This window comes from Cronobacter universalis NCTC 9529, from assembly GCF_001277175.1.
In the GTDB taxonomy this organism is placed as follows: Bacteria; Pseudomonadota; Gammaproteobacteria; order Enterobacterales; family Enterobacteriaceae; genus Cronobacter; species Cronobacter universalis.
In genome coordinates, this window is sequence record NZ_CP012257.1 from 3,655,045 (window position 1) to 3,712,082 (window position 57,038).

At 57.5% G+C, this 57,038-nt stretch carries 53 protein-coding genes (2 of these 53 only partly in view); 16 read left to right on the forward strand and 37 right to left on the reverse strand.

Translation table 11 applies throughout. The features are described from left to right. The 11 genes from AFK65_RS16815 to pmbA form a co-directional block, all read right to left on the reverse strand. Positions 1–1,731, reverse strand: the 5' portion of a protein-coding gene (locus tag AFK65_RS16815) for a BglG family transcription antiterminator (protein WP_032804934.1). The gene continues 180 nt to the left of window position 1, outside the view; the window shows 1,731 of its 1,911 coding nt (coding positions 1–1,731); the start codon lies at positions 1,729–1,731; its stop codon lies beyond the left edge, outside the window. A gap of 113 nt (positions 1,732–1,844) precedes the next feature. Further along, complete coding sequence (gene dagF, locus AFK65_RS16820) at positions 1,845–2,585, reverse strand: 2-dehydro-3-deoxy-phosphogluconate aldolase (RefSeq protein WP_007701874.1); 741 nt, start codon at positions 2,583–2,585, stop codon at positions 1,845–1,847. After that, a complete protein-coding gene (locus tag AFK65_RS16825; RefSeq protein ID WP_032804936.1) occupies positions 2,582–3,700 on the reverse strand; it encodes a DgaE family pyridoxal phosphate-dependent ammonia lyase in 1,119 nt (372 codons plus the stop codon). The genes dagF and AFK65_RS16825 overlap by 4 nt, the downstream gene beginning before the upstream one ends. Continuing rightward, the gene (locus AFK65_RS16830) at positions 3,684–4,817 is read right to left on the reverse strand and encodes an amidohydrolase/deacetylase family metallohydrolase (RefSeq protein WP_038856249.1); all 1,134 of its coding nucleotides are present in this window, start codon (positions 4,815–4,817) and stop codon (positions 3,684–3,686) included. Before AFK65_RS16830 ends, AFK65_RS16825 begins: the two co-directional genes overlap by 17 nt. A gap of 40 nt (positions 4,818–4,857) precedes the next feature. Continuing rightward, a complete protein-coding gene (locus tag AFK65_RS16835) occupies positions 4,858–5,502 on the reverse strand; it encodes a DUF4310 family protein (protein ID WP_004385265.1) in 645 nt (214 codons plus the stop codon). Positions 5,503–5,512: 10 nt separating this feature from the next. Then, positions 5,513–6,289 carry a DUF4311 domain-containing protein gene (locus AFK65_RS16840; protein ID WP_007701883.1) on the reverse strand — a complete coding sequence of 259 codons (777 nt, stop codon included), beginning with the start codon at positions 6,287–6,289 and terminating at the stop codon, positions 5,513–5,515. Positions 6,290–6,311: 22 nt separating this feature from the next. Next, a complete protein-coding gene (locus AFK65_RS16845; protein WP_007764242.1) occupies positions 6,312–6,614 on the reverse strand; it encodes a DUF4312 family protein in 303 nt (100 codons plus the stop codon). A gap of 3 nt (positions 6,615–6,617) precedes the next feature. Next, the gene (locus AFK65_RS16850) at positions 6,618–6,980 is read right to left on the reverse strand and encodes an SFCGS family glycine-rich protein (protein WP_007764243.1); all 363 of its coding nucleotides are present in this window, start codon (positions 6,978–6,980) and stop codon (positions 6,618–6,620) included. Between the two features lie 16 nt (positions 6,981–6,996). After that, positions 6,997–7,338 carry a glycine dehydrogenase gene (locus AFK65_RS16855; RefSeq protein WP_071602482.1) on the reverse strand — a complete coding sequence of 114 codons (342 nt, stop codon included), beginning with the start codon at positions 7,336–7,338 and terminating at the stop codon, positions 6,997–6,999. A 304-nt stretch (positions 7,339–7,642) separates the two neighbouring features. Next, positions 7,643–8,029, reverse strand: coding sequence for a cytochrome b562 (gene cybC / locus AFK65_RS16860; RefSeq protein ID WP_004385260.1), 387 nt, complete (start codon positions 8,027–8,029; stop codon positions 7,643–7,645). A gap of 57 nt (positions 8,030–8,086) precedes the next feature. Beyond that, entirely contained in the window at positions 8,087–9,439 is a 1,353-nt protein-coding gene (gene pmbA / locus AFK65_RS16865) for a metalloprotease PmbA (RefSeq protein ID WP_038856246.1), read from the reverse strand. A 107-nt stretch (positions 9,440–9,546) separates the two neighbouring features. Between pmbA and yjgA the strand changes: the two genes are divergently transcribed. Together yjgA and AFK65_RS16875 are read left to right on the forward strand one after the other, a co-directional pair. Further along, positions 9,547–10,098: a ribosome biogenesis factor YjgA gene (yjgA, locus tag AFK65_RS16870; protein WP_007701908.1), complete on the forward strand. Its 552-nt coding sequence runs from the start codon at positions 9,547–9,549 to the stop codon at positions 10,096–10,098. A gap of 323 nt (positions 10,099–10,421) precedes the next feature. Further along, a complete protein-coding gene (locus AFK65_RS16875) occupies positions 10,422–11,630 on the forward strand; it encodes an aldose 1-epimerase family protein (protein ID WP_038856245.1) in 1,209 nt (402 codons plus the stop codon). A gap of 57 nt (positions 11,631–11,687) precedes the next feature. Here the strand turns inward: AFK65_RS16875 and mpl are convergent, their stop codons facing one another. Next, complete coding sequence (mpl, locus tag AFK65_RS16880; protein WP_038856243.1) at positions 11,688–13,067, reverse strand: UDP-N-acetylmuramate:L-alanyl-gamma-D-glutamyl-meso-diaminopimelate ligase; 1,380 nt, start codon at positions 13,065–13,067, stop codon at positions 11,688–11,690. 175 nt (positions 13,068–13,242) lie between these two features. Here mpl and fbp point away from each other — a divergent pair, with 175 nt between their 5' ends. Beyond that, positions 13,243–14,241, forward strand: coding sequence for a class 1 fructose-bisphosphatase (gene fbp, locus AFK65_RS16885; protein WP_038856242.1), 999 nt, complete (start codon positions 13,243–13,245; stop codon positions 14,239–14,241). Between the two features lie 164 nt (positions 14,242–14,405). Here fbp and AFK65_RS16890 read toward each other — a convergent pair whose 3' ends face one another. The 5 genes from AFK65_RS16890 to ytfQ all read right to left on the reverse strand — a co-directional run bounded on the left by AFK65_RS16890 (position 14,406) and on the right by ytfQ (position 20,760). Next, entirely contained in the window at positions 14,406–15,971 is a 1,566-nt protein-coding gene (locus AFK65_RS16890; protein WP_038856240.1) for a methyl-accepting chemotaxis protein, read from the reverse strand. 110 nt (positions 15,972–16,081) lie between these two features. Continuing rightward, positions 16,082–17,071, reverse strand: a complete 990-nt coding sequence (gene yjfF / locus AFK65_RS16895) for a galactofuranose ABC transporter, permease protein YjfF (protein ID WP_038856235.1) — start codon at positions 17,069–17,071, stop codon at positions 16,082–16,084. Next, positions 17,058–18,080, reverse strand: a complete 1,023-nt coding sequence (ytfT, locus tag AFK65_RS16900; protein WP_038856233.1) for a galactofuranose ABC transporter, ATP-binding protein YtfT — start codon at positions 18,078–18,080, stop codon at positions 17,058–17,060. The genes yjfF and ytfT overlap by 14 nt, the downstream gene beginning before the upstream one ends. Positions 18,081–18,093: 13 nt before the next feature. Next, the gene (gene ytfR / locus AFK65_RS16905) at positions 18,094–19,596 is read right to left on the reverse strand and encodes a galactofuranose ABC transporter, ATP-binding protein YtfR (RefSeq protein WP_038856231.1); all 1,503 of its coding nucleotides are present in this window, start codon (positions 19,594–19,596) and stop codon (positions 18,094–18,096) included. 207 nt (positions 19,597–19,803) lie between these two features. After that, positions 19,804–20,760, reverse strand: a complete 957-nt coding sequence (gene ytfQ / locus AFK65_RS16910; protein WP_032804944.1) for a galactofuranose ABC transporter, galactofuranose-binding protein YtfQ — start codon at positions 20,758–20,760, stop codon at positions 19,804–19,806. A gap of 401 nt (positions 20,761–21,161) precedes the next feature. On the opposite strand from ytfQ, the gene ppa reads away from it, so the two are divergent. Continuing rightward, a complete protein-coding gene (gene ppa, locus AFK65_RS16915) occupies positions 21,162–21,689 on the forward strand; it encodes an inorganic diphosphatase (protein WP_038856230.1) in 528 nt (175 codons plus the stop codon). 51 nt (positions 21,690–21,740) lie between these two features. On the opposite strand, the gene AFK65_RS16920 is transcribed toward ppa, so the two are convergent. The 12 genes from AFK65_RS16920 to tamA all read right to left on the reverse strand — a co-directional run bounded on the left by AFK65_RS16920 (position 21,741) and on the right by tamA (position 38,153). After that, positions 21,741–23,336, reverse strand: a complete 1,596-nt coding sequence (locus tag AFK65_RS16920) for a methyl-accepting chemotaxis protein (RefSeq protein WP_038856228.1) — start codon at positions 23,334–23,336, stop codon at positions 21,741–21,743. Between the two features lie 165 nt (positions 23,337–23,501). Beyond that, positions 23,502–24,764: an O-antigen ligase family protein gene (locus tag AFK65_RS16925; RefSeq protein ID WP_226993461.1), complete on the reverse strand. Its 1,263-nt coding sequence runs from the start codon at positions 24,762–24,764 to the stop codon at positions 23,502–23,504. Between the two features lie 690 nt (positions 24,765–25,454). Continuing rightward, entirely contained in the window at positions 25,455–25,982 is a 528-nt protein-coding gene (locus AFK65_RS21335) for a fimbrial protein (protein WP_167343473.1), read from the reverse strand. A 9-nt stretch (positions 25,983–25,991) separates the two neighbouring features. Next, complete coding sequence (locus tag AFK65_RS16935; protein WP_321572190.1) at positions 25,992–26,531, reverse strand: fimbrial protein; 540 nt, start codon at positions 26,529–26,531, stop codon at positions 25,992–25,994. Positions 26,532–26,750: 219 nt separating this feature from the next. Beyond that, positions 26,751–27,326 (reverse strand): fimbrial protein, encoded by a 576-nt coding sequence (locus AFK65_RS16940; RefSeq protein WP_032804946.1) that lies wholly within the window; start codon positions 27,324–27,326, stop codon positions 26,751–26,753. Between the two features lie 23 nt (positions 27,327–27,349). Continuing rightward, positions 27,350–28,108, reverse strand: a complete 759-nt coding sequence (locus tag AFK65_RS16945; RefSeq protein ID WP_007701966.1) for a fimbria/pilus periplasmic chaperone — start codon at positions 28,106–28,108, stop codon at positions 27,350–27,352. 40 nt (positions 28,109–28,148) lie between these two features. Next, on the reverse strand, positions 28,149–30,659 hold the full coding sequence (locus tag AFK65_RS16950; protein WP_148562761.1) for an outer membrane usher protein: 2,511 nt from the start codon (positions 30,657–30,659) through the stop codon (positions 28,149–28,151). A 68-nt stretch (positions 30,660–30,727) separates the two neighbouring features. Further along, entirely contained in the window at positions 30,728–31,288 is a 561-nt protein-coding gene (locus AFK65_RS16955) for a fimbrial protein (RefSeq protein ID WP_236612712.1), read from the reverse strand. Between the two features lie 71 nt (positions 31,289–31,359). Further along, a complete protein-coding gene (locus AFK65_RS16960) occupies positions 31,360–31,893 on the reverse strand; it encodes a fimbrial protein (protein WP_007701972.1) in 534 nt (177 codons plus the stop codon). A 415-nt stretch (positions 31,894–32,308) separates the two neighbouring features. Continuing rightward, positions 32,309–32,644 (reverse strand): gamma-glutamylcyclotransferase family protein, encoded by a 336-nt coding sequence (locus AFK65_RS16965; protein ID WP_007701975.1) that lies wholly within the window; start codon positions 32,642–32,644, stop codon positions 32,309–32,311. Between the two features lie 2 nt (positions 32,645–32,646). Beyond that, positions 32,647–36,423 (reverse strand): autotransporter assembly complex protein TamB, encoded by a 3,777-nt coding sequence (gene tamB / locus AFK65_RS16970; RefSeq protein WP_038856224.1) that lies wholly within the window; start codon positions 36,421–36,423, stop codon positions 32,647–32,649. Then, complete coding sequence (gene tamA, locus AFK65_RS16975) at positions 36,420–38,153, reverse strand: autotransporter assembly complex protein TamA (RefSeq protein ID WP_007701986.1); 1,734 nt, start codon at positions 38,151–38,153, stop codon at positions 36,420–36,422. The genes tamB and tamA overlap by 4 nt, the downstream gene beginning before the upstream one ends. Positions 38,154–38,377: 224 nt before the next feature. Between tamA and msrA the strand changes: the two genes are divergently transcribed. The 3 genes from msrA to AFK65_RS16990 all read left to right on the forward strand — a co-directional run bounded on the left by msrA (position 38,378) and on the right by AFK65_RS16990 (position 42,066). After that, positions 38,378–39,016, forward strand: coding sequence for a peptide-methionine (S)-S-oxide reductase MsrA (gene msrA / locus AFK65_RS16980; RefSeq protein WP_038856223.1), 639 nt, complete (start codon positions 38,378–38,380; stop codon positions 39,014–39,016). 105 nt (positions 39,017–39,121) lie between these two features. Then, positions 39,122–40,537 (forward strand): CBM96 family carbohydrate-binding protein, encoded by a 1,416-nt coding sequence (locus AFK65_RS16985; RefSeq protein WP_038856222.1) that lies wholly within the window; start codon positions 39,122–39,124, stop codon positions 40,535–40,537. A 197-nt stretch (positions 40,538–40,734) separates the two neighbouring features. Then, the gene (locus AFK65_RS16990; protein ID WP_023897943.1) at positions 40,735–42,066 is read left to right on the forward strand and encodes a hemolysin family protein; all 1,332 of its coding nucleotides are present in this window, start codon (positions 40,735–40,737) and stop codon (positions 42,064–42,066) included. Positions 42,067–42,129: 63 nt separating this feature from the next. Here AFK65_RS16990 and AFK65_RS16995 read toward each other — a convergent pair whose 3' ends face one another. Continuing rightward, complete coding sequence (locus tag AFK65_RS16995) at positions 42,130–42,336, reverse strand: DUF1107 domain-containing protein (protein WP_004387562.1); 207 nt, start codon at positions 42,334–42,336, stop codon at positions 42,130–42,132. Between the two features lie 328 nt (positions 42,337–42,664). Here AFK65_RS16995 and AFK65_RS17000 point away from each other — a divergent pair, with 328 nt between their 5' ends. After that, the gene (locus AFK65_RS17000) at positions 42,665–43,222 is read left to right on the forward strand and encodes a YtfJ family protein (protein WP_007702000.1); all 558 of its coding nucleotides are present in this window, start codon (positions 42,665–42,667) and stop codon (positions 43,220–43,222) included. On the opposite strand, the gene cysQ is transcribed toward AFK65_RS17000, so the two are convergent. Next, complete coding sequence (gene cysQ, locus AFK65_RS17005; RefSeq protein WP_007702003.1) at positions 43,212–43,955, reverse strand: 3'(2'),5'-bisphosphate nucleotidase CysQ; 744 nt, start codon at positions 43,953–43,955, stop codon at positions 43,212–43,214. The genes AFK65_RS17000 and cysQ overlap by 11 nt on opposite strands. Positions 43,956–44,174: 219 nt before the next feature. Between cysQ and AFK65_RS17010 the strand changes: the two genes are divergently transcribed. Continuing rightward, positions 44,175–46,118, forward strand: coding sequence for a bifunctional 2',3'-cyclic-nucleotide 2'-phosphodiesterase/3'-nucleotidase (locus tag AFK65_RS17010; RefSeq protein ID WP_038856220.1), 1,944 nt, complete (start codon positions 44,175–44,177; stop codon positions 46,116–46,118). A gap of 81 nt (positions 46,119–46,199) precedes the next feature. On the opposite strand, the gene AFK65_RS17015 is transcribed toward AFK65_RS17010, so the two are convergent. Next, a complete protein-coding gene (locus AFK65_RS17015) occupies positions 46,200–46,580 on the reverse strand; it encodes a winged helix-turn-helix transcriptional regulator (RefSeq protein WP_007702008.1) in 381 nt (126 codons plus the stop codon). 88 nt (positions 46,581–46,668) lie between these two features. On the opposite strand from AFK65_RS17015, the gene AFK65_RS17020 reads away from it, so the two are divergent. The 5 genes from AFK65_RS17020 (at position 46,669) to AFK65_RS17040 (ending at position 50,578) form a co-directional block, all read left to right on the forward strand. Beyond that, the gene (locus tag AFK65_RS17020) at positions 46,669–47,523 is read left to right on the forward strand and encodes an SDR family oxidoreductase (protein ID WP_007702011.1); all 855 of its coding nucleotides are present in this window, start codon (positions 46,669–46,671) and stop codon (positions 47,521–47,523) included. A 97-nt stretch (positions 47,524–47,620) separates the two neighbouring features. After that, positions 47,621–47,992, forward strand: coding sequence for a lysozyme inhibitor LprI family protein (locus AFK65_RS17025; protein ID WP_007702014.1), 372 nt, complete (start codon positions 47,621–47,623; stop codon positions 47,990–47,992). Between the two features lie 86 nt (positions 47,993–48,078). Further along, on the forward strand, positions 48,079–48,900 hold the full coding sequence (locus AFK65_RS17030) for an AraC family transcriptional regulator (RefSeq protein ID WP_038856218.1): 822 nt from the start codon (positions 48,079–48,081) through the stop codon (positions 48,898–48,900). A 48-nt stretch (positions 48,901–48,948) separates the two neighbouring features. Further along, positions 48,949–49,530: a DUF1349 domain-containing protein gene (locus AFK65_RS17035; RefSeq protein WP_007702018.1), complete on the forward strand. Its 582-nt coding sequence runs from the start codon at positions 48,949–48,951 to the stop codon at positions 49,528–49,530. 79 nt (positions 49,531–49,609) lie between these two features. After that, entirely contained in the window at positions 49,610–50,578 is a 969-nt protein-coding gene (locus AFK65_RS17040) for a DMT family transporter (protein ID WP_038856217.1), read from the forward strand. A gap of 31 nt (positions 50,579–50,609) precedes the next feature. Here AFK65_RS17040 and AFK65_RS17045 read toward each other — a convergent pair whose 3' ends face one another. Beyond that, positions 50,610–52,283: a methyl-accepting chemotaxis protein gene (locus tag AFK65_RS17045; RefSeq protein WP_038856215.1), complete on the reverse strand. Its 1,674-nt coding sequence runs from the start codon at positions 52,281–52,283 to the stop codon at positions 50,610–50,612. Between the two features lie 242 nt (positions 52,284–52,525). Here AFK65_RS17045 and ytfE point away from each other — a divergent pair, with 242 nt between their 5' ends. Further along, positions 52,526–53,191 (forward strand): iron-sulfur cluster repair protein YtfE, encoded by a 666-nt coding sequence (ytfE, locus tag AFK65_RS17050; protein ID WP_007702028.1) that lies wholly within the window; start codon positions 52,526–52,528, stop codon positions 53,189–53,191. A 68-nt stretch (positions 53,192–53,259) separates the two neighbouring features. Here the strand turns inward: ytfE and cycA are convergent, their stop codons facing one another. Both cycA and fklB read right to left on the reverse strand, forming a co-directional pair. Next, complete coding sequence (gene cycA / locus AFK65_RS17055) at positions 53,260–54,672, reverse strand: D-serine/D-alanine/glycine transporter (protein WP_007702031.1); 1,413 nt, start codon at positions 54,670–54,672, stop codon at positions 53,260–53,262. A 289-nt stretch (positions 54,673–54,961) separates the two neighbouring features. Next, positions 54,962–55,582, reverse strand: coding sequence for an FKBP-type peptidyl-prolyl cis-trans isomerase (gene fklB, locus AFK65_RS17060; RefSeq protein ID WP_007702034.1), 621 nt, complete (start codon positions 55,580–55,582; stop codon positions 54,962–54,964). A gap of 201 nt (positions 55,583–55,783) precedes the next feature. Here fklB and AFK65_RS17070 point away from each other — a divergent pair, with 201 nt between their 5' ends. After that, positions 55,784–56,362: an OapA family protein gene (locus tag AFK65_RS17070; protein WP_007702036.1), complete on the forward strand. Its 579-nt coding sequence runs from the start codon at positions 55,784–55,786 to the stop codon at positions 56,360–56,362. Between the two features lie 72 nt (positions 56,363–56,434). On the opposite strand, the gene rplI is transcribed toward AFK65_RS17070, so the two are convergent. Both rplI and rpsR read right to left on the reverse strand, forming a co-directional pair. Continuing rightward, entirely contained in the window at positions 56,435–56,884 is a 450-nt protein-coding gene (rplI, locus tag AFK65_RS17075) for a 50S ribosomal protein L9 (RefSeq protein WP_007702039.1), read from the reverse strand. A gap of 41 nt (positions 56,885–56,925) precedes the next feature. Beyond that, positions 56,926–57,038: the final stretch of a 30S ribosomal protein S18 gene (gene rpsR / locus AFK65_RS17080; RefSeq protein ID WP_000135199.1), read on the reverse strand. It continues 115 nt past the right edge of the window; only the last 113 of its 228 coding nucleotides appear in the window; its start codon lies off the right edge, out of view; it ends in the stop codon at positions 56,926–56,928.

Genomic DNA, 57,038 nt, shown 5'->3' on the forward strand with positions numbered 1-57,038 from the left:
GCCCCACGCAATTCCCTGCGGGGCCAGCACGGTATAGACCACCGTTTTGCGCGCCATCAGCCCCAGCGAGTGCGGCAACGCGATACCGTCGCCAAGCATCGTGCTGACAATCGCCTCGCGCTCCACTACCGACGGCAGAAAATCCGCCCCCACGTACCCGTCCTGCTCCAGCTCATCACACAGCTCTTTGAAAAGCTGCTGCTGGGTCATGGGCCCGTCCACCACGCGAAAATGCCGGGTGTCAAAATATTTCTCCAGCATCCAGGGCCGGGTTCTGTCCACCAGCACCAGCTTGCCGATTTGCTCCAGCTGGAAATCGGTCGGAAACGGCGACATTACCACCACCGGCTTATCTTTTTCCGCCACCCGCGCGGTGGAAATCACGAAATCCTCGGCGATGGCGGCGCGCTGTTCGTAGTCGCGCAGCGTGGCGATTTCACTCACTTCCAGCTGCGGATATTTGCGCAGCAGCATCGACTGGATCATGCGCACCGTGGAGTTGCCGGTATCGCACACCAGCAGCACGCGCGGGTTGCGCTGGTAGCCGACGTTATAGTGGCGCTCAAGCCCGACGCCGATGTGCAGCACCAGAAACCCCACTTCGTTTTCGCTGATGGTGTAAGGCGTATATTTGCCCCAGCCGGATACCGCCGCCAGCGTCATATCCCAGGCCATCGGGTAGTGCTGTTTGATATTGCCGAGCAGCGGATTGGGAATGTTTATCTGGTAGCGCACGCGGGTGATCATGGTGCGAATGTGGGTCAGCAGGTCGGCGCGCAGCTGCTCGTCGGTCAGCAGATTGTAGTTATAGTGCGTGTTGATATAGCGCAGGATGTAGCCCGCCAGCGCTTCGGCGTCATCGGCGCTGATGGCGCTCGGCTCCAGCTCCTGCACCTGGCGCGCGGCGATATGCACCCGCAGCCAGTTCTCTTCCGCCTCTGATAGCGGTTTGCCGCACAGCGTTTGCAGCAGCGCCGCGATGCCGCGCGCCGCCTCGCGCACGTTATCGTCCACATCGTCCGCCACAAACTCAGGCAGTGGAAATCCCTCGCTGATGCGCCGCACCGCCACGGCGCAATAGAGGCGGATAAACTGCTCACCTTCGTCGGTAAAGCGCAGGCGCGCGTGCGCGAAAATCGTCGGCAGGCGCTCTGCGAGCCGCTCCTGCACGCCCGCGTTCAGGGCCTCTTCGGTAATTAATGGGTTAGCGCTGTCCTGCTGGGCGAGCTGCCAGAGCAGATCCGTCAGGCACGCGCGCAGCGCCATTTCACTGCCGAACAGCTTCATGCCGTGGCGCGGACGAGTTTCAAGCGTGAGGTTGTAGCGGGTAAAGAGCTCGCGCACTTCCGCCATGTCGTTTTGCAGCGTGGCGCGGCTCACGAACCACTCTTCCGCCAGATCTTCAAGCTTCAGGGAAAACGCGGAGGTCAGGAAACGTACCGCCAGATAGTGCACGCGCTCCGGCGCGGTGCGCGGGATGCGCAGCGCCTTCGGGCGGCTCGCCTGAAGCGCCTGATAGCGCCCCATATCGTCAACGGTCAGTTGATAGCCGCTGCCGCGGTTAAGCACCAGCTGCACGCCGTGCTGACACAGCAATGCATTGAGCGCGCTGATATCCGCCCGCACGGTGCGCGTCGTGACGTTTAGCCGGCGCGCCAGCTCATCCTGCGGCAGCGTTTCGTTTTGCAGCAGATCAAACAGCCGGGACAGACGTTGACTTGGAAATCGCACACCGGTTTCCTCTCGTTAAACGGGCGCGCCATCGCGCCCGCGGACGGCTTCAGGCCAGGGAATATATTTATCACGGTGATGAATATATTCTCCAGCCTTAACGTAAAACGGCCTTACCCTGCCAGGTCGCGCGTCATCGCCAGCAGGCGGCGCACATCCTCCGGGCGCGTATCGCCGCTGGCTTTGTCGATAATCGAGCTGTAAATATGCGGGATCACTTTGCTCACGCCCGCCTCCAGCGCGATGCGCAGGATTTCTTCGAAGTTATTGAGATCGATGCCGCCGGTCGGCTCCAGCCAGAAGTCGTGCCGCGCGCAGGCGTCCGCCACAGCCTGATACTCCTCGCGGCAGGCAAGGCCGCCCATCGGGAAATATTTCACCGAGCTGCCGCCCATATCTTTCAGCAGGGCAATCGCCGTTTCTACCGGTACGATGGCGTCGGGCGCGCTGCTGCTCAGCGGGCCGGTGGAGATCTTCACAAGGCCAGGCGTGCCCGTCGGCGACACCAGCCCGTTCACCACCGTCTCGCGCTGCCCGAGCAGCGCGCGGCTTGCGCCCACGCCGGTAAAGACCTGGTTCACATGCTGCGGCTGTAGCTCGCGCGCGATGGCGCTGACCATCGCGGACTGGTTCGGGTCGCCCGCGCCCAGCCCTACCGACAGCGCGTTATCGATGCGTTTCGCATAGTCGCGCATATCCTCGACGGCGCTCGCCACGTCCGGGTAGTTTTTCGAGAGCACGCCCACCAGCACATGCCCTTCGGCGGCTTCATAAATCGCGCTGGCGTTTTCTTTCGAGCCCGCCAGCACGTTCAGGCAGACGCGGTCGCGGTAAAAATTCGGGGTGAGTTTCATGCGTGAGTCTCCTGATTCAGCACGTCCCGGATGCGGCGGAACACAATCTCCAGCTGCGCGGCGCTGACGCTGCGCACATCCGCTTCAATAATGCCTTCGTTGGCTTTGTAGCCGCGGAAATAGATGGCGTATTCGCCCTGCTTCAGCGCGCTGACCAGCTCGCCGGTGTGGATGCCGGTGACGGCTTCGTCGAATTTGATTTCGCTGCGGGCGATATCGCGCCCGGCGCTGTCCCACACCACGCGGGCCGTTACGCCGTTCAGCGTGTTGAGCTGGTCGATAAACGGCGTCATTTTGGCCACCATCTGCGCGCCGCTCTCTTTCGGCGCGCTGAGGTAGTGTTCGATGGCGCTGGTGAGGCCGAGAATGCCCTCTTTACCGACTTTCATCGCGCGCCCGATGCCGTTCGCCTGGCGTTTCACCCACTCCACGTACTGCGTTTTGCCGATCACCAGCCCACTCGACGGCCCTTCAATCGCTTTCGCGCCGCTGTAAATCACCAGATCCGCGCCCGCGCGGTAGTAGGCCTGCAAATCTTCTTCGGCGGCGGCGTCGACAATCAACGGCAGCTGATGCTCGCGCGCCACCGCGGCGGCCTGCGCGACGCTCAGCATGCTTTTTTGCACACAGTGGTGCGATTTCACATACAGGATCGCTGCCGTTCGCGGCGTGATCGCGGCGGCCAGCTGTTGCGCCGAACACTCGTTGGCGTAGCCCGCCTCGACCAGCTTTCCGCCGCCGAGCGCCACCATCGTGCCGACCGGCGCGCCGTAATTCACGTTATGGCCTTTCGGCAGCACAATTTCGTTGTGCTCGATAGCGGTGGTATGCAGGTTCTCAAGCAGCCAGTCGCTCTCTTTGACCAGCACCGCCGCCACCGACTGCGCAAGCCCCGCCGAGGCGCAGGAGACAATAGTCGCGGCCTCCACCTCCAGCAGTCTGGCGATGTACGCGCCGGTTTTATTCACCAGATCTTTCATCTCGAAATAGTGATTGAGCCCCTGCGTGACGGCCTCCACCACCTCCTGGCGCGGCGTGGAGACGCCTAAAACCGTCATGCGCCCGGAGGCGTTAATCACCTGTTTCAAGTCATATTTTTCATACACTGAAGGCATGTTCCGCGCTCCCTTGTTCGGTCATGTGCCAGGCGCCCGCCCGCACGGCGGCAAGCGGCACCAGTAAATAGTCGCCGTGCAGCGTCTCTTCGTCGGCATCGGTAAAGAGCCCTGGCTGGCGGCGCAGGTCGAAAATAGTCAGATCGGCGTCGGCCCCTGGCGTCAGCCGCCCTTTATGGGCCAGACGCAGCGCCTGCGCGGCGTGCAGCGTGACGCAGTCAATCACCTGCGGCAGCGACAGGCCGATGGCGAGGAATTTCGACATCACATGGGCGAGGCTTCGTACCGGGCCGTTGATGCGGTTGCGGCAGTAGATGTCAGAGCTGATAGTGTGCGGCAGAATGCCGAGCGCGATGGCCTGGCGCGCCACCTCAAAGCTAAAGCTGGCGCTGCCGTGGCCGACATCAAGCCGCACGCCGCGCTCAAGCGCGTCGCTAATGCTGGCGCGCAGCCCGCCCTGCGGCGTCAGGATGCGGTTCGGCTTGCCGTTAAAACAGTGGGTAATAATGTCGCCCTGAGACAACCGCGCGGCGATCTCATCCAGCGGCGGCGGGCCGTTGCCGATATGCACCATCAGCGGCAGATGGCCGTTCTCCTGCTGAATAGCTTTGGCGCGCTCAAGCGGCGCGATGCCGTTATCGCCCACCACGCTGCTGCTCATGCGCGCTTTCAGGCCGACGATAAAATCGGGGTGACGGGCGATAGCCTCGCGCGCCGCCGCGGCGTCGATATTCGCCATATCCGCCAGCTCGTTTTGCGCGATAAGGCCCACCTTCGAAACATTGAGCAGCGCCAGCACCTCGGTCGCCGCGCCGCGCGTCAGCGCGTAAAAGTCATCGATATCGTTCGCGCCGGTGCTGCCCGCGTCCACCACGGTGGTGACGCCGGTCGTAACGCCAACCGCGTCCGGCTCATCGTGATAAATCGGCGATTTCGGGTAGCAGTGGACGTGCAGATCGATCCAGCCGGGGCTGACGTAATGTTCGCCATTGAGATCGCGCGTGGCGCGCGCCTCGCCGGTCACGCGGCCCAGCGCGGCGATTTTGCCGTCTTTGATGGCGATATCCGCCAGCGTGTCGTCCACCAGCCGCGCCTGGCGCAGGATCAGGTCAAACATAGGGTTTCCTCAGAGGGCGGGCGCCGGAGCGCCCGCGCGGTTAACCGATCGCCACAGGGAACAGCGAGCCCAGGATCATCGCGCCGAGGATAGCCCCGCCGGTAATCGGCTTCTGCCAGAGATAAAACAGCAGCGCGCCCACCAGCGATCCCACGCCAATCGGGATCGAGGCGGTCATGGCGCTCAGAATGATGAGCGGCCCGAGAAAGCGCCCGGAGGCGTTGCCCGCGCCCATCATCACGTCCGCGCCGTAGGTGGAATCGCTCTGATTGATGGTGAATTTACGCGCCAGAATGATGACGTAGCCGATAGCGAGGCCAATCAGGAGGCCGGTGACCAGCGAGGCGGCGAAGTTCGCCACCGGGAAAACGAAGCCCGCGCCCAAAAGCAGCGCCGGAACGCCAAGCCCCACGCCGGTCTGGATGGCGCCGCCGATATCCAGAATCCCCACCAGCGAGCCTTCGATAATGCGCGCAAAGAGGAAACTCGCGCCGAACGCCGCCACCGCGCCATAGACGCCGGTGTCGATCCCCGCTTTGAGCATCGCCACAAACGCCACTTCGTTAAACGCGCCGATGCCGTACAGGTAATACATATGCGTCCCGGCAAACACGCCGGAGGAGAGCAGGCCGACGAAGATCGGGAATGACCAGTCGGCGTACCAGAAACCTTTATTCTCTTCCATCATGCGCTCCTTATTTGCCGCTCAGCGAGTTGTGGATAAGACTCAGCCAGTCCGGCACGGTCAGACGGAAAGATTCGATCATTTTCATGTCGAAGCCGCGGAAGAAGGCGCTCAGCACGAACAGCAGCACAATGGCGGTCATCATGACTTTGGTGACGCGATTCCAGCCGCTCTCTTCAACGCCCTTGCCGATAAGTATGCCGAGCACCAGGCCAGGCACGGCGTTGCCCATAATCAGCTGCGCCGCGCCGCCGAACACGGTGGCCCAGAAGCCCGATTTTTTCCCGGCGTCGATGGCCGCCAGCCAGAAAATCACCGGCATCACGGTGTTCACCAGCAGGTTAGCGGCAGGCACCAGCACCTTAACGGCGGTAACCTGAAGCGCTTCCGGCACGGCAGACGCCGTGGTGTTGAGGAACGTCACTACCGCCATGCCGATAAGCCCGCAGGCGACCGCCATTTTTTTCGGGTTATGCAGGGTGTCTGCGAGATTGCGGTTTTTCACCATCAGCGCCGCCGCGCCCCAGTTGGGAATAATGCGGTGATCGACATCCTGGGTGAACGCGCCCGCCGCGACGGAGGACGCCCAGGCGTTGAAGAAGAACCCTAACCCAAAGGAGAAGTGCGAAGCCGGATCGCCTTCGCAGGAGTTCAGCTCTCCTAACGTACGAAAGGCGCCCATCCCTTGCGTGGTGGGCGCATGAAACATGCGTGCGGCCCCGGCGCCCACGCCGACGCCGACCAGGCCGCCGATGATGAGCGATTTTATTAAAATTATCAGGAACATTGGTCTGCCCTTTTAGTAACGATCAGCTGTGTTGCGTGACGAAATCCACCTTGTCGAGATTGATGGCGGTCACGTTGACGGTCACGTCCAGCTCCACGCTGAAAGCCCGTCGTTCCCGGCGCAAAAAGAAAAAGAGAAACGCTTCTTTGCGCACCGTTTCCCGCGCATGAACAACCTGCACATCCTGTGGCTCTATACGCAGTAAGATGTGCGGCGAGGCTTTCATCACCGCCGCCTGTACCTGATTCAGGGCATCGGCGAACGCGCGAGCGCGCGCGTCGCCTTTGCCTTTCACTCTCACCGTGGTGGTGAATTGTTCTTTCATGCGTTATGCGCCGTATTTCTTTTTCCAGGCTTCCACCAGCCGCTCGCCCAGCTCTTCTTTATCCATAAAGCCGAAGCCCAGCACATTGCAGCCCTCGTTGATGGCGGTGACGCCCTCTTCCACCGAGCGCATCCCATATTTGGCCTTATAGCCATATTTGGTCTGCGCGGTGATAGCGCCCGCGCCGCCGCTGCCGCAAAACGAGATGCCGAACGTCGCGCCTTCGGTTTTCATGACGTCGCCAAGCTTCATATCCGCCGCGACGCCCGGCACCACGACCGCGCGCGCGCCCGCTTTCTCCGCGCCCGCCGCCACTTTCTGGCCTTTGCCCAGACGATCGCCAATCACTACCGTAATCTGTTCCATGGTTCGCTCCTGAAGGTTAAAGATTCTCTTTCGCTACCTCGAAGTGCACCGACAACAGCCAGGCCTCTTCATCGGGCAGGTTGCCGAACTGCGCCACAATTTCACGCGCCAGCGCCATTGAGCCTTCGGAGATCTCCTCAAACAGGCTCTCTTCCACCTCCGGCAGCGGCTCGCCTGTCACCGAGCGGTGCGCCATCGCCCGTACGTGTGAGCTGAGCATCTGCCGCTGCACGGCATTGGGCGTAATCTGGTGGCGCTCAAGAAGCGCGTAAACTTCATCCAGCATCCGCCCGGCAAGCGTCGCGGCATCGTCCGCGTGTCGACATCCGGCGTTGTTCATTACCGCTCCGTTATTCACTCTGCATACCTGATTAGTTGCGCTGAGGTAACACTAACGGCGGGTGTTAAAGGTTTGTAGCGAGTTGTTTTCCACTTCGAAGTGGAAAGGACAGGGGCGGCAGTGATCTGTGCCACAGAAAAGTGGCGGATGAAGATAAACCACCAGATAACTGTGATGAATATCACTGGCGGTCATGTCGGTCGCAGGAAAAAGAAAATAACGGGCTTGCGACGCCGCGCGCAAAAGGCGGCGGAGAATAAGCGTCGCTTATGACCGGGCGCAGAGGGAGCGTGCGGCGGCGAACCGCCGCACAGAAAAGGGATTAGCGATACTTTTTGTGGTAGGTGTTGCGGGTGGTTTTAAACTCTTCGGCGCTCGCCTGGGCCTCTTTGATTTTGCCTTCGTCAACGAGCTTCAGCGCGCCGTCAATCTGGCTTACCAGCGTATCGAGACCGTGGCGGAAATCTTTCATTTCCGGGCTGTCAGCAGGCTTATCTTCCAGCTTCGGCGGCGTTTCTTTTTTGGCGTCCAGCGCCGCCTCGCGCATTTTCGTCAGCGCGGTTTTCATTTCGGCCGCATCGCTGGTCTTCTGCACGACTTTCAGGTTTTCATTCAGGGTGTCCATGTTGTCTTCCAGATCCGCCCACGCCGCGGCGCTGGTGAACAACAGAGAGGAGACCGCTAACATCGCTAACGCTTGCTTACGCATTGACTCACCTTTTTATTGTTATGACGAAAAAAAGGCGCCGCAGCGGGCGCCCTTGCCTTACTCGCCGGCGATTTTCATCTCCGGCAGCAGTACTGAACCACACTGAATATTGCTACGTGTTTCGATATCGTCACCAATGGTGACCATATTGCGCCACATCTCTTTCAGGTTGCCGGCGATGGTGATTTCACTCACCGGATACTGGATTTCGCCGTTTTCCACCCAGAAGCCCGCCGCGCCGCGCGAGTAATCGCCGGTGATGCCGCTGACGCCCTGGCCCATCAGCTCGGTGACGACCAGGCCGGTGCCCATCTCTTTCAGCAGTTGCTCAAAGCTCAGGCCGCGGCCTTTGATGCGCCAGTTGTGGATGCCGCCCGCGTGACCGGTGCTTTTCAGCCCCAGCTTGCGCGCGGAGTAGTTGGTGAGCAGCCACTGTTGCAGCACGCCGTCTTTGATAATGTCGCGGCGCGAGGTCGCGACACCTTCGCTGTCGAACGGCGTGGAAGCGAGACCTTTCAGAAGATGCGGATGCTCTTCAATCGTCAGCCACTCCGGCAGGATTTGCTTGCCGAGTGAATCAAGCAGGAACGTGGATTTACGGTACACCGCGCCGCCGCTGATGGCGCCCACCAGATGACCAAACAGCCCGGTCGCCACTTCGCGGCCAAAAATCACCGGCGCTTTCATGGTCGGCAGCTTGCGCGGCGAGAGGCGGGACAGCGTGCGGCGGGCGCACTCTTCGCCCACCCACTCCGGCGATTGCAGATCGCCCAGCGCGCGGCCAATGGTGTAGGCGTAATCGCGCTCCATGTCGCCGTTCTCTTCGGCAATCACGCAGCTGGAGAGCGAATGGCGCGTCGAGCTGTAGCTCTGCAACATGCCGTGGCTGTTGCCGAACACTTTGATGCCGTAGTGGCTGTTAAAACTGCCGCCTTCGGTATTGGTGATGCGTTTATCCGCTTTTAAGGCCGCCTGTTCGGCGCGCGCCGCGTAGTCGATAGCCTGTTCCGGTTCGATCTCGGCCGGGTGGAAGAGATCGAGATCCGGGGCGTCGAAGGCCAGCAGATCTTTTTCCGCCACGCCCGCGCACGGGTCCGGCGAGGTGTAACGGGCGATATCCAGCGCCGCCTGTACGGTGCGGGCGATAGCGTCCGGGCTTAAATCGGTCGAGGAGGCGCTGCCTTTGCGATTCTGGTGATAAACCGTGATGCCAAGCGCCCCGTCGCTGTTGAACTCGACGTTCTCCACCTCACCGTAGCGGGTGCTGACGCTGATGCCGGTCGTTTTGCTGACCGCCACTTCCGCGCCGTCCGACTTGCCGGACGCCAGCTCCAGCGCCTGAGAAACCGCCTGTTCCAGCGCTTTGCGCTGCGCTTCAACTTGTGTGATTACTTTCATCGCGAGTGCCATAATGTAAGGTGAAACTGAAAAGCCACATTTTGTGAGTCTAACAGAGAACCATTTCGCAGTGCGCGCCTTAACTGGTAGTATTAGCCTCTTTTTTTGAGGAGCCTGAGATGACAAAGCAGCCCGATGACTGGCTCGATGAAGTGCCCGATAACGAAAACGACGACGATGATGATGAGATTATCTGGGTCAGCAAAAGTGAAATTAAACGCGACGCCGAAGAGCTGAAGCGCCTTGGCGCCGAACTGGTCGATCTCGGTAAGAACGCGCTGGAGAAAATCCCGCTGGATGACGATCTGCGCGCGGCGATTGAACTGGCGCAGCGCATTAAGAAAGAAGGCCGCCGCCGCCAGATGCAGCTTATCGGTAAAATGTTGCGTCAGCGTGACGACGAGCCGATCCGCCAGGCGCTCGATAAGCTCAAAAACCGCCATAACCAGCAGGTGGCGCTGTTCCACAAGCTGGAACAACTGCGCGATCGTCTGATTGAAGAAGGCGACGACGCGGTGCCGGACGTGCTGAACCTGTGGCCGCAGGCGGATCGCCAGCAGCTGCGTTCGCTCATCCGTAACGCCAAAAAAGAGAAAGAAGGCAATAAACCGCCGAAATCCTCACGCCTTATCTTCCAGTACCTGCGTGAACTGGCGGAAAGCGAGCAGTAATCCCTTCCGGCTCAGGCGCCGCCTGAGCTGTTTTCTCTCTTTTCATTCCTTTTAGTGATGGTTTATCGCCGCTGTTCAGGCGTGAGTTAACGCCGCGTAATACGCCTCTTTTTTAGCTGAAACGTTAAAGCAAACAATATTTACCATCACAATTTTAATTACCCAATTCCATACATTTTCATCCTTAATGGCTGATGAGTCACAGTTGCCAGCGTAAAAACAGGCTTTTTTTAGACAGTTGAAAACGATCACGTTTTCTTTAGCTGCGATCCGCCAGGCTGCATGGGCAAAACAAAAATCGATTCAGCTAAAAGGACGAAAAGATGAATAAAACGCTATGGCTTACCCCGCTTGCCCTGCTGATTTGCGCTCAGGCGAGCGCGCAAACCTGGGTGCTGACCGATGCTGAACAGGGCGTCGAGAAAGGAAACTGGCAAATCAGCAGCCAAAAGCTGAAGCTTTCCGGCGCGCCGTTCAGCATTGAGCAGAAAGTGCTTCATGGCGGCAAGCAGGAAGGCAGCAAAATCATCACTATCACCAGCAAAAACGGCCTGACCATTACGTTAAGCCCGACGCGCGGTATGAACCTGCTGCGCGCCGACGGATTTGGCGTACGCATGGGCTGGGATTCGCCGGTGAAAGAGGTGGTCAACCCTGCGTATATCAATCTGGAAAGCCGCAACGGGCTGGGCTGGCTGGAAGGCTTCAACGAGATGATGGTGCGCTGCGGTTATGAATGGACCGGCCACCCGACCACCGCTGACGGTCAGCTTTATACGCTGCACGGCAAAGCGGGCAACACGCCAGCCTCACGCGTGGAAGTCGAGGTAAGCGACAACGCGCCTTATGAGATCAAGGTGCGCGGCCTGCTGAAAGAGAGCACGTTCAAAAAAGCGGATTTGCAGACCCTGACCGAGCTGCGCTACGTGCCAGGCAGCAACAGTTTCAGCATCAACGATGTGTTGACCAACCACGCGGATTACCCGCACGACTACCAGATTATCTACCACAGCAACTTCGGCCAGCCGATTCCGGAAGAAGGCGCGCGCTTTATCGCGCCGCTGGAAAAAGTGAGCCCCTTTAACGACTACGCCAAAGGCGGCCTGAAAGAGTGGAATACCTACAGCGGGCCGACCAAAGGCTTCGACGAGATGGTCTTTAACCTGACGCCGCTCGGCGATGCGAAACAGGAGACGGTCGCCGCGGTTGTTAACAAGGCGGGCGATAAAGGCGCGGCGATTAGCTTTAACCTGCAGCAGCTGCCGGTGCTGACGATGTGGAAAAACACCGACACCCTGAAACAGGGCTATGTGACCGGCATCGAGCCGGGCACCAGCTACGCCTACCCGGTCACTATTGAGCGCGAACAGAAACGCGTGAAACAGCTCGCACCGGGCGAAAGCACGCGCTTTGACCTGACCTACACGCTGCTGCATAACGCGCAGCAGGTCTCTGACGTTGAAAAACGCATCGCCGATATCCAGGGCGATAAGAAGATTACGCAGGAAGAGACGCCCATCGCCAAAGAGTGAGTCGGGCCTTAAAAAAAAGCCTCCGCATGCGGAGGCTTTTTTATCAGCGGGAGCGGCTCAGAGCGCCTGCGCTTTTTCGGCTTTTTTCGCCAGCGCATCCAGCAGTTTCTGATGAATGCCGCCGAAGCCGCCGTTGCTCATCACCAGAATGTGATCGCCCGGCTGCGCGGTTTTGACAATCATCTCCACCAGCGTGTCGATATCAGCGCTCCAGTGCGCCGGCTGAATGCAGGCGTCCGCCACTTCCGCGACCTGCCACGGAATATGGTGCGGCTGGAAGAGGAACACTTCGTCGGCGCGCCCGAGCGACGGCGCCAGATCGTCTTTGCAGACGCCCATTTTCATGGTGTTGGAGCGCGGCTCAAGCACGGCGATGATGCGCGCCGTACCGCCCACTTTGCCGCGCAGCGCGGCAAGCGTGGCGAGGATAGCGGTCGGGTGATGCGCGAAATCGTCATACACCGTGACGCCGTTGGCTTCGCCGCGCAGCTCAAGACGGCGACGCGCGTTCACGAACGAGCCGAGGGCCTGCGCGGCATCGGCAGGCGTCACGCCGACATGACGCGCCGCGGCGATGGCCGCCAGCCCGTTCTGCATGTTGTGCTCGCCCACCAGTTGCCACTCCACCTGGCCCACGCATTCGCCGTCCAGCCAGACTTCCCATTTGGAGGCGTCGTTAGTGAGTTTTTTCGCCTGCCAGCGGCCCTGCTCGCCAAGCTGTTCCTGCTCGCTCCAGCAGCCCATCGCCATCACCTGTTTCAGGTTGATGTCGTTTTCCGGCCAGATGATTTTCCCCTGCCCCGGCACAATGCGCACCAGGTGGTGGAACTGTTTCTGGATGGCTTTCAGATCGTCAAAGATATCCGCGTGATCGAATTCGAGGTTGTTCAGCACCAGCGTGCGCGGCGCGTAGTGAACAAACTTGGAGCGTTTATCAAAGAACGCGCAGTCATATTCGTCGGCTTCAATTACAAAGAAGGGGCTGTCGCCAAGGCGCGCGGAGACATCGAAATTGCCCGGCACGCCGCCGATGACAAAGCCAGGCTTGTAGCCGCAGGCTTCCAGAATCCAGGTGGCCATACCGGCCGTGGTGGTTTTGCCGTGGGTGCCCGCCACCGCCACGACCCAGCGGTCGCGCAGCACGAAATCGTGCAGCCATTGCGGGCCGGACATATAAGGAATGCCCTGCTCCAGCACCGCCTCGACGCACGGATTGCCGCGGGTCATGGCGTTGCCGATCACCACCAGATCCGGACGCGGCTCAAGCTGCGAGGCGTCATAGCCCTGAATCAAGTCAATCCCTTGCTTTTCCAGCAGGGTACTCATCGGCGGGTAGACGTTCGCGTCCGATCCCGTCACTTCATGACCCAGCGAGCGCGCCAGCATCGCCACGCCGCCCATAAATGTGCCGCAAATTCCCAGTATATGAATACGCATAGGTACAGTCCTTATTAAAACTGAGGCACATTCTACCTGTTTGACGCAGGGCGAATAAACGCATTTCAGGATAATCCGCATTTTGCTGGCGCGATTCACCTGTGCGCTACAATTTGAATGTTTGTTAAGATTGTTGCGATCGCTTTACTCAACTTCAGGATGCAGGGAAAGTGTTATGAAAACGTTAGGTGAATTTATTGTCGAAAAGCAGCACGAGTTTTCTCACGCCACCGGGGAACTGACGGCGCTGCTGTCGGCAATAAAGCTTGGCGCTAAGATCATCCACCGCGATATCAATAAGGCCGGTCTGGTCGATATCCTGGGTGCCAGCGGCGTCGAAAACGTGCAGGGCGAGACGCAGCAAAAACTCGATCTGTTCGCCAATGAAAAACTCAAGGCCGCGCTTAAGGCACGCGATATCGTGGCGGGCATCGCCTCCGAAGAAGAAGACGAGATTGTCGTTTTCGAAGGCTGCGAACACGCGAAATATGTCGTCCTGATGGATCCGCTGGATGGCTCTTCAAACATTGATGTCAATGTCTCTGTCGGCACCATTTTCTCTATCTATCGCCGCGTGACGCCGGTAGGCACGCCGGTCACGATGGAAGATTTCCTGCAGCCGGGCAGCCAGCAGGTCGCCGCGGGTTATGTGGTTTACGGCTCCTCCACTATGCTGGTGTATACCACCGGTTGCGGCGTGCACGCCTTTACCTACGATCCGTCGCTCGGCGTGTTCTGCCTGTGCCAGGAGCGTATGCGCTTCCCGGCCAGCGGCAATACGTACTCCATTAACGAAGGGAATTACATTAAATTCCCGATGGGCGTGAAGAAGTACATTAAGTATTGCCAGGAAGAGGATAAAGCGACCCAGCGCCCCTATACCTCGCGCTATATCGGTTCGCTGGTGGCGGATTTCCACCGTAACCTCCTGAAAGGCGGGATTTATCTCTACCCGAGCACCGCGAGCCACCCGGAAGGCAAGCTGCGCCTGCTTTATGAGTGCAACCCGATGGCGTTTCTGGCTGAGCAGGCGGGCGGTAAGGCGAGCGACGGCAAACAGCGTATCCTGGATATTAAACCGGACAGCCTGCACCAGCGCCGTCCGTTCTTCGTCGGCACCGAGCAGATGGTGAATGACGTCGAGCGGTTTATCCGCGAATTCCCGGACGCGTAAGCGCGCGTTGCGCGGTACAGATAAAAAAGGCAGCCACGGCTGCCTTTTTTGTTGGCGGGTGAAGGAAAAAACGGCGGGTGCGCTGACGCTTACCCGCCCTACGAAACCCATCTCATTTTGTAGGGTGGGTAAGCGGAGCGCACCCACCGGTCATCCGTAAACCCTTAACTCGCCGCCTGCAACCGGAACGACGCCATCGCTTCCACCAGCTGTTGCGCCTGCTCTTCCAGCGAACGGGTGGCGGCGGAGGATTGCTGCACCAGCGCCGCATTCTGCTGGGCGGTTTCGTCCATCTGGCTCACGGCGATATTCACCTGCTCAATACCGCGGCTCTGTTCCAGCGACGCATCGGCGATTTCACGCACCAGCTTCGTCATCCGCAGTACCTCTTCGGCGATCTCATCCATTGTTTCGCCAGCCTGCATGGCCAGCTCACTCCCCTCGCCTACCTGGCTTTGCGAATTACTGATAAGCGTGCGGATCTCTTTCGCCGCCTCGGCGCTGCGGCTCGCCAGCGTACGCACTTCACCCGCCACCACCGCGAACCCGCGCCCCTGCTCGCCCGCGCGCGCCGCTTCCACCGCCGCGTTCAACGCGAGGATATTGGTCTGGAACGCAATCGCGTCAATCACGCTCAGGATGTCGCCAATCCGATCAGAGCTGCCGGAAATATCGCGCATCTTCTCAATCACATAACAAACCATCTCGCTGCCACGATCGGCGGTATCGGAGACCGCTTTCGCCAGCTGATGCGCCATCCCGGCGTTATCGGCGTTCTGTTTCACCGTCGCGGTGATCTGCTCCATACTCGCCGCGGTCTGTTCAAGCGACGTGGCGGTCGATTCGGTACGCTGCGCCAGATCGACGTTACCCGCCGCCAGCTCGCGGCTCCCGGTATCGATCTGCGCGCTGGCATCACGCACGCGCATCACCGACTGCGCGAGCGACAAACGCATCGCCTCGATAGCGCTTACCAGCCGCCCCAGCTCGTTATTGCTGGCGGCGGTCAGCGAACGGGTCAGATCGCCTGCCGCCACATGCTCAAGCTGCTCCACCGACTGCGCGAGCGGTTTGAGCAACAAATGCCGCAGCGCCAGCCAGACCAGCGTCATCACCGCCGCGGTCAACAGCGCCACCAGACCAATCAGCGCCAGCATCACCTCTTTTTGCGTCAGCACGCCGTCCACTTCCTGGCGCCCGCGCGCCTCGCCCCAGCGCTGAAACGCCTGCACGTCAGTGTCAAAGGCGCGGGTCAGCGGGATAAGCCCGTTGCCGAGCAGATCGTAGTAGTCATCCGGGCTCTGCTTATTGAGCGCGGCCATCATCGGCGCGAGCCCCTGCCCGTTCAGCGCGTTAAAGCTCTGGTTAAGTTTGCCGAGCAGCAGCGCGCCCTGTTCGTCATCCACCTCGCTGGTAAGCACCGTTTTCAGCAACTGCTGACCGCGCACCAGCTCGCCCGCGATCGTTTTCACGGACGCTGTCGCGTCGTCCACCATGCCGATTTCCATCTGGCGCACCGCCTGGCCTGCCTCGTTGCGCGCGCGCAAAAGCAGCGTATACCCTTCGTTCAGACGCATCATTTTTTCGCCCTGCAACGCGTTAATGCGCTGTAAGGACGCCGAGCTTTGAGTGAGTGAATAGATGCCCATGGCGCTCACGAGCAGAAGCAAAACGGCCATAACCGCCAACAGCGTCAGCAGGCCGGTACGGATAGAGAGATTTCTCAACATGGTGGGGTCCCGGTAATCGCGATAGCTTGATCCATTGAAGAAAAAACTATCGGCAATTACCGGGGAAAGTTTATACAGTTTAGTCAGATCAATATCTTATAACTGAAAACTTAGTGCGGCGTCACACGCGTGACCTCGGCGCTCTGGCGGTTTTCCCACAGCACCGTCAGCCCGCGCTGCAGCGCGATAAAAATAAACAGCAGCAGCCCGATGGCGATTTTGGTCCACCAGGAGCTTAACGTGCCGTCGAAGTTAATATAGGTCTGGATAAGCCCCTGAATGGCGACGCCAAACAGCGTCCCGAGCACCGTACCGACGCCGCCGGAGAGCAGCGTGCCGCCGATGACCACCGACGCGATGGCGTCCAGTTCAACACCCACGCCCGCCAGCGCGTAGCCCGCCGAGGTGTAAATGGAGAAAACAATGCCCGCGAGCGTGGCAAGCCCGGTCGAGAGCATATAAATACGTACGGTGACGCTGCGGGTGGAGATGCCCATCAGGTTGGCGGACGTGGCGCTGCCGCCGATGGCGTAAACCTGGTTGCCAAACCGGGTGCGGTGCGCGAGGAAAATGCCAGTCACCACCACGCCCAGCATCAGCAGGCCCATTGCGCTAAGCCGTCCGCCGCCGGGGATTTTCCACGCGAGGCTTGAGAGCGTGTCGTAAATCGGGTGGTTAATCGGGATCGACTCCTCAGACACCAGATAACTGACGCCGCGCAGAAAGAACATACCGGCGAGCGTAATGATAAACGCCGGGATTTTGAGCGCATCGATAAGCCAGCCCATCAGCGCGCCGAACGCGCAGCCCATCAGCAGGATCAGCGGAAACGCCACCAGCGGCGACATGCCCCAGAAGCCGATCGCTTTGGCGAGGAACACGCCGGTGAAGGCGATCACCGAGCCAACCGAGAGATCGATGCCGCCGGAGAGGATCACAAACGTCATGCCGACGGCGATGATCCCGAGAAACGCGTTATCGGTCAGGATATTGCAAATCACGCGCGTGGAGGCGAACCCGGGGAACTGCGTCAGGCAGTAGAGGTAGCCGAGCACAAACACCGCGAGCGTGATGGTCAGCGGCAGATTACGTTTTATCATGGCGGCGCACTCCTTTAATCAGACCTATAAATCGCGGCGACTGAACAACCAGCACGCACAGCACCACGACCGCTTTCACGACCTGGTTCAGCTCCGGCGGAAAGCCCGACAGCAGAATCCCGGTGTTCATCCCCTGAATAATCAGCGCGCCGACGACCGACAGCGCCAGGTTAAAGCGCCCGCCCATCAGCGACGCGCCGCCAATCACCACTGCCAGAATGGCATCGAGCTCAAGCCACAGCCCGGCGTTGTTGGCGTCCGCGCCGCGGATATCCGCCGCGACGATGATCCCGGCAATCGCCGCGCACAGGCCGCTCAGCATATAGGTGAGCATGACGATGAGCCGGGTACTGACGCCCGCGTTTTTCGCCGCGCGAATGTTGATACCGACAGCTTCAATAAACATGCCGAGCGCGGTTTTACGGGTAAAAAGCCAGAACGCCAGCAGCGTCACGATCGCGATGATGACCGGCGTCGGGAAGAAAAACAGCGATCCGCTGCCAAGCCAGGCGAGAGACGGCGAGTTGAACGTCACAATCTGCCCGGACGTAATCAGCTGCGCCACGCCGCGCCCGGCGACCATCAGTATCAGCGTCGCCACGAAAGGCTGGATCTTCAGCACCGCCACCAGGATGCCGTTCCAGAGACCGGCCAGCACGCCGACGCCGAGCGACGCCAGAATCACGACGGCGAGACTGTGCCCGCTCACGGTCAGCGTCGCGGCGGTCGCGCCCGCAATCGCCATCACCGCGCCGACGGAGAGATCGATCCCGCCGGTGGCGATGACCAGCGTCATGCCGATCGCCAGCAGCGCCACGGGGGCGGCGCGGTTGAGGATATCTATCGGGCTGCCGAAGAGCCGCCCGTCCTGCAACACTATCTGGAAAAAGTGATCCGCCACCAGGCCGTCGACCAGCAACACCAGCATCAGCGCCGCGATTTGCGGCATGCCGGGCGGGAAGCGTAAGCGCCGCTTCGGCGCGCCCGTATCCGGTAATGAACGAGGCATCACGCGTAGCTCCTTATGCCGCAATGGCATTCATAATGGCGCCGACCGAGAGATCCTCAAGCGGGATCTCCGCCACCTGCTGGCGGTCGCGCAGAATAATCACCCGGTCGGCGTAGCCCACCAGCTCTTCCAGCTCAGACGAGATGACCAGCAGGGCCAACCCGTCGGCGCACAGGGTTTCGATAAGCCGGATGATCTCCGCATGGGCGCCGACGTCGATGCCGCGCGTCGGCTCGTCGAGGATCAGAAACTGCGGTTTCGTCAGCAGCCAGCGCGACAGCAGGACTTTTTGCTGGTTGCCGCCGGAGAGAAATTCAATCGGCTGCTCCGGGCCCGGCGTGCGGATGCCGAGCTGGCGAATAAAGCGGGCGGCGATCTCATCCTGCTCGCGCCGCGGGATCGGGCGCAGCCAGCCGCGCTGGGCCTGCAGCGCCAGAATAATGTTTTCGCGCACCGAAGCGGCGCCGATGATGCCGTCGGTTTTCCGGTCTTCAGGGCAAAAACCGATCCCGAGCCGTGACGCCTGCTGCGGCGAGCGCAGCGTCTGCGGTTTGCCTTTAATGGCGGCGGTGCCGCTGTCTGCCGGGTGGATGCCGAAGATGACTTCCGCCGTTTCGGTGCGTCCGGAGCCGAGCAGGCCCGCCAGGCCGACGATTTCGCCGGGGCGTACTTCCAGGGAAAACGGCGCGATAACGCCTTTTTTGCCGTAATCATGGAATGCCGCGACCGGTTTTTCGCTCAGCAGCGTGCGTCCGGCGCGCTGCAGCGCGTTGCTCTCAAGCTCGCGCCCCAGCATCATTTTCACCAGTTCGATTTGCGGCAGGTCGGCGGTGTCGCGCGTGCCGACAAATTTCCCGTTACGCAGCACCGTGATGCGATCCGTGACTTCATAGACCTGATCGAGAAAATGCGTGACGAAGATAAGGCTGACGCCCTGCGCGCGTAGCTGGCGCATCAGGGTAAAGAGCATCTCGACCTCTTTGGCGTCGAGGCTGGCGGTGGGCTCATCGAGGATCAGCACGCGCGCCGAGAGATCGATGGCGCGGCAGATAGCGACGATCTGCTGCATCGCGACCGAAAAGCGGTTCAGCGGCTCGCGAACGTCAAGATGAAACCCATAGGATTCGAGCAGCGCCGTAGCGCGTTTTTCCATCTCTTTGCGGCGCAGCAGGCCAAAACGGCGCGGCTCGCGGCCAATAAACAGGTTGTCCGCCACCGACATGTTGGGCAGCAGGTTAACCTCCTGGTATACGGTGCCGATGCCGAGCTGTTGCGCGTGCGCGGTATTGCGCGGCCGTACGGCCTCGCCGCCGAGATAAATGGTGCCGCCGTCGGGCTGGTAAACGCCGGTGAGCGCTTTAATCAGCGTCGATTTACCGGCGCCGTTTTCGCCGAGCAGCGCCATGATCTCCCCGCGCCGCAGGCTGAAATCGACCTGGTCGAGGGCCTTTACGCCGGGAAACGTTTTGCTCAGGCCTTCCGTTCGCAGGATTTCCTGATGGTTATCGTTATGCATGGTCGGACTCTCCTGAAGCCTGAGCCTGGCGTGTTGCGGTTAGCGTGATGTTGGCTGGCGCGGCGGGTGCGCTGCGCTTACCCGCCCTACAGGTTCATATGGCGCTGCGCTTACCCGCCCTACCTGTCAAAGAGCGGGCAATATGTAGGGCGGGTAAGCAACGCGCACCCGCCGTCAGGGCCGTAAGAAGCGCGTCACGCCGGTGAATCAATACCCCATCGTTTTCTTCTTCTCTAACATCTCTTTGGCGGTATCCGGCAGATACAGCACCGACTGGGTAATGGTCAGCTTCGGAGGCTGGGTGCCGTCCTTCTTGAATTTCTCCAGCGCGTCGAACGCCGGACCCGCCATGTTCGGGGTCAGCTCCACGCTCGCGTTCGCCTCGCCGTCCACCATCGCTTTGAAAATATCCGGCACGCCGTCAATAGAGCCCGTCAGGATATCTTTGCCCGGTTTCAGCCCGGCCTCTTTGATGGCCTGAATGGCGCCGATCGCCATATCGTCGTTATGGGCGTAAACCATGCAGATGTTTTTGCCGTTGTTCTCGGCCTTGATAAAGCTCTCCATGACTTCTTTACCTTTCGAGCGGGTAAAATCGCCGGACTGAGAACGGATAATCTTGATGTTCGGCGCTTTGGAAATCGCCTCGGCAAACCCTTTCTTACGATCGATAGCCACGCTCGCGCCGACGGTGCCCTGCAACTCCACCACGTTGCACGGTTTGCCCGCGGCAGTTTTCACCAGCCAGTCGCCGATAAGCTTGCCTTCCAGCACGTTGTCGGCGGTGACGGTGGTCATGTAGAGCGACTTATCTTTGACATCAATGGAGCGGTCCAGCAGCATCACCGGGATCTCCGCGTCTTTCGCCTCTTTCAGTACCGGCTCCCAGCCCGTCGCCACCACCGGCGCGATAAAAATCGCGTCCACTCCCTGGGCGATAAACGAACGCACCGCTTTAATCTGGTTCTCCTGTTTCTGCTGACCATCGGCGACTTTCAGCGTAATGCCGCGCTTCTGCGCCTCGCTTTTCGCAACGCTGGTTTCCGCCGCGCGCCAGCCCGATTCAGAGCCGACCTGTGAAAATCCCACGGTTAACGGGGCAGCCAATGCCATAGACGACATGGCTGCCGAAACTGCTGTGACAACAAGTAAGCGCTTCCACATAAGGGTATCCTCGTAGGGTTATTGTTGGGTAAGAGTCCACCTCAGGCGAAACTATAGACAAGCGTGGATGTAACTGAATGCGTTACATCACAATTCAAAAAAGTAACGAAAAAGTTAAAAATCAGAAGGCGCAGGATTTCACGCCAGCCGTTATACGGCGCGGCAGGCGTCAGCCCTGCTTCGGGCAAAAATTTTTAGCGTAAAAAGGGTCAAAAATAGCGCTTTGTAAACGTTTTCAGTAATTTATTGAGGATGCAGCTGGCTTTATGGATGAACGTGTCATGGGAAAACGCTGAAAGGTGCAGCAGGCTAACCGGTGAAACAAAAGAGTCCACGACTTTCCAGTGCAGTTGGCTATAATACCTGGCACTTGTTTGCCATACATTTTTAAGGAAACAGACATGAGCTTACTGAACGTACCTGCGGGCAAAGATCTGCCGGAAGACATCTACGTTATTATTGAAATTCCGGCTAACGCTGATCCTATTAAATATGAAGTGGACAAAGAGAGCGGCGCGCTGTTCGTTGACCGTTTTATGTCCACCGCGATGTTCTACCCGTGCAACTACGGCTACATCAACCACACCCTGTCTCTGGACGGCGACCCGGTTGACGTGCTGGTCCCGACGCCGTACCCGCTGCAGCCGGGCTCCGTGATCCGCTGCCGTCCGGTTGGCGTGCTGAAAATGACCGACGAGTCTGGCGAAGACGCCAAACTGGTTGCGGTACCGCACACCAAGCTCTCTAAAGAATACGATCACATCAAAGACGTGAATGACCTGCCGGAACTGCTGAAAGCGCAGATCACCCACTTCTTTGAACACTACAAAGATCTGGAAAAAGGCAAGTGGGTTAAAGTGGAAGGCTGGGAAAACGCCGAAGCCGCTAAAGAAGAGATCCGCGCCTCTTTCGAACGCGCGAAGAAGTAATTCGCCGCGAATGAAAAAACACCGCCCGAAGGCGGTGTTTTTTTATGGGCGTTACGCCAGCGCTTCGTCCCGGTGCGCCGCCAGACGGAAGACGCTGACGGAATCCAGCAGCTTCTCAGCCTGATACTGCATCGACTGGGCCGCCGCGGCGGACTCCTGCGACAGCGCGGCGTTCTGCTGCGTCGAGGCGTCCATCTGCGTCACGGCGATATTCACCTGATCGATCCCGGTGCTCTGCTCGCGGTTCGCCATCGAAATGGTTTCCACCAGCTCGCTCACGCGCTGCACGCTTTTCAGGATATCTTCCATCGCGCTGCCCGCGCCTTTCACCAGACTGTTGCCCTCGTCGATACGGCTGACGGAGCGGTCGATCAGGTTACGAATATCCTGCGCCGCCGAGCTGGAACGCTGCGCCAGCGCGCGCACTTCCGCCGCCACGACGGCAAAGCCGCGTCCTTCCGCGCCTGCGCGCGCCGCTTCGACCGCCGCGTTAAGCGCCAGAATGTTGGTCTGGAAGGCGATGCCATCGATAACGCTGATGATGTTGCTGATTTCGGTCGAGAACTGATGGATTTCGCTCATGGTCTGCACCACGCGCTCGACCACCTGACCGCCCTGCCCGGCCACCTGACACGCGTCGCGCGCGATGTCGCTCGCAAAGCGGGAGTTTTCGGCGTTGTTTTTCACAACCGACGTCAGCTCTTCCATCGACGCCGCGGTCTCTTCCAGCGCGCTCGCCTGCGCTTCGTTGCGCGCCGAGAGTTCACGGCTGCCGGTGGCGATTTGCGTCGATGCGGTAGCGATGGTTTCGGTGCCGTTGCGCACGCCCGCCACAATGCGGGTCAGGTTGACGTTCATCTCCTGAAGCGCGCTCATCAGCTCAGCGGTTTCATCGCGACCGCTGACGGTAATCGCCGTCTGCAAATCACCGGCGGCGACGTTGCGGGCGATGGTTACGGCCTGCGCCAGCGGACGCGTAATGCTGCGCACCAGCCAGAAGGTGATCATAATGCTCGCGATAAGCGTCAGCGCCATCGTGATAAGCAGCATGGTGCGGGTCTGCTGATACTGCGACAGATTGCGTGCTTCCGTTTCGCGGGTCAGGACATCCGCCTGCTTCAGCGTTTTCGCCACCACTTCATCAATCATCCGGGTCGGCTCCCGGTCGATGCCGCTCACCAGCTTATCGACGCGCTGGGCGCTCGTCGGGTCGGCAACGTTATATTGCGTAATCGCCGCCAGATAGCTTTTTTCCAGATCCTCATGCAGCGCAAGGGTCTGGCGGACTTCATCCACGCCCATGCCAAGCTGCGGCAGGAGCGTCGTCAGGCGGTTCAGCAGCGCCTGGGTTTTGTCACTCTGATCGACAAACGCGGCTTTGTATTTATCAAACGCCGCCTGCCCCTGCGTGCCGCGCAGCAGGGTGTTTTTCCACTCCTGTACCTGGATTTTGAACTGCACCTGCGCGTTACGCGCGGTGTCGATGCTCTCTGCTATCACCTTTTCCGTGGCCATAATATTGTTATTTTGCTCAAGCCCGTCGGCGTTGATCATCAGGCCGCGAATGCCGATAAAGAGCACCGCGACAAGCAGTAACGCCGCCAGCAGACCGAGTCGTTGCCCGATTGTCAGGTGGTTTAATTTCATACTCTGTTTCCCATGGTGTAGGCGCGCCTGAATGGGGGCGCTTCGGATCTATCGGCCTGCCAAATACGAGCTTTATGGGGTGCAGAGAAAGAGAAATGGTAGCAGGAGTTAAGTACCTAATTAGTCACGCTAAAACTTTTATGGCAGTTTTATGACAGCGCAGGTTTACGGCGAATCGCTGGTTTGAACAACAGGAAACAGGCGATTGTACTGCGCGCGAAGGCGGGCGGTGGCGGCGATATCGCCCTTGTGCTGCGTAATCACGATCATGCTCTGCCAGATGTTTTTATCGTTATGGCGCAGCGAGTAGCGCGCAGCCCAGGCCATAAACGTGTCGAGATCGGCTTCATTATGGGTACGGTTGTAGTCGATCAGGCGCGCCACATTTTCGTCAAATTCCGCCCGTTCGCCCTGAAGCGCGAAATACCACGGCACAGGGCGCGGGAAATTCGCCAGATGGGCGCGCTCAAGCATCGTGAGCTGATAACCGGCGTAGAGCGCCGTCAGGCTAAAGGCCAGCAGCGCAGCAGCCGCCGCGCCGATCGTGACGCGCAGGCTCACGCCTGCGCGCTGTGTCGGGCTGTGCGGTTTATCGATAACGCCGAGGCGCAGCAGCAGGATAAACAGCCCAAAGTGCACGAACGACTGGTAAAACGGATATTCCAGATTGAGGTGCACCAGCAGCGGAATAATCAGCAGCGCGTAGCCCGTCTGCATCCGGCCCTGCCGCCAGGCGTTCATCACTATTTTCACCCAGCCTGCGAACAGTAAAAGCATACCTGACAGCGCCACCACGCCGCCCTGGAACCAGGCATACAGCAGTTCGTTATGCGGGTGGGTCACGATACTGGAATAGGTGTAGCCCTGTTCCGGGTGCGCCAGCATAAAGCGGCTGAAGGCATATTCAAACGTGCCGTAGCCCCAGCCAAGCCAGGGTTTTTCCATGATCATCTGCCAGGTAATGGCCAGAATTTGCCAGCGGGCATGTGTTGAACCGGCATAGTCGCGCGCCATAGAGTACGGCACGCCGTTTATCAGCACCGTCGTATGCTGCGTGATGTACCAGGCGGTTGCCGCGCTTATCGCCATCAGTATTAATGCCGCTGCAATACGCGCCGGATGCTGACGCCACAGCAGCGCGGCAAGGCACAGGACAATCAGGATAGCGCCGATTTCGCCGGCGCGGGACTGATTGAGCACCAGCACAAACGTCAGCAGGCCCAGCCCGGCGATACACAGCAGCGCGTTTCTACGCAGGCGTTGCTGGAGCAATAGCAAAAAACCGCAGCCGATGCCGGAGGCGAGAAAACTCGCGAGCAGATTCACCTGCTGGAAGATGCCATAAGGGCGCCCCTGATTGCGCAGCCAGTCATACTCATAAAGCGGCATGGCGAGATGGGGGCTGAAGGTCTGAATGAGTCCAATCATACTCTGACAAAGAGTAAGAAGAAAAACGCACAAGAGAACAATACACCGCGCTTCCTGCAAAAAATACAGGCGATTCAATATCCACCATCCGGCCAAAACCAGAAGCATAACCAGGATGCCAGGATTAGTTTCGTTGTGGATAAACCACATCACGCAAAGACATACGCTGCCAGCAAAAATTAAATGCTGATGATGGGGTAACATGACAATGCAACTGGTGCGTGTAATACATGCAAGGCAAACACTAAGCCATATAAAAAGCATTAGGTTATATGGCAGTTGAACACCAACACCGCCGGAGCAGGGAATATAAAGGCAGAAGAATATTTGCAAAGCAATGAAAAGAAGCGGTTTCATGATGTCGATCACAGACCAATCGTCTAATTTTATTTATCAAAAATTAAAACCCCCTTGAGCATCCTTCTGGAATCCTTTAGAAACCCCAGGGGTTTTTTCGTTAATCAGGTGACTGGTATAGTCATCAGACAGCATATACAAAAAACTTTCCCCAATGAACAATTCAAGTATGAGCAGTTATTTTAATAATGAATAATAATTCAAAGTTTCACCATGAAAACAATAAAGCATCCATTAAATTTCTTATTGCCTGCATTAACAGTATAAAATTAATTTATATTAAAAATGAAATTTCACAAGATTATAATGGAGAATGTTTCTATCTTGCAGATCTTATTGATAAGTTAATAAGAATGTACTTATCGCTGTAAAATCTCCTGGTGTCAAACTTTTACTGGCTATAACTGTTGGTTGTGCCTGTAAGAAGGCATTAAAAGTCAACGTATTATTACCACTACTAAGTTGTGTGAAAGGACTGGCTTTATTAATAGCCAATGGCCTACCATCAGCCAGTTCCAGCCCAATCGCTACGCCTTTTGCTGTGCTGGATGCATCAAGTGCCAAAAAGTTAATCAACACCGGATCTGCCGTCCCTTGAAAGGTCACGCTCACAGTGTTAAAAATGCTGGGATCGCACTCTTCCAGATGAATAGTAAAAGGCTGGCTTTTTGTTCGCTCATACTTATAAAGATATTTTTCGACAATCGTTCCAAAATTCAGATTAATATCTGTGTCAGCGTCCGGAAGAGTGCAGGGTTCACTTACCAGTGCACCAGAAAAATGCACGTTTTCATCCGTTGCATTAGCATAAACCGATGTCAGTATAAGCGTAACGAAAAATAGCGGATTAAATTTTATCATCTTCTGATCCTAGAGATAATCAGTACGCAGCGTCATTGTTGCGTCAAATGCACCTGCTGTCAGCACAACGGCAGGGTCTTGTACAGGCACTGCTTCGATAACAGGCAGGGATGACAAATTACTTACCGCAACGCGCTTTGAAAATACCGCTGCCGCTCCATCTACCAAAATGCGAATACCAAGACCACTTTTATCAGTGTTTACCGCTGCGTTGTCAAAAATCGCTGGTCGAGTCGTTTCCACAACAATAGCCAGACTGTTTATACTGTAATCTTCCGCGCAACTGATGGAGTAATTCACTGGTTGTTTATAATTGTTGCCATCAATTTTGTTGACCCCCATATTTTCACCGAAAAAGACTTCAATTGTTTGCCCATTATTAACGGTGCAGGGTGGCGCTACCAGCGTACCGTGAAATGACATATTATCTGTGGCCTGTACGGCAAACGATATAAATATTGCCAGGCTTAATAAGCTTATTATCTGCTTCATTAGTTGCTCACCGTCACCATTGTTTTTTTCAAAAGTTAATTCATTACCAGAGAGCATATAACCGCTCACTGAATTCAGTATATTAAAAATTATTTTTTTGTGATTAATCCCAATGCGATTACTCCCGCGCCAGGCATGTTCGTTATTTCTGTCCTTAATATTTTTAGTTGATCTTATAATAATGATTGTCAGGTCATCTCATACCAATCCGCCCGGCAATTTTCCTCGGTAACTTTTGTACTACCGGGTAAAATGACTGAATCTACTGTCTACTCATTACTGATACATCATGCTGAACTGGATTAACGCATGATAAGGTCCCGGTATCAGAGGGGTATTGGTGCGCTCGACCTGAAGGGTATAGCTCACACTGTCCTGCCCTGGGTTTAGCAACACCGTATCGCCTGGCTGATCAATCTTCACGGTTTTCCCATGGCTGTCTTTTAACCGTAACCCGATGCCAGATGCACCCGTAACTTTAATCAATTCAGGTCTCATTGTATCAGTTACAGCTACGAAGCGTGCCTGATAGGCAGGCTGCTGCGTACTACGGGTGTGGGTCAATGCCGTAATATTAGCACTACGAGTTGGTATTTCTGGACAGTCACGCAAGTAAAGCGTCACTGTAATCGGCTTCGTCATCTTGCCAACCAGATTAACATCTGCGCGTGTAGTATCACCGAGATCAATATCTTGCCAGGCAGAATCCATCTCTAATCGACAGGTATTTTCACGCAAAACCCCATGGACATAAAGCTCACCGCTATCTGCTAAGATTGGCTCATCAGCAAACGCTGGCATCATTAAGCTAAACACAATTCCAGTTGCTATTAGTTGAGTCATCCTTTTCATTACGATTCCTTTAATGTCGCCACTTAATTTTTATCTTTCAGTAACTTCGCGGTACAGAGCGCGCCGTTACAGTTGAACTGAATATGTGGGCGGCCGCCGTAATCATTTACATAAGTAAGAACCGGGTTATTACCAAATGCAGTAGCGCTGGCCTCAATTGCTGCACTTCCTTTTGGACTAACCATGACTGGCTCAAAGCTAACCTGTTTACCTTTGACGCTCGTAGTACCTTCAACAATGGTCAGAAAATAAGGTGTCGGGTTATTAACCACATATTTATCGCCCTGGCGCTTCAGAGTCACTTTTTCCACCCAGTCGCCTTCAGCTGCCTGAGTTTTATCAAGGCCAACCGCCGCAGGGCGATAAAATAACTTGATGCGGGTCTGCAAGGCAATTTGCAGCGTATTTGGCTTATTACTGCGCGGCGGAATTTCACGCAGGTTGAAGTAGAACAGGGTTTCTCTGTCCTGCGGCAAGGACGCAATCGCCATAGAAGCCTGTACTTTAACCTGACTTTTCGCCCCGGCCTCCACGCGCTGTACTGGCGGCAGCACATTCAGCGGTGACGTAACCTTGTTACCCTGTGCGTCTTCAATCCATGCCTGTGCAAGATAAGGTAGACTTTTATTTTCATTACTGATGGATAGACTGATTGATTTTTCGCCGCCGTTATAAACTACACGGGTGCGATCGAGGGCAATCGCCGCAGAGGCCTGTTGGGTTGCCATAACTCCAGCCAGCACAAGGGCAACGGCGAAAACATTTTTTTTGGTGCTTAACATGATTAATGACCTGTTTTGTTTATCGGTTTACCACCGTGTCTTAATGGCACGGCAACAGCAGATTTCCGTTCTCGCTCGTCCCTTGCAGGTGTTCTGGCAGTGTGACCACACACTGTGTTGCGCCACTCCAGTTAACCTGTAATTTGCGACCTGATTTGAGTCCGCTCAGGTAAGCCTGACCTTCGTCGTTGACGATGCCGACCTCCTGTTTTTCCTCGTTCAGCACGCTGGCGCCAAACGGCGGGAAGGTGCCATCCGCAAGGCGAATAATCGCCATCGCCTTCATCCCTGAAATGACGTTAAATTTGCGATAGCCAATCGCCCCTTCGGTCAGGGTGGCCTGCACGACCGATGCAGACGCTTCGGCATTTTCCGGCAGGTTGTTGATATCAATGTTCAGACTGTTTTTGCTGTAGTCGCTAACGTCTGTTACTACGGCTTTACCAAAATGGTTGGTTTTGGTCGTGCCCGCATAACCCTGAACCGGAATATCCGCAGCGTCGCCGGTATCCAGCAGCACGCGCGTCCCGCCCATGACGTTGGTGCGATGTAGCGCAGCGCCTTTCGCTGTGGCCGTCATCCCGCCGCGCAGCGATACCCCGGCAGAGCTGTACTGCCCGTGCTGATAATCCACATTACCGCTCACCTCTGCCAAATCGCCCGGATGATCATAGAATCCGCTCAGGTTGCCGCCATCATCGCTGCCGCCAGCAGCAATACGGTAGTTGTCGCCGTTGGCGAGGCGGTTGTAATAGCTCACGTTATGACTGTTAGTGTCAGCGCTATAAGACGAGTTCAGCCCCAGAGTGCCGGTATCTCCCATCGGCACAGACATGGACACATACAAACCATCGTCATTATCACCGTTAAATTTGTTACGATAGGCCGTCAGCGATGCGCTAATATTTTTCATTTTTCCAATATCGAAATAACGCGATAGCGACAGGCTATAACGATCCTCCGCCGGGTTATTCCAGTAGGTCTGATGCGAATAGTTCAGGTATGCGCTCAGCCCCAGACTTTCAAATTCCTGGTTGAAAGAGACCGTGTACATCTCCTTGCTCTGCATAAAGCTGCCATTATCCGCTCGATAATTCAGATAATCGTTAAAGCTCATAAAGTCTTGTTCAGAGAAACGATAACCTGCAAAAGTGACCTGACTCCCCGTATCGTCAAAGCGCTTCGAGTAGCTCACTCGATAAGACTGCCCGTGCCGGTCTTCACCGTTATTCAGCTTCGCGCCAGAGCGCGTGATGTCGAACGCCAGCGCACCCAGCGCCATCAGATCACGGCCCACACCCAACGCCGTCGCCAGATAGTTGCGGCTCGCCACCAGACCACCGTAGAGCGACCAGCCGTTGCTAATACCCCAGGAAAATTCGCCAGAGCCGAAACCACTGGCTTCGCTATGGTGATCGTAGGTACTTGGCCGACCGGCATACAGCTTGTAACGCACGCTACCGGGTCGTGTCAGGTACGGGATCGAGGCCGTATTGACTTTATATTCCTGCACCGAACCGTCCTGCTCCTGCACGCGGACATCGAGCGCGCCCGCGACGGAGTTATTCAAATCCTGAATGGCAAACGGCCCCGCCGCGACCTGTGTTTCATAAATTACGCGCCCCTGCTGCGAAATGGTGACTTTGGCGTTAGTTTTCGCCACGCCAGTCACTTCCGGCGCATAGCCGCGCAGGTTGGGCGGCAGCATGTTGTCGTCCGACACCACGCTCGCCCCCGCAAAGCGTACGCTGTCGAAGAGATCCGAATTCATGTAGTCTTCGCCGACGGTCAGCTTCGCGCCCATCTTCGGCAGCGCGCGGTACATCTGGAACCGGCTCCACGTCCATTTTTTCTGCGTGCTGGTGTTCTCTGACTGCGAGTCATAGTTGGCCTGCCAGTCGGCGCGCAGGCGCCACGGCCCCACGTTGGCGCCAATGGTTCCGTTGCCGGACACGGAATTATCATCACCGCCCTGATTGCTTTCGTTATGACGCGTCTGGGCGTTGACGTTGTAATCGGCAATCAAACCCGGAATACCGTTCTCCCACATCGAGGGCGGCACCCAGTTATCAGAGGTATATTCCAGATACGCCTGCGGCACGCTCAGCACCAGTGTACTGCTGCCAAGATCCGGTGTGACTTCAACGCCCTTCAGCGCCATGACATCCAGGCATTGACCGTTATGCCAGACTTTAAATTGCGTCAGATATTTCTCTTTAAAACCAAATTTTTTAACCTGGTCTGATGTAAAACAAACTGCAGACTGACTTTTATCATTTTCAGAAGCAAATACACTGACAGGTTGCTCTTCCAGTTCGTTTTGATTAACTTTTATTTTAAAATCATAATTACCCGGCATAATATAGCCGCGTTTTGAAAACTGGCTCAGATCGATATTCTGTTTATCTTTAACATCTAATACATCGGTATTAAACTGGATATCATTCGCGGCCATCGCGGGGGTCCGTAAACACGCGCAGATGCATAAAGCCAATGCTGACGGCACTATCAGTTTCGATATAGTGGCTTGTTGATTATGTAGTCTGGCCATATCCCTTTTGCCGGTTACGGGCAATCTCTGTCTCTGTTATTAAATAAAAAACCTGAAAACAGTGGCAATTAAAAATAATCAATTCGATATTTAATTATCGATGAATATGCGCCTGGCTGTAATCCGCCATGCTTTGTTTTCAAGCGTATTTCGTAATCCAACTTAATATCTTCAGTAGAGATGTCCGTATAAGGAAGTGGTTGCCCTGGATGAATCTCTTTTCCTTTTTTACTGGCGATAGCTAGCGCAACGCCACCCGCCTCGCCCGTGATCTGGAATAGGCCGTCATCATCAGCACCGTCAAAGGTGACCTGCAAAAATTGCCATGGCGCGCTATCTGGCTCACCAGTATCAAATGTGCAATTTACCAGGTGAATAGAAAATGGCTTTATGATGCCTTCTCCGGCACGCCTGATAACACCGATGGACTCGTCTGGCATTTCGATAGACTGGTAGCGACTCTCCATAGCAATATCACAGGCTTTTGAAACGATCGAGCCTTGCATATTTACTCGGCCGTTCAAGCCAATATCAAATTCTGAAGCTGGCCTGGCTGATTGTGACGCTTGCGCGGCAGAAGTTGCGATTCCGAAGGCCAGTGCTATCGCATAACACATGAATCTGGTCATGAGGTCCGTCTCTGGAAGCGAAAAATCATACGCCCGCCTGAGCGGACGTATGCTGCTCAATGACGCAAGACTTACTGGTAAGCCAGAGTAAAGTCAGCAACAGCAGTAAAATCACCGGGAACGATAGTTGCGGAGGCACCGTCGCCCTGCAGGTAAGCAGAGAACAGCAGCGTGTTATTGCCTTCCTGCAGTTCATGTGCTTCAGACGCTTCGCCCAGTTTGATCTGCTCACCGTCACCGTTAGTCAGGACAATGCTTGCACCTTTCGCCGTACCGGTAATACCCAGCGCACCATCAGTTGCCCCTTCCGCGCCAGTGAACGTAGTTTTCACGGTCTTCAGGGTGCTGACGTCACAGTTTTCCAGCTTGATTTCAAAGTTACGCGGTGTGGAAGTGCCGGTGTTACCATTCTTTTTAAGCGCAACGTTAGAGATCTGACCCATACCTACGGTCTGATCGATGCTGTCCGGGTTAATGGAGCACGGCGCATCAATGATAGAACCGGTAAAAGTCACTTTACCGTGGCCCTGATCTTTTGCATTAGCCATACCTGCTGCCAGCATCAGACCCATTGCCGCTGCCAGAGAAACTTTGCTGAATTTCATGTTATTTCCTTGAGTAGATTAAACGATTCCTTACAAACTATTCCCGAGTGGTTCATATAAAATTCACCACACTAATAGATGGTGCGCTTTATATTTACCAGCCCTTGGATTCGTGAGAATTTTATGTTCCCGGTGATATTGCATCAAGGGATATAAATTCTAAAAAAAGAACAGCACCCAGCCCATGAACGAAATGACATTAATCGACTGAAAAATAAATTAAAAATGCATTAGTGAGATAATTAAAGCCGGTTGAGAGATGACATTATTTATTAATGCAACGTCATTCATTTTTCATGATTTCCCTCAACACCAGAATTATTAAAAAGCAATAAACATCTATTAAAAAAGATTTTTAATTAAACTACAGATAATAAAAAACCACGCCGGAGCGTGGTTTCAGGGAAGAACGATTTTACCTGTCGAGCCAGTTGCCGCTCTCGATGCGGGTAAGCCCTTCGGTAGAACGCTGGTACACATACATCCAGGCGCTGCCGTACGGCGTCTGGATAAGCTGACGTTTATACTCGCCGCGCGCGGTGCGCAACGCGTCCAGCTCCGCAAGCGTTGTAGCGTCGATACGATACACCTCGCCCACCACCAGGCCTTCGCCTGGCACCGCCCCAGGGTAGTGCCCCAGACTGAAGAGCTGGTAGTTTTCGATGTCGTAATCGCCCAGCCACTGGGCGTTCGTCATCCAGTGGCTGTTGCCTTGTTTGCGTCGTAAACTGCCGTAGACAAATATTCGCATTGCTAAAACTCAAACTGATAGAGCACATCAAGTGCCTGATCTACGCCAGACACCGCTTCCAGATATAGCTTAGGCATCAGGCGATACCTTAGCGTGAGCGTCGCCAGCGAGTCAAAAATGCCCACGCCGTATTTCACCTGGAGACCCGGCAGTACATAGCCGCTGACCACCACCTGGGAGGAGTCGCCTACCCCTTCGGTGTCCAGCGCCAGATTGCTTACGCCAAACGTCTCGCCGATTTTACCCACAACCTGACCACTTTGTGCAACCCCCAGACCAATTAGCATGGACGTCATGGCGTCGCTGTCGCTCTGACCGCTCTCAAGCCCCTGCCCGCGCAGAAGATACGAGAGCGCCTCCTGCTGCGACATCGCCGGATCGGAGAAGACTTCCACCTTCGGCTCGTCGGTCTCGCCGGTGACGCGCACGCCGGCAATCACGTCGTTTTCAGTGGCCTCCGGGTTACGGATCGCCTCGATATTCAGCAGCGGCCGGTCCGGCGGGCCCGAGAACAGCAGCTCGCCTTTACGCACCAGCAGATCCTGGCCGTAAGCGTGGAAACGCCCTTGCGGAATATTGATCTGGCCGTTCAGACCCAGGCCCTGTTTATCCTGAGCCACTTTCAGATCGCCGGTCAGACGCGCCTTCAGCCCAAAAGCATCTATCCGCACGTTGTTCCCAACGTGAACGATGAGATTACTATTAATTGGAATAGAAGCGTGCTGTTCCTCTTCCGGTTTCAGATTTTCATCGAGCAGAACTTCATCACTGGAGACGCCCACCGCGCTTTCCGGCAGATCGTGCACCACGATGCGCGCCCAGGGCACATCGACGCTGCCATCAAGCGTAATCAGGCTCGGCGTCGCCTCCAGCACCACATCCGGCGAGACATCCAGCCGCACCATCGGCGGCACGGTGATCCGCACGCGGCTGCCGCGCGCCGCCACTCTGGCGCGCCAGTTGTCGATCTGGCTCCAGTCGGCGTTACCGTTAAGCGCGATGTCGCCCTGCTTCGTGCGCACCACGCCCTGCAGCGTCGAACTCATGCCGTTGAAGTTCATCGCCAGCTGGCTCGGCTGCATCTCGAACGGCATAAAGTTGCCTTCGATATCCACGCCGTTAAGCTGCATCTGGCCAAACAGTTGCGGCTGGCGGGCATCGCCGCCAAGGCGCAGGTTCGCGCTCAGAATCCCCGCCGCTTTCTCGCCGCGTGAAAAGACCGGATTGGCGATAGCGAGCGAGAAGTTACGAATATTGATATTCCCGGAAAGGTTGCGGCGCTCTTGCGGGTCCGCCACCTGAATATCGCCGTCGAACTGGCCGTTATTCGCCAGACGAATCAGCCAGTTGAGCCGCGCGCGGTTATTGCGCAGCTCCGCGTTCAGGTTCAGCGTGTCGAACGCCACCAGCAGCGGATTGCCGTTAACCAGTTGGGTGACGCGCACGCCGCGCCCGGCGAGCTGCACCTGCCCCTGCGGCAGCCCTTCTTTGGTCGTATCCCAGCTGACATCCGCTTTACCCGTAAAGATCCCGTTCGCCTGCGTCTCTTCCGGCATGAACGGCTTAATCATGGCGAGATCGAAACGGTTAAGGTTCACCTGCGCACGCCCGGCGGCGCCCGCATCGATGGTTTGCGGGACGCACAGCTCGGCGTTCGGGTTGCGCCAGCAGTGCGGGCCGATAGCGATTTTCTGCTCCTGACCGCGGTAATCAAGCGTGAGCGCGCGGCTCAGCGCCCACGGGCCGACCGGCGTGGCGAAGCGCGTATTATTAATCTCGCCGCGCCAGCGCATCGCCTGACGGTCGAAACTGCCGCGCAGATCGAGCTGCCCGGAGACCGGCTCGCCCTGCACGCGCAGCGCCATCTGGTGCGATTTTTCGTTGCCTTTGGCCGCAAGCGTAATCAGCCGCAGGTTGATATCGCCCTGCGCCAGACGCTCGACGCGCAGATCAAGCGAGCCGCCGATCTGATCGGTCGATTTCACATCGCCAAGCAGGCGCACCTGCGCGACGGAAAGTTCCTGCCAGCGCAGGTTGCGCGCGGTGACATCAGCGTTGAGTTCCGGCGCCTCGACGTTACCGCGAATTTTCACCAGTCCTTTCGCCGTGCCGCCAAGCCCCGGCAGCGCGTTATCCAGCGCCGGCGCGTCAATCGTCGCATCGAGCGCCAGATCTTTAACGCCCAGCTCGCCCTTCACATCCGCTTTATTGCGCCCCAGCTCCAGATGCAGGCCGGGAATGGTCCACTGAAGATAGCTGTTGCCCTTAAGCTGCCCGTCAACCTTCACCTTGTTCTGCTTAACGTTGCCCGCGAGCTTGAGCTCCGGCACGTCAAGCTGCCAGGTGCCGCCATAGAGGCTGCCGCGCAGCTTCATCAGCCCGTCGAGCTTCGACGGCCACTCCGGGTACTGTTTGGCGGTGTTAATGCCTTTCAGCGCCAGTTCGCCGCGCCAGCTGATGGCCTGCTGCCAGTCAAGCAGCGCCGTCAGCGTGGTGTGGCCCTGCAGCGCCGCGACGTCCAGTTTGTCGATGTTGATCTGCTGCTCGTTGCCCTTGCCGTCGAGCGTAATGGTGGCGGGCGGCAGCTGATCGCCTTTCACGGCGGTACGGAAGGAGAGCGCGTAATCGGTCATTTTGCCGGAAAGCTTCAGCCTGAGATCGTCAGCCTGATACTGTTTCGGACCGGTCAGCGGCCAGTAAAGCTGCTCGCTGGTCATCTCCAGATTGAGCGGCAGGCCCGCTTCGGCAAGCTTCGTCTGCCCGCGCAGCACCACATCCACCGGGCCGGAGAGATTGACGCCGAATTCCAGCTGGTCGCGCAGCGCGCCGCCCACTTTGAGCTTCACTTTTTCGCCCTTGAGCGGCTCCACGTTCAGCGTGCTGTTAAGCGTGATATCCACCGGCCAGTTGTTGCGCAGCTCCGCGCTGCCGGTGGCGTTAACCGTCCCCTGATTCGAATCGATATCCAGCGTGTCGAGCTTCGTGACGCCATCCACGCTGCTGATTTTGACCAGCAGATTGCTCACCGTGATATCGGTGTCGCCGGTAAGGCGCAGCTGTTCGCCATGAAAATTCTCCACCGTCAGGTTCAGCGGCAGATGCACGTCGGCCATCTCCGGCAGCACAGGCTTAGAGAACAGCTCGCGCAGCGTCTCGCCGAGCGGTTTCTCCTCCGGCCGCGGGTCATTCACCTTCGGCTCGATCACCTCCTCCTGCGCCACATCCACCGCCTTGGGCAGCGCGATCAGCAGCCCCTGTAAGGAGGTCGGTTTGAGCGTCAGATTGCGGTCTTCCCAGGCCAGCCCCGAGCTGAAATCCATCACCGACACCCGCGTATCGTCGATTTTGATATTGACGTTATGCAGCGCCGCCCGGCTCAGCGTAATCGGGTACGGCGTGGAGAGGTCAAGCGGCCCGCTCTCTTCTTCTTCCACCTTCGCGGCAGGCGGCATTTTTTTGGTGTCGACGACCACGTTCACATCTTTCAGCGAGAAATCATTCACGCACAGGCTGCTGTCGCGCAGGCAGGCGAGCTTCACGGAAAGATGGATTTCGCCAGCGTTAACATCCACGCCCGGCTGCTGGTAGCGCAGCGACCTAATCGTCAGGTCACGCCAGCCGCCGGTGACGCGCCCGATATCGAGCCCCGGCACCCAGCGGTTAGCGGCGTTGAAAATCAGGTGTAAGCCGGTCGTGGTGCCAACCAGGAACCCGACGGTCGCGATAAGCAGCACGACAACGGCAAGGACAGCGAGGCTGATTTTTTTCATACGACTCATAATTCAGGCCCCAGACCGATGTAGAACTGCAAACCATGCTCCTCTTTATCGCCGACCGGCACCGCGAAATCGAGCTTGATCGGCCCGACCGGCGACTGCCAGCGCACCCCGACGCCCGCGCCGGTTTTGAAATTGCTTCGCTTGATATCGTTAACCGCTTCGCCGGAATCGACAAACACCGCGCCCCACCATTTGCCGGTCACGTTGTACTGATACTCCAGCGAGCCGGTGGCGAGTTTCGAGGCGCCGGTCAGCTTGCCGTCGTCGTCTTCAGGCGAAATCGATTTGTATTTATAGCCGCGAATGCTGCGGTCGCCGCCCGCGAAGAAACGCAGATCCGGCGGCACGCGCTCAAAGTCGTTGGTTTCAATCCAGCCCAGATTGCCGCGCGCCACGAAGCGATGCTTGTCGTAGAGCGTGCGTATCCAGACGTTTTGCGCCTGCAACACCACGAAATCGACGTCCGAACCCCAGGCGGAGTCAGAGTAGTCGATGGAATAACGCTGTGAATCGCCCCAGGTCGGCATCAGGCCGCCGCGCGAACGGGTGCGGCTTAACATCACGCCCGGATAGAGCAGCATCGTGGTATGGGTGACGTTGGCCTGGGTAAAGTGATCCAGGCTCCAGCGCAGGTTAATAGCGCGCTGCCAGCCGCTGGAGAGGTCCCAGTAGCGTGAAACCGCAAGCGTGGTGGAGTCGGCTTCGGTATCGTTCAGATCGGTGCGCTTAAAGCCGCCCTGCAACAGATAATATTGCTCCAACGGGTTCTTCAGCAGCGGCATTTTATAGCTGAAATCGAGCTGCTGTTCCGGCGCGGAGATACTGGTCGAGGTGGTGAGACTGTGGCCGTAAGAGTTGATCCACGGCTTGCGCCAGTTCGCTTTCAGCCGCGGCCCGACATCAGTCGAATAGCCTGCGCCCACCTCCACGGTATTTTTAATGCGCGGCGACACCACGCCCCGCAGCGGCAATATTTTGGTCTTACGGGATTTTTCAAATTCCGGCGCCACAACGACCGAATTAAACCAGCCGGTAGCGGACAACCGGCGGCTCAGCTCCGCCACGTCGCTTGACTGATAGTAATCGCCCTTTTTAAACGGCACGAGATTTTGCAGATACTCTTCGCGGATCTGCGAGCCGCTGAAAGTGACATCGCCAAAGCGGTAACGCGTGCCGCTGTCGTAGTCGATATCCCAGAACGCCTGGCGGCGCTCCACCGAGACGCCAAGCTGGCTCTTTTTATATTCGCTGTCGAAATACCCACGGCGCAGCGCCAGGCTGGTCAGCCCTTTTTTGAAGCTGTCATAGTCGTTATGGTTCAGCACAGTGCCGATGGCGGGACGCTTTTTCAGCAGCGCCAGATACTCTTTATCGTCGCGCGCGCCGCCGCGCAGGATCACGTTTGTGCCGGCGATAAGCACCGGCTTGCCGGGATTGACGCGCGCCAGCAACACCTGGCGACGCCCGCCCGGCGGCGGTTCGCGCAGCTCAAAATCGATGGTCGGTTCGTAATAGCCCAGCGCTTTCAGCCCGTTGCGGATGGCGTCATCGACGCGCGCGCGAAAGCGGCGGTCCGGCGTGACTTCATCTACCTGGATGGTGGAAAGCTGAGCGCGGACGTTTTTTTGCAGCGCGCCGGTCAACCCTTCTACCTGCAAACGGACGGGCGCAGCGGTCGAGGCGCCCGCCATCAGCAGCGTGGCCCAGCACAAATTACGGATTAATGGCACGTTTTCTCCTGAATATCCCTTATTCCCACCCCTGGGAGGAAACCTGACGCCGCTCCGCGGCCTGACAAAACTCCGGTAAATGGAGTTGAAATGAAGACGATCACCCAAATATTTCTTATGTTTAATTTAGTCGCATTTAAAAGGTTTATTGTGGGCAAAGAGCCGCTTCGTGACAACCGCAGGCGAGAATTTGCACGCGCAACATTTTTCAGGAGGTCGGCCCGATGAGTTTTTTTGATAAGAAACAAATGATTACCGAAGAAGAAGCCCTGCCGGGACGTAACACCCGTATGCCGGTGGCGGCATTACATACCGTGACCGGCCACTCAATGACCAATGTGCCGGAAGGGATGGAGGTCGCGCTGTTCGCCATGGGCTGCTTCTGGGGCGTGGAGCGGCTCTTCTGGCGACTGCCGGGCGTCTACAGCACCGCGGCGGGTTACACCGGCGGCTATACGCCAAACCCGACCTACCGCGAAGTCTGCAGCGGACAGACAGGACACGCCGAGGCGGTACGCGTGGTGTATGACCCGAAAGTCATCAGCTACGAACAGCTGTTGCAGGTGTTCTGGGAAAACCACGATCCGGCGCAGGGCATGCGTCAGGGCAACGACGTCGGTACGCAATACCGTTCGGCGATTTACCCGCTGACGCCGGAACAAGAGGCCGCGGCCCAGGCGAGCCTTGAGCGTTTCCGCGCGGCGATGGAGGCGGCTGGCGACTACCGTCACATCACCACTGAAATCGCCCCGGCAAAACCGTTCTACTACGCCGAAGACGAGCACCAGCAGTATCTGCATAAAAATCCGTACGGCTACTGCGGCATCGGCGGCATCGGGGTCTGTCTGCCGCCCGAAGCGTAACAATTCCTCATTCACCGTTTTATCAGGATTTGTGATAAGTGATGAGAGGCGCTAAGCCGCGCCCTCATGGTATGCCTCAACCGACCCTGGTTGCGGAGAACTGCCATGAAACTCACCACGCTGTTACGTTCGTTGATCCCGGCTCTCGCCGGTCTTAGCGCCTTTTCCGCCTGGGCTGGCCCCCAGGCGCACGCGGTCTGTGCTTATCATCATACCGCAGGCGACGACGCCATCATGATGTACGGTATGCCGAACCATGCCATGCTGCATGATTTCTTCGGCAATACCCATATCGACGCTTATACCGACTACGTCCGGCTGCGAAATCAGCCGGAAACCACCTGCGACAACAAAGCGGACGGCTCAGCCTGGTGGGCGCCCACCATGAAATTGCCCGACGGGCAGATCGTGAAGCCCGCCTACCAGAAAACCTATTACCAGAGCACTAACGTCGATAAATATCCGCTGACGCCCTTCCCGCTCGGGCTGGAGCTGCTGGCGGGCGATCACCACGGTACCGGCCCTAACCGGCGTATCACATTCTTGTGCGGCAACGGCAAGGGCTATACCAATACGGCAGGCGAAGTGTGCGGGCTGCGCGAGAAAGGCGACGCGGTGCAGTTTAATATCGGTATCCAGTTCCCTAACTGCTGGGACGGCGTCAACCTCAAACCAGCGCGCGGCAGGATGAACGCCACCTACACCAACGACGCGGGCGCGTGCCCGGCGGAATTCCCGGTGAAGATCCCGACGGTCAATATGAATGTCGCCTGGGTGCTGCCGCAAATCACCTCGCTCGATACGGCGAAAATCGAACTGTCGATGGACCCGCAGATGGATGGCGAAACGCGCATCGAAAAATGGGGCAGCATCTACACCGCGCACGGCGACTTTATGAACGGCTGGTCGGTGGAGTCGGCGCAGTTTATGACCGACGAATGCATGAATAACAATATGGACTGCGGCGTTAAAATCCCGTTCAGCTACACGCGCGCCAGCGCCGATACGTATGTCAGCAGCGCGGAGCCGGGCCGTAACTTTGGCGACGATACGGTGTTGCAGGTCCAGGATAACTGGCGCAACGGCGGGCGCACCGCCAATACCGAAATCATGTCGCTGATTAAATTTACCATTCCGCCGCTCCCCAAAGGCTATTCAGAGGCGGACGCCGCGCTGTTTAAATATGAAGTGCGCATTTACGGCGGAAAAAACGCCGAGGGGGGCGATCAGATCTTCTTCTATCCGACCGACACGAAGTGGGATGAACATACCGTGACGTGGAATAATCGCCCGGGCTGCAACTATATCTCCGATGGCATTCTGTATCTTAACCAGGCGAGAGATTATCGCTATGTGGATGTGGATAAAGCCGTGCGGGACGCGCTGGCCGCAGGTAAAACGGAAATCGCCTGGTATATCGGCGGCGATCGTCAGGGCAATAACTACACCTTCAACCCGGCCGGCACCAAAGAGAATCTGCTGCTGATGCTCTCGGCCTATAAAACCACGCCGGAAACCTGATCCCTGTCCCGCCGCCGCTTATCCGCGCGGCGGGCGCTTTCTTTACCCGTTGCGCAAGCCCTCTGGCAGCCCCACAGGGGCTTACGCTATACTACCCTTTGAATTTGCAGGCCTCCTTCTCTACAGACCTGCGTTCACCGTGTTTTCACACAATAATCAACTTCCCTTCCGAGGATCCGGCGATGGCTGGATAAGATATGTTAAACAGTATTTTACTGATACTTTGTCTCATTGGCGTCAGCTCCTTTTTCTCGCTTTCCGAGATCTCGCTTGCCGCCTCCCGTAAAATCAAACTCAAGCTGCTGGCCGATGACGGCAACATCAACGCCCAACGGGTGCTGAAGATGCAGGAAAACCCCGGCACCTTCTTTACCGTGGTGCAGATTGGCCTGAACGCCGTCGCCATTCTTGGCGGTATCGTGGGCGATGCGGCGTTTTCTCCGGCGTTCTATACGCTGCTGGTGCGGTTTATCTCCCCTGAGGCCGCCGAGCAGGTGAGCTTTATTCTCTCCTTTACGCTCGTCACCAGCCTGTTCATTCTCTTCGCCGACCTGACCCCGAAACGCATCGGTATGATTGCGCCTGAAGCCGTGGCTTTGCGTATCATCAACCCGATGCGCTTCTGTCTGTTCATCTTCCGCCCGCTGGTGTGGTTCTTTAACGGCATGGCGAATGTGATTTTCCGCATCTTCAAGCTGCCGATGGTGCGTAAAGATGACATCACCTCCGACGATATCTACGCGGTGGTGGAAGCCGGCGCGCTCGCGGGCGTGTTGCGCAAACAGGAGCACGAGCTTATCGAAAACGTGTTTGAGCTGGAGTCGCGCACCGTGCCGTCCTCCATGACCTCACGCGAAAACATCGTCTGGTTCGATCTGCACGAAGATGAGCAGAGCCTGAAGAACAAGGTGGCGGAGCATCCGCACTCCAAGTTCCTGGTATGTAATCAGGATATCGACCACATCATCGGCTATGTCGATTCCAAAGACCTGCTGAACCGCGTGCTGGCCAACCAGAGCCTGGCGCTGACCAGCGGCGTGCAGATCCGTAACACGCTGATCGTGCCGGATACGCTGACGCTCTCCGAAGCGCTGGAAAGCTTCAAAACGGCCGGTGAAGATTTCGCGGTTATCATGAACGAGTATGCGCTGGTGGTGGGGCTTATCACGCTGAACGACGTGATGACCACGCTGATGGGCGATCTGGTCGGCCAGGGGCTGGAAGAGCAGATCGTCGCGCGCGACGAGAACTCCTGGCTGATTGACGGCGGCACGCCGATTGACGACGTCATGCGCGTGCTGGATATCGACGAGTTCCCGCAGTCCGGCAACTACGAAACCATCGGCGGCTTTATGATGTTTATGCTGCGCAAGATCCCGAAACGCACCGACGCGGTGAAGTTCTCCGGGTATAAGTTTGAAGTGGTGGATATCGATAACTACCGCATCGACCAGCTGCTGGTGACGCGCATCGACAACAAGCCGGGTGTGCTGACGCCTAAACTGCCAGACGAGCAAAACGCCGCCTGAGCCTCAAAACACTAACGGCCCCATCGGGGCCGTTTGTCTTACTGCATACGCACAACGCTGTCGTTACGCCATCTCGGTCTGGAGGCGCATAACCTGACGGTTGACTTCGGACATGACGGAGTAGTGCTGTTTGTCCTTCACTTTCGGGACGAGGATTTTGCCTTTATCGAACTCGAAAGCGCCAACATCCTTGATATACAACCGTCCACGAAACAGGATCTTCACGTACTTCGCCACCTGAAGCGGGTTGTAACGTTGGAAAATTTTCATTGTTCTCTCCTGCTGAATTACGCCCTCGTGGTGCCACATTTGGACCATCATGATTAAGGCGCAAAATTTGTTGCCAGATGACTATAGACCAGAAGTTCGGGAGCACCCACTCTGCCTGACTTTATTTACGCTTTTATTACATTCTTTCAGAATATTCTTTTCAAAACTCTACGGAGCGCAGAAGAATGCCGCTTTTTTTTCACGGGTTCTGTGCGTTCGCCCGCAAACTGGCACTCTGGTTGCGTGAAAACAGAAAATTAACAATTAAGCTAAAAAGCAATGGGCCCAAGTGGTCCGATCACCTGCAAAATCGAAGAAGGAGCCCCCTATGACCCTGCGCGGAATGCTGGCGCTGAGCTGCCTGCTGCTGCCGCTAATGGCCTCGGCACATAATTTCAAAGAGAACGAACGGGTGCCGCCTGTCGGCATTAACGACAAAGGCGAACTGATGCTGGATAAAGATCAGTTTAGCTACAAAAACTGGAACAGCGCGCAGTTGCCTGGAAAAGTGCGAGTGCTGCAACATATTGCCGGACGAACCTCGGCGAAAGAGAAAAACGCGGGGCTGATTGAGGCCATCAAAGCCGCGAAATTCCCGCACGATCGTTATCAGACCACGACGGTGGTGAACAGCGACGACGCCATTCCCGGCACCGGCATGTTTGTTCGCCACAGCATTGAGAGCAATAAACAGCAGTATCCGTGGTCGCAGTTTATCGTCGACAGTAACGGCGTGGCCCAGAAAGCCTGGCAGCTTGAGCCGGGAAGCTCGGCGATTGTGGTGCTGGATAAAGACGGGCGCGTGCGGTACGCGAAAGATGGCGGCCTGACGCAGGAAGAAGTGCAGCAGGTCATGAACCTGCTGCAACAGTTACTCAGTAAATAGTGACCCGGAAGCTGGGGTTCAGGAACGACTCACGCGGCGTGTAATCCAGCGTTTTGCCCTGCCAGTCGTGAACCTGCGCCCCGGCGGCGACCGCCACGGCGTGACCTGCCGCCGTATCCCAGATATTCGTCGGCCCGAATCGCGGATAAAGCTGCGCCTCGCCTTCCGCCACCAGGCAGAATTTCAGCGAGGAACCCACCGACGTGGTCTGGTGTTCCCCAAGCTGTTGCAGATAATCCTGCAATTCGGCGTTATCGCCGTGCGAGCGGCTTATCACCACGCGCGGCGGACGCGCGTCACGCACCTGGATCTGCTTGCGCACGCCGCACTCTTCTTTCCACGCCTTGCCTTCCGCCGCGCTGTACATCACATTCAGCACCGGCGCGTAGACCACGCCGAGCACCGGTTTGCCGTCTTCAATCAGCGCGATATTGACGGTGAATTCGCCGTTGCGCTTGAGAAACTCTTTGGTGCCGTCGAGCGGGTCCACCAGCCAGTAGCGCTGCCAGTGCTGGCGCACGTCCCAGCCTGGCGGATCTTCTTCGGAGAGCACCGGCACCTGCGGCGTCAGCGCTTTCAGCCCGGCGACAATCACCGCGTGCGCTGCGATATCCGCCGCCGTCACCGGCGAATCGTCAACCTTTTGGGTGGCTTCCAGCGGCTTGTGACCCTCGTAGACTTCCATGATGGCGCTGCCGGCTTCGCGCGCCAGTTGGCAAATCTGTTCTAACATTGTCATCCACCTCTTTCTCGTTTCGCAGTCCGTCGCGGCTGCGGATTTAACACCTTGTTTTATCGATATGATTTTTATATCGCATTGCGTCTTGTTCCGCTATCTGTGAAGCGATTCCGGTTTCCCTGCCCTTTTTTCTGGCAGGATTCACATTTTTGTAAGCAACAAACGATAGATACATAAACTTTTGTGGCTTCGATCTGAAAAAGGACCTGCCTGATGATTAAGTTTAGTGCAACGATGATAGCCACGCTGGTCGCCGCCAGCGTGAACGCCGCCACGGTGGACCTGCGCATTCTGGAAACCACCGACCTGCACAGTAACATGATGGACTTTGACTATTACAAAGACGCGCCCACCGAAAAATTCGGTCTGGTGCGGACCGCAAGCTTAATCAAAGCCGCGCGTCAGGAGGCCGCCAACAGCGTGCTGGTGGATAACGGCGATCTTATCCAGGGCAGCCCGCTGGGCGATTATATGGCCGCGAAAGGCCTGAAAAACGGCGACGTGCATCCGGTCTACAAAGCGCTGAACACGCTGGACTACGCCGTCGGCAACCTCGGCAACCACGAATTCAATTACGGCCTCGATTACCTGCATAAGGCGCTTTCAGGCGCGAAATTCCCCTACGTCAACGCGAACATCATCGACGCCAAAACCCAAAAGCCGCTCTTTACGCCGTACCTGATTAAAGAAACCGAAGTAAAAGATAAAGACGGCAAGCCCCATACGCTCAAAATTGGCTACATCGGGTTTGTGCCGCCGCAGATCATGACCTGGGATAAAGCGAATCTCAGCGGCAAAGTCACCGTTAGCGATATTACCGAAACCGCCCGCAAATATGTGCCGCAAATGCGCGCGGAAGGCGCCGATCTGGTGGTCGTGGTCGCGCACTCCGGGCTCTCCGCCGAGCCATACAAAGCGATGGCGGAAAACTCAGTCTATTACTTAAGCCAGGTGCCGGGCGTGGACGCCATTCTCTTCGGCCATGCGCACGCAGTCTTCCCGGGTAAAGATTTCGCCGCCATCAAAGGCGCGGATCTCGCCAAAGGTACGCTGAACGGCGTGCCGGCGGTGATGCCGGGCATGTGGGGCGATCATCTGGGGATCGTCGATCTGGTGCTGAATAACGACAGCGGCAAATGGCAAGTGACGCACAGCAAAGCCGAAGCCCGCCCGATCTACGACGTCCAGGCGAAAAAATCGCTCGCCGCCGAAGATCCGGCGCTGGTGAAGGTGCTGAAAGCGGATCATGACGCCACGCGCGAATTTGTCAGCCAGCCGGTCGGTAAATCCGCCGATCCGATGTACAGCTACCTGGCGCTGGTGCAGGACGATCCGACCGTGCAGGTGGTGAACAACGCCCAGAAAGCTTATGTCGAACACTTTATTCAGGGCGATCCGGATCTGGCGCAGTTGCCGGTGCTCTCCGCCGCCGCGCCGTTTAAAGTGGGCGGGCGTAAAAACGATCCGGCAAGCTTCGTGGAGGTGGAAAAAGGCCAGCTGACGCTGCGTAACGCCGCCGATCTTTACCTTTACCCCAACACGCTGGTAGTGGTGAAGGCAACGGGCGCGGAAGTAAAAGCGTGGCTGGAGTGCTCCGCCGGACAGTTTAACCAGATTGACGTCAACAGCACGAAGCCGCAGTCGCTGCTGAACTGGGACGGTTTTCGCACCTATAATTTCGACGTTATAGACGGCGTAAATTACCAGATAGACGTGACGCAGCCCGCCCGCTATGACGGTGAATGTCAGATGATCAACCCGAAAGCGGAGCGCATCAAAAACCTGACGTTTAACGGCAAGCCTATCGATCCGAACGCGACGTTCCTGGTCGCCACCAATAACTATCGCGCTTATGGCGGCAAGTTCGCCGGCACCGGCGACAGCCATATCGCGTTCGCCTCGCCGGACGAGAACCGCGCGGTGCTGGCGGCGTGGATTGGCGCCGAAACCAAACGCGCGGGGGAAATTCACCCGGCGGCGGATAACAACTGGCGTCTCGCGCCGATTGCGGGCAACCACAAACTCGATATCCGCTTTGAAACCTCGCCTTCCGACAAAGCGGCGGCGTTTATCAAAGAGAAAGCGCAATATCCGATGACCAGCGCTGGCAAAGACGATATCGGTTTTGCGGTGTATCAGCTGGATCTGTCGAAATAACGGCGCCCAGGCAAACTATTCACCTCCCAGGCCGGGTAAGGCGCAGCCGCACCCGGCACTTAGCCGCATCAAAGGCCGCCCCTACGCCGCACGCTCTCCACGGTTCGCCAGCACCTGCGGCAGATTGACTTCAATCCAGTCGGCAAGCGCGGTCACCTTCTCGCTCACCTCCACGCCAAGCGGCGTCAGGCTGTATTCCACATGCGGCGGCACCACCGGATACGAGACGCGATCGACAAAACCGTCCTGCTCCAGCGCCTGTAACGACTGCGCCAGCATCTTCTCGCTCACGCCGCCCATTTTCCGGCGCAAATCGCTGAAGCGGTGCGTGCCGTCGCGCAGCGCCACCAGGATCAGCACGCCCCAGCGGCTGGTCACATGCTTCAGTACATCGCGTGACGGACACTCTTCGGCAAACAGATTGCCGTCGCGTAACTGCTCACTCAGGGTAGAACGGGTCATTTCATACTTACCTTTTTGTACGTACTTACTAAAAGTTAGTTTGAGTGATAGTGTGCCACAACACCCAACCGATACAAAGGAAAAGACCATGATTGCGATTACCGGAGCCACCGGCCAGCTTGGCCAGCGCGTGATTGATACTCTGCTGAACACCGTCGCGGCGCAGGAGATTGTCGCCATTGTTCGTAACCCGGCGAAAGCCGCGGCGCTCAGCGCCAAAGGCGTCCAGGTCCGCGCGGCCGATTACAACGACGTGGCGGCGCTTACCGCGGCACTCGCGGGCGTGGAAAAACTGCTGCTCATCTCTTCAAGCGAAGTAGGCCAGCGCGCGCCGCAGCACCGCAACGTTATCGACGCCGCGAAAACCGCAGGCGTGAAACTCATCGCCTACACCAGCCTGCTGCATGCCGACCGCTCGCCGCTGGGGCTTGCCGACGAACACGTCGCTACCGAACAGATGCTCGCGGATGCCGGTATTCCTTACGTCCTGCTGCGTAACGGCTGGTACACCGAAAACTATCTGGCGAGCGTGCCGCCCGCGCTTGAGCACGGCGTGTTTATCGGCAGCGCCGGCGACGGGAAAATCGCCTCCGCCAGCCGTCAGGATTACGCCGAAGCCGCCGCGAAAGTGCTGACGCTCGATAACCAGGCCGGGCGCGTTTATGAGCTGGCGGGCGACCACGCCTGGACGCTTCGCGATCTGACCGCGCTGTTAAGTAAAGAGACCGGCAAAACGGTCGCGTATCAGAATTTGAGCGAGGCGGATTTCGCCGCGGCGCTCACGGGCGCGGGCCTGCCGGAAGGCTTTGCGAAACTGCTGGCGGATTCCGATATCGGCGCGTCCAAAGGCGGCCTGTTTGATGACAGCCGCCAGCTCAGCGCGCTCATCGGCCGCCCGACCACCTCGCTTGAAGCGAGCCTGCGTGAGAGTCTGAAACCATAATATTAAATCTGGCAGGCTGCTTTCCCTGTGCCTGCCGGATACAATGCGAGCGCCTGCCACAGGCGCTCAAAACAATAAACCGAAAACAGGGATCCTCATGAAAGCACACCTTCTCGCACTCCCGCTGCTGCTGTGCAGCGCCGCCGCGTGGTCCATGAGCTGTGACAATCCGCGCAGCCCGTATGACACCACTTACTGCGCCGCGCTGGAAATGGTTCAGGGCGACCGCGACCTCAACCAGCAATATAAAAACACCATGTCAGTGCTCTCGCCGGCGCAAAAACAGGTCGTGAAAAACGCGCAGATATCCTGGCTGAAAGTGCGCGATCACGAGTGCGCGGAAGGCTCCACGCTGCTGCTCGGCTGCGCGAATGAGAAAATGGCCGCCCGCATTGCGCTGCTGAAAAGCATCGAGCGCGAGTGCCGTAACTCCGGCTGTAACGACGCCGACCTCTCCCGCATCGAATAACCGTCAGGTTAATTAATTGTTAATTACGGTGGCGAAGGCCACCGTTGTTCTTATAATGGCGGCTCACCCCTTTGTGGAGAGCTCCCGTGCACGGCGTACCCGATCAGTTCACCGACGAACGCGACAGCGCCCGTTTCCGGCAACTGCCTGCCCTGCCGGGCGTGGAGCTTTATCACGCCCATATCGCGCATTACGCTTTTGAGCCGCACACCCACGAAGCCTTTGGCATCGGCGCGATTGAACTCGGCGCCGAGCGCTTTCGCTACCGCGGCGCGCAGCATGTGGCGGCGGTCAATTCGCTGGTCACCATGAACCCCGATGAGTTGCACACCGGCGAAGCGGCGACCCGGCAGGGCTGGCGCTACCGGATGATCTATCTGGAGCCCGAGACGCTGGCGCAGCTCACCGGCGAGCGTCACTGGTGGTTTGCCGAAGTGGAGCGGCACGATCCGCTACGCGCCCGCCAGACCGGCCAGCTTATCGCCGCGCTCTGGTCGGCGCCGGATACGCTCACACAGCAGGGGCTGTTGCTCGATCTTATCGACACGTTCCGCCCGTACGCGCGCCACGCGCCGCAGGCCGCCGAAGGCGCGCACCGCTTCGACCGGGTGCGCGATTTTCTCTACGAAAATTACATGCTGCCGCTGACGCTCGATGACATTGCCGCCGAAGCAGCGTTAAGCCCTTATCATTTCCAGCGCCAGTTTAAAGCCCGCTATGACGTAACGCCGCACCAGATGCTGATGGCGGTGCGGCTGTGGCGCGCCAAACAGTTTCTCGCCGCCGGTCTGCCCGCCGCCGAAGTCGCCGCCGCCGTGGGCCTCGCCGATCAGCCGCACCTCACCCGCGCGTTCACCCGCCGCTACGGCATTACGCCCGTACGCTACCAGAAACAGGTGGCTCGCTAGATCTTCAGCCCGGCTATAATTCAGACACATTTGCAAGGGAGAAGAGTGATGGAAAATCTGGCGGACTGGCGCTGGCTGAATGAACCCGCACGCTGGCGGCATGAAAGTGACGCGCTGCATGTCACCACCGATGCGCAAACCGATTTCTGGCAAACCACCTGGTATGGCTTTCAGCGCCATTCCGGGCATGTGTTCGGTACGGAGGTTGCCGGTGAGTTTACCTTCCAGGTGCGCGTCGAGGGCGATTTCACCACGCTGTATGACCAGGCGGGGCTGTTCCTGATGGCGGACGAGCAACACTGGCTGAAAGCGGGCATTGAATATAACGACGCGCAGCCGATGATAGGCAGCGTGCTGACGCTTGAGCGCTCCGACTGGGCGACCGGTATTTTCCCCGCCGCGCAAAAGCACTTCTGGCTGCGCCTGACGCGCCAGAACCAGAGCCTGCGCCTGCAATACTCCACCGACGGCGACACCTGGCCGCTGCTGCGCCTGTGCCCGTTCCCGGATGCCGAACGCTATTTCCTCGGCGCGATGTGCTGTTCGCCGTCGCGCGCCGGGCTTGAGATCGTCTTTTCCGATTTTCGCCTCGGGCCGCCCAACGGCAAAGATCTGCACGATCTGAGCTGATGCGCAGCAAGCTGGTACAAGACGCCCGCTTTCGCCCGCCGCTACACTCATGCGCTAAACAGCGACGTGGGTGGTGATGATGTTAACGGGTGTGTTGTATGCCCTGCTGGCGGGGTTAATGTGGGGGCTGATTTTCGTCGGCCCCTTACTGGTGCCGGAATACCCGGCGGTATTGCAGTCGATGGGGCGCTATCTGGCGCTGGGCCTGCTGGCGCTGCCGCTGGCGTGGGCCGGGCGCGGGCGGTTAAAACAGCTTACCGCGCGCGACTGGCTGACCGCGCTGGCGTTGACCATGATGGGCAATCTTATCTATTACGTGTGCCTTGCGAGCGCCATTCAGCGCACCGGCGCGCCCGTTTCCACGATGATCATCGGCACGCTGCCGGTGGTCATTCCGGTCTTCGCCAATCTGCTCTATAGCCGTCGCGACGGCAGGCTGCCCTGGCGGCGGCTCTGTCCGGCGCTGGCGGCGATTTTCTGCGGGCTGGTCTGCGTCAATTTCGCCGAGCTGCGCCACGGTCTGCCGGGCTTTACGCCGGGCCGTTACGCGGGTGGCATCGCGCTCGCAAGCGTGTCGGTTGTCTGCTGGGCGTGGTATGCGCTGCGTAACGCCCGCTGGCTGCGGGAAAACCCCGACAAGCACCCGATGATGTGGGCAACCGCGCAGGGGCTGGTGACGCTGCCCGTCTCGCTGGCGGGTTATATCGCCGCGTGTGCGTGGCTCTCTGCGGATAACAGCGGCTTCGCGCTGCCCTTCGGCCCACGCCCTGGCGTGTTTATCGGCCTGATGATCGCCATTGCGCTCTGCTGCTCATGGATTGGCGCGCTGTGCTGGAATATCGCAAGCCAGCGCCTGCCGACGGTGATTCTGGGGCCGCTTATTGTCTTTGAAACGCTGGCTGGCTTGCTCTATACCTTTTTGCTGCGCCAGAGTATGCCGCCGCTGTTGACCCTGGCCGGCATCGCGCTGCTGGTCGTGGGCGTGGTGATGGCGGTGCGGGTGAAAATTGTGCCGGTCGCGGAGCGCGTGACGCAGGAGTCGCCATAAAAAAAGGCCCGTCAGTGACGGGCCTTAGGGCTCAGAACGTTTCCCAGTTGTCGCTGCCGCCTGCCGGCGCGGCTTTCAGGCTCGCCGACGGCGCCGGCGCGCTGAAGGATGACGTCTGCGGCGCCACGCTCGCCGCGCGGGTCTGGGCGCGGTTGAGTTTAAACACCGCGACCGCCTCATTGAGCTTGCCCGCCTGATCTTCAAGGGCTGCTGCTGCGGCGGCGGATTCTTCCACCAGCGCGGCGTTCTGCTGCGTCACTTTATCCATCTCGGAGACCGCCAGGCCCACCTGATCGATACCGCGGCTCTGCTCGTCGGACGCCGAGGCGATTTCACCCATGATATCGGTTACGCGCGTCACCGCGCCGACCACTTCTTTCATGGTTTCGCCCGCTTCGCGCACCAGATGCGAACCCGCATCGACGCGGTTGCCGGAGTTTTCGATAAGCGCTTTGATCTCTTTCGCGGCCTGGGCGCTGCGGCTTGCCAGCGTGCGGACTTCACCCGCGACGACCGCAAAACCACGGCCCTGCTCGCCCGCGCGCGCCGCTTCCACCGCCGCGTTGAGCGCGAGGATGTTGGTCTGGAACGCGATGCCGTCGATGACGTTAGTTATCTGCGCAATCTGGTTAGAGCTGGCGGCGATTTCGTCCATGGTGCGAACGACGCCATCCACCACGTCCCCGCCTTTCAGCGCGGTTTCCGACGCGGTACGCGCCAGTTGCGTCGCCTGACGGGCGTTATCGGCGTTCTGCTTCACCGTCGCGGTCAGTTGCTCCATGCTGGCGGCGGTCTCTTCCAGCGACGCGGCCTGCTGCTCGGTGCGCGAGGAGAGATCGTTGCTGCCGGCGGAGATTTCGCTCGCGCCGGTAAAGATGGTATCGGTGCTGTCGCGCACGGTACTGACCGTACGGGCCAGCGCCTGCTGCATCTCGTGGACGTTGCGCGCCAGCAGCGCCATTTCGTTATGGCCCTGCGCATCGATAGGCTGCGTCAAATCGCCTGCGGCAATCGCGCGGATATGGCCCATCACGTCATGCAGCGGCAACAGCAGCACACGGCGCATCGCCACCCAGCTGATGATAATGACAGCGAGCACCATCACCATAATCGCGGAGAGGATCCACAGAATGCGCTGGTAGTCGCTTTCGTTGTCCTTCACACCTTTGCTGGCAAGCTTCGCCTGCTCGGCGCGCCATTCGCGATAGACTTCCTGCATGTCGTTTTGCTTCTGCTCGGCGTTCTGCTTGAACATCCCTTCCAGATTGCCTTCGGCCAGGAATTTATTCATTTGCGCCAGCGTCGAGGAGTAGACGCGGTACTGCTCTTCGAGACGGTCAACCAGACGCTCGTCCATGCCCGGCGTTTCCGGCAGTTTAAAGTACGTATCGTAGTGGCTCTTTGAATCCGCCAGCAGTTTGTTAGCGGTCTCGACCAGTTGATTAAGCTGGCCGCCGTTGATCTGGTTCGCCATGTTGCCTTGCAGACGCAGCATGCCGCGGTTAAGCGTAACGCGCGTCTGGTTGAGGCTAATCCAGGCGTCGGTAAATTCCGCGACGTTCTGGCTGGAGATTTGCGAGACGTTAAAGTTGTCTTTGTCGTTATTGAGCGCGCTAATGAACACGCCTGCCGCGATAAGCTGCATCGCGCCCAGAACGATTAATACGGTAATTAAAAGGGTTATGACTTTTATACGTTTAAACATGAAAGACCTTTTTGCAGGTGTAATCCAGGGTGTATCTATCGGCAGGTCATTCGGGTTATTTAATCACCGAAGCGGCGAAGAGCGCGGTTTCCAGTTATTTCCTGATAGCGATCAGCCGGTTAGGCATAAAAATATTTTTGTGACGCACCTCACATTTTAATCCCCCACCTCTAAAGGGTTATAGCCCCGACTTAAAGATGTATTTAATATACATCTTAATAAATCCTGAGTGAGGTACTGCTATGGCCTTCCGTGACCAACCCCTTGGCGAACTGGCGTTAACCATCCCGCGCGCCTCCGCGCTGTTCCGTAAATACAACCTGGATTTCTGCTGCGGCGGCAAACAGACGCTGCTGCGCGCCGCGACGCGCCAGGCGCTCGATCTGGAAATAATTGAAAGCGAACTGGCGGCATTGGCTGAAACACCGCTGGAGAAGGACTGGCAAGCCGCGCCGCTTGTTGAAATCATCGATCACATCATCGTGCGCTACCACGACCGCCATCGCGAACAGCTGCCGGAGCTGATTTTGCAGGCCACCAAAGTAGAGCGCGTCCACGCCGATAAACCGGGCGTGCCGAAAGGGCTCACGAAGTATCTGAGCCTGCTGCATGAAGAGCTGACGAGCCATATGATGAAAGAAGAGCGCGTACTGTTCCCGATGATTAAACAGGGCATGGGCAGCCAGGCGGCGGGGCCGGTTAGCGTAATGGAGAGCGAGCATGACGAGGCGGGAGAACTGCTGGAAGTGATCAAGCACACCACGAATAACGTGACGCCGCCGCCGGAGGCCTGCACGACCTGGCGCGCGCTATATAACGGCATTAATGAGCTGATTGACGATCTGATGAATCACATCAGCCTTGAGAACAACACCCTTTTCCCGCGTGCCCTCGCAGGCGAAAAATAAAAGGCGCCCTGTCGAGCGCCCCGGTAACCTGACCTTTTGGGCCCGATACGTGGGCCCTTTTTTATGGCTTAGCGGCGAAAGTTCGCCAGACGTTTCTTGCCGATAAACAACCAGCACACGCCCAGCACCACAAACCACAGCGGCGTCACCATCAGCGCCTGGCGGGTATCGTCTTCCAGCGTAAGCAGTGCGATAACAAACACGAAGAACGCCATGCAGACCCAGCACATCAGCTTACCGAGCGGCATTTTGTAGATCGATTTCTCATGCAGCTGCGGGCGCTGCTTACGGTACACCAGGTAAGAGCACAGGATGATGGTCCAGACGAACATAAACAGGATCGCCGACACGGTGGTGATCATCGTAAACGCGGTGATAACGTTCGGGTTGATATAGAGCATCACCACACCGCCCAGCAGGCAGATGCAGGAGAAGGTCAGCCCTTTCGCCGGTACGGCGCGTTTAGAGAGTTTGGCGAACGCTTTCGGCGCCACGCCGTCCTGCGCCAGACCGTAGAGCATACGGCTGGTGGAGAAGACGCCGCTGTTAGCCGAAGAGGCCGCAGAAGTCAGCACCACGAAGTTAATCAGGCTCGCCGCCGCCGGCAGCCCCACCAGCACAAACAGCTCGACGAACGGGCTCTTGGTCGGCACGACGGAACTCCACGGCGTCACGGACATAATAATAATCAGCGCGAAGACGTAGAACATGATGATGCGAACCGGAATTGAGTTGATCGCGCGCGGCAGCGATTTTTCCGGATCTTTGGTTTCGGCGGCGGTGGTGCCCACCAGCTCAATACCCACAAACGCGAAGACCGCAATCTGGAAGCCTGCGAAGAACCCGCTCAGCCCTTTCGGGAACCAACCGCCCTCATTCCACAGGTGCGTAAAGGACGCTTCAACGCCGGTCGGCGATTTAAAGTGCATCAGCACCATCACCAATCCGACCACGATAAGCCCGACGATGGCGACGATTTTGATCATCGCGAACCAGAACTCCATTTCGCCAAACATCTTCACGGTGGCGAGGTTAAGGGAGAGCAGCAGCACGACGACTGCCAGGGACGCGACCCAGTCCGAAAGACCAGGGAACCAGAACTGCGCATAGGCGGTAATGGCCACCACGTCGGCCATGCCGGTGACGACCCAGCAGAACCAGTACGTCCAGCCGGTGAAATACCCTGCCCAGGGACCGAGTAAATCCGCGGCGAAATCGCTGAAGGATTTATATTCAAGATTAGAGAGCAGCAGTTCGCCCATCGCCCGCATGACGAAAAACAGCATAAAGCCGATGATCATATAGACGAAAATAATCGACGGGCCGGCGAGGCTGATGGTTTTTCCGGACCCCATAAACAACCCGGTGCCGATAGCGCCGCCGATAGCGATCAACTGGATATGACGATTCGTAAGATTACGCCGTAGCGACTGCTCAGCCGGAGCCTCAGCAGCCTCAGCCACTTTGATCTGTTCTGACATGTTCGTTTCCTGTACCTGTCTGTGTTGTGGAGGCTCTGCTGGCCTCTATTTACGTGTTGAAATGACGATGTCCTTGGCGAAAGCATCATCGATATTAGGTAAGAATCGGAGGGTTGAATACTAAGATTTAAATATAATGTTAATTTTATGTTTAAAATGGGTGGCAAATCACTTTCACTTCGCGAAATGCATCACAAAAATACCCGCAATCCGCCTATTATCAAAATAAAATCGCGCTATTTCGCTTACGGGAAAACAATTCCCCGCCGCAGCGGGGAAATAAAAAGTCTTACAGGATTTCCAGCAGCTCGACTTCAAAGACCAGGGTGCTAAACGGCGGAATGGACGCGCCCGCGCCGCGCTCGCCGTAGGCCAGGTTGTGCGGAATGGTCAGTTCCCATTTGGAGCCGACCGGCATCAGGGTCAGCGCTTCAATCCAGCCCGCGATCACGCCGCTCACCGGGAATTCCGCCGGCTCGCCGCGCGCGACCGAGCTGTCAAACACGGTGCCGTCGATAAGCTTGCCGGTGTAGTGCACGCGCACGCGATCCTTACGGGACGGGATCGGGCCATCGCCCTGCGTCAGCACGCGGAACTGCAGGCCGGACTCGGTGCTGTTCACCCCTTCGCGCTCGCGGTTTTCGTCCAGATATTTCTGGCCTTCTACCGCCATCTCCTGCTGGCGCTCGCGACGCACGGCGTCGGCGCGTTCGTGGATTTCACGCAGCGCGCGATGCACCACGTCAACAGGAACGGCTGGCTGGTTGCCTTCCAGCGCGTCACGCAGCCCCGCCACCAGCGCTTCCGGCAGCAGACCCTGTAAGCCCGACTCGCGCAGTTGCTGTCCGACCTGTAAGCCAATGCCGTAGCTTGCCTGCGCTTCGATGGTGTCAAAAGAAGGGGTTGTCATGGGGTTATCCTTTCTCAATGGGAAAATTAGCGGGCAGCATAACAGTAGCGCCACGTCGGGTAAAATAATCCTCCGGCAAGGTGGTAAGGTCAGGGATGTCAGCGCGCTCACGAATGCGCGCTTTACTACCCGCATCAACCAGTTAGAACGCTATAATGGTACACTGGCGCGGCGAAGCGTTTGAGTGAATGAGGAGAAGACATGCCTGGACGAATTAAACCGCTACTGGCGCAGGTATGGCACGCCCCGGACCGCATCCGGCTGATGGACCCGCTGCCCCCCGCGCACCGACGCGGCATTATTCTTTGCGCGGTCGTCATCGCGCTCTGCTTTTTATGGCCTTCTCCCGACGAGCCGGAAACGCCGCAGCGCCGCGACGCGCAGCTCGATTTCAACCGCGCGCCGGAGACACCCGTACAGCCGCAGACGGTAGCGCCTGTGGAAACGCCGGAGGCGAACGTTCAGCAACCCGATTCCAGCGCGCCGGTGCAGCCGTTCCAGAATAATGATATTGAGCAGCAGTGGCGCACTTATCGCGTGGAATCCGGCAAAACGCTGGCGCAGCTGTTCCGCGATCACGGACTGCCGCCGGAAGATGTGTACGCGATGGCGAAAGTGGAAGGCGACGGCAAGCCGCTCAGTAATCTTCAGCAGGGGCAGATGGTGCAGGTTCGTCAGAACGCCAGCGGTGTGGTGACGGCGCTGACCATTGATACCGGTGATAATCAGCAGGTGCTGTTTACCCGCCAGCCGGACGGCAGTTTCCTGCGCGTGCGCTGAGACTTTTCAGCGTTTCAGAAAAGCAAAACGCCGGCACAAGGCCGGCGTCTTTACGTGCAGTTGAGTAAAAAATTACTCAGCAACCACGTTTACAGTCAGTTTAGCGAATACTTCGCTGTGAACCTGGAAGTCCACTTCGTGTTCGCCAGTGGTACGCAGAACGCCGTTCGGCAGACGAACTTCGCTCTTAGCCACTTCAACGCCAGCTGCAGTAACAGCGTCAGCGATGTCGCGAGTACCGATGGAACCGAACAGTTTACCTTCGTCGCCCGCTTTGGACGCGATGGTAACAGAGCCCAGCGCATTGATTTTCTCTGCGCGAGCTTCAGCAGCGGACAGAACGTCAGCCAGTTTGGCTTCCAGTTCAGCACGACGTGCTTCGAAGAACTCAACGTTTTTCTTGGTAGCCGGCACAGCTTTGCCCTGCGGAACCAGGAAGTTACGAGCGTAGCCCGCTTTAACGTTTACCTGGTCGCCCAGGCTGCCCAGGTTTGCTACTTTATCAAGCAGAATAACTTGCATTACCTTATCCTCTCAAAGTCGTATTAATGGACCGTGACCGATTACTGATGACGATCAGTGTACGGCAGCAGGGACAGGTAGCGAGCGCGTTTGATAGCGCGAGCCAGCTGACGCTGGTATTTTGCACGGGTACCGGTGATACGGCTCGGGACAA

Coding starts and splice junctions, on each gene's coding strand:
- fbp (WP_038856242.1), top strand. CDS start 13,243: ATGAAAACGTTAGGTGAATTTATTGTCGAAAAGCAGCACGAGTTTTCT.
- AFK65_RS16840 (WP_007701883.1), bottom strand. CDS start 6,289: ATGTTCCTGATAATTTTAATAAAATCGCTCATCATCGGCGGCCTGGTC.
- ytfT (WP_038856233.1), bottom strand. CDS start 18,080: ATGCCTCGTTCATTACCGGATACGGGCGCGCCGAAGCGGCGCTTACGC.
- AFK65_RS16850 (WP_007764243.1), bottom strand. CDS start 6,980: ATGGAACAGATTACGGTAGTGATTGGCGATCGTCTGGGCAAAGGCCAG.
- fklB (WP_007702034.1), bottom strand. CDS start 55,582: ATGACAACCCCTTCTTTTGACACCATCGAAGCGCAGGCAAGCTACGGC.
- pmbA (WP_038856246.1), bottom strand. CDS start 9,439: ATGGCACTCGCGATGAAAGTAATCACACAAGTTGAAGCGCAGCGCAAA.
- AFK65_RS16955 (WP_236612712.1), bottom strand. CDS start 31,288: ATGACCAGATTCATGTGTTATGCGATAGCACTGGCCTTCGGAATCGCA.
- AFK65_RS16920 (WP_038856228.1), bottom strand. CDS start 23,336: ATGAAATTAAACCACCTGACAATCGGGCAACGACTCGGTCTGCTGGCG.
- yjfF (WP_038856235.1), bottom strand. CDS start 17,071: ATGATAAAACGTAATCTGCCGCTGACCATCACGCTCGCGGTGTTTGTG.
- AFK65_RS16835 (WP_004385265.1), bottom strand. CDS start 5,502: ATGGAAGAGAATAAAGGTTTCTGGTACGCCGACTGGTCATTCCCGATC.
- AFK65_RS16945 (WP_007701966.1), bottom strand. CDS start 28,108: ATGTTAAGCACCAAAAAAAATGTTTTCGCCGTTGCCCTTGTGCTGGCT.
- AFK65_RS16985 (WP_038856222.1), top strand. CDS start 39,122: ATGAAACTCACCACGCTGTTACGTTCGTTGATCCCGGCTCTCGCCGGT.
- AFK65_RS17070 (WP_007702036.1), top strand. CDS start 55,784: ATGCCTGGACGAATTAAACCGCTACTGGCGCAGGTATGGCACGCCCCG.
- AFK65_RS17015 (WP_007702008.1), bottom strand. CDS start 46,580: ATGACCCGTTCTACCCTGAGTGAGCAGTTACGCGACGGCAATCTGTTT.
- msrA (WP_038856223.1), top strand. CDS start 38,378: ATGAGTTTTTTTGATAAGAAACAAATGATTACCGAAGAAGAAGCCCTG.
- AFK65_RS17020 (WP_007702011.1), top strand. CDS start 46,669: ATGATTGCGATTACCGGAGCCACCGGCCAGCTTGGCCAGCGCGTGATT.
- yjgA (WP_007701908.1), top strand. CDS start 9,547: ATGACAAAGCAGCCCGATGACTGGCTCGATGAAGTGCCCGATAACGAA.
- tamB (WP_038856224.1), bottom strand. CDS start 36,423: ATGAGTCGTATGAAAAAAATCAGCCTCGCTGTCCTTGCCGTTGTCGTG.
- AFK65_RS16925 (WP_226993461.1), bottom strand. CDS start 24,764: ATGATTGGACTCATTCAGACCTTCAGCCCCCATCTCGCCATGCCGCTT.
- AFK65_RS17045 (WP_038856215.1), bottom strand. CDS start 52,283: ATGTTTAAACGTATAAAAGTCATAACCCTTTTAATTACCGTATTAATC.
- ytfQ (WP_032804944.1), bottom strand. CDS start 20,760: ATGTGGAAGCGCTTACTTGTTGTCACAGCAGTTTCGGCAGCCATGTCG.
- AFK65_RS16845 (WP_007764242.1), bottom strand. CDS start 6,614: ATGAAAGAACAATTCACCACCACGGTGAGAGTGAAAGGCAAAGGCGAC.
- ytfR (WP_038856231.1), bottom strand. CDS start 19,596: ATGCATAACGATAACCATCAGGAAATCCTGCGAACGGAAGGCCTGAGC.
- dagF (WP_007701874.1), bottom strand. CDS start 2,585: ATGAAACTCACCCCGAATTTTTACCGCGACCGCGTCTGCCTGAACGTG.
- AFK65_RS16825 (WP_032804936.1), bottom strand. CDS start 3,700: ATGCCTTCAGTGTATGAAAAATATGACTTGAAACAGGTGATTAACGCC.
- AFK65_RS16830 (WP_038856249.1), bottom strand. CDS start 4,817: ATGTTTGACCTGATCCTGCGCCAGGCGCGGCTGGTGGACGACACGCTG.
- AFK65_RS16965 (WP_007701975.1), bottom strand. CDS start 32,644: ATGCGAATATTTGTCTACGGCAGTTTACGACGCAAACAAGGCAACAGC.
- AFK65_RS17025 (WP_007702014.1), top strand. CDS start 47,621: ATGAAAGCACACCTTCTCGCACTCCCGCTGCTGCTGTGCAGCGCCGCC.
- AFK65_RS16960 (WP_007701972.1), bottom strand. CDS start 31,893: ATGAAATTCAGCAAAGTTTCTCTGGCAGCGGCAATGGGTCTGATGCTG.
- cycA (WP_007702031.1), bottom strand. CDS start 54,672: ATGTCAGAACAGATCAAAGTGGCTGAGGCTGCTGAGGCTCCGGCTGAG.
- AFK65_RS16990 (WP_023897943.1), top strand. CDS start 40,735: ATGTTAAACAGTATTTTACTGATACTTTGTCTCATTGGCGTCAGCTCC.
- rplI (WP_007702039.1), bottom strand. CDS start 56,884: ATGCAAGTTATTCTGCTTGATAAAGTAGCAAACCTGGGCAGCCTGGGC.
- AFK65_RS16940 (WP_032804946.1), bottom strand. CDS start 27,326: ATGAAAAGGATGACTCAACTAATAGCAACTGGAATTGTGTTTAGCTTA.
- AFK65_RS16950 (WP_148562761.1), bottom strand. CDS start 30,659: ATGGCCAGACTACATAATCAACAAGCCACTATATCGAAACTGATAGTG.
- mpl (WP_038856243.1), bottom strand. CDS start 13,067: ATGCGTATTCATATACTGGGAATTTGCGGCACATTTATGGGCGGCGTG.
- AFK65_RS17040 (WP_038856217.1), top strand. CDS start 49,610: ATGTTAACGGGTGTGTTGTATGCCCTGCTGGCGGGGTTAATGTGGGGG.
- ppa (WP_038856230.1), top strand. CDS start 21,162: ATGAGCTTACTGAACGTACCTGCGGGCAAAGATCTGCCGGAAGACATC.
- AFK65_RS16890 (WP_038856240.1), bottom strand. CDS start 15,971: ATGTTGAGAAATCTCTCTATCCGTACCGGCCTGCTGACGCTGTTGGCG.
- AFK65_RS16995 (WP_004387562.1), bottom strand. CDS start 42,336: ATGAAAATTTTCCAACGTTACAACCCGCTTCAGGTGGCGAAGTACGTG.
- cybC (WP_004385260.1), bottom strand. CDS start 8,029: ATGCGTAAGCAAGCGTTAGCGATGTTAGCGGTCTCCTCTCTGTTGTTC.
- AFK65_RS17035 (WP_007702018.1), top strand. CDS start 48,949: ATGGAAAATCTGGCGGACTGGCGCTGGCTGAATGAACCCGCACGCTGG.
- AFK65_RS21335 (WP_167343473.1), bottom strand. CDS start 25,982: ATGATAAAATTTAATCCGCTATTTTTCGTTACGCTTATACTGACATCG.
- AFK65_RS16875 (WP_038856245.1), top strand. CDS start 10,422: ATGAATAAAACGCTATGGCTTACCCCGCTTGCCCTGCTGATTTGCGCT.
- AFK65_RS17000 (WP_007702000.1), top strand. CDS start 42,665: ATGACCCTGCGCGGAATGCTGGCGCTGAGCTGCCTGCTGCTGCCGCTA.
- cysQ (WP_007702003.1), bottom strand. CDS start 43,955: ATGTTAGAACAGATTTGCCAACTGGCGCGCGAAGCCGGCAGCGCCATC.
- ytfE (WP_007702028.1), top strand. CDS start 52,526: ATGGCCTTCCGTGACCAACCCCTTGGCGAACTGGCGTTAACCATCCCG.
- AFK65_RS17010 (WP_038856220.1), top strand. CDS start 44,175: ATGATTAAGTTTAGTGCAACGATGATAGCCACGCTGGTCGCCGCCAGC.
- AFK65_RS16935 (WP_321572190.1), bottom strand. CDS start 26,531: ATGCTCTCTGGTAATGAATTAACTTTTGAAAAAAACAATGGTGACGGT.